This window comes from Rhodovulum sp. YNF3179, assembly GCF_050586465.1.
Lineage (GTDB): Bacteria > Pseudomonadota > Alphaproteobacteria > Rhodobacterales > Rhodobacteraceae > CAJXYS01.
Genome location: NZ_JBOCEG010000007.1, coordinates 1 through 56,952, shown reverse-complemented (window position 1 = coordinate 56,952; position 56,952 = coordinate 1). Strand labels below are relative to the sequence as shown.

Below are 56,952 nucleotides of genomic sequence, written 5' to 3'. Positions count from 1 at the left end.
TGGCCAACGTGCTGGCGCTGACCACCTCTATCTTCATCATGGTGGTCTATGACCGCGTGCTCCCGAACCAGGCGACCGAAAGCCTGGTCGCGCTGACCGTCGGGGTGGGCATCGCGCTGGTCTTCGATTTCGCGATCAAGACGCTCCGGGCCGGGTTCATCGACCGCGCCGGCCAGCGCGCCGACCTGGTGATCGGCCGGCAGGTCTTCGCGCGGCTGCTGTCGCTGCGGATGGCGGTGCGCAAGGGCTCCACCGGGGCGATGGCGGCGGCGCTGCGCGAGTTCGACATGCTGCGCGATTTCATGGCCTCGGCAACGCTGGTGGCGGTCGTGGATCTGCCCTTTGTCTTCCTTTTCGTGTTCGTCATCTCGCTGATCGGCGGGCCGCTGGCGGTGATCCCGCTGATCGCGCTGCCGGTGGTGCTGGTCGTCGCGCTCCTGACCCAGCCGGTGCTGAGCCGCCTGGCCGAGCGAAGCTTCGCGGACGGCCAGTCGAAACAGGCCGTGCTGGTCGAAACCCTGTCGGGGCTCGAGACCATCAAGACCGCCCGGGCCGAGGCGCACATGGCCGCGCGCTGGGACCGGGCGCTGGCCGCGCAGGCGGGCCATGGCGTGCGGACCCGGGCGGTCAGCCAGTTCGCGCTCAACGCCACCGCCTTCACCCAGCAGGCGGCGCAGGTGCTGATCGTCTTCTACGGGGTGTTCCTGATCATCGAGAACCGGATTTCGATGGGCGCGCTCATCGCCAGCGTGATCCTGACCGGGCGGGCGCTGGCGCCCCTGGGGCAGGTGGCGCAGACGCTGGTGCGCGCCAGCCAGGCGCGCACGGCCTACCGGGCCATCGACGCGCTGATGCGCGCCGAGAGCGAGCGTCCGCCGGGCCGGCGCTTTCTCTCGCGGCCGCGGGTCGCGGGGCGGCTCAGCTTCAACGACGTCAGCTTTGCCTATCCGGACGCTCGCGAGGAGGCGCTGAAAGCCGTGTCGCTCGAGATCGCGGCGGGCGAGAAGGTCGCGGTGATCGGGCCGATCGGGTCCGGCAAGAGCACCGTCGCGCGCCTGGCGCTTGGGCTTTACGAGCCGACGCGCGGCGCGGTGCGGATCGACGGGACCGATATCCGCCAGGTCGATCCGGGCGACCTGCGCCGCAACATCGGCTCGGTCCTGCAGGATGTCTGGCTGTTCTCGGGCACGCTGCTCGAGAACATCGCCATCGGGGCCGCGCGCCCGCGCGACGAGGAGGTGCTGGAGGTGGCCCGGCTCGCCGGCGTGGACGATTTCGCCGCGCGCCATCCCGATGGCTATGCCCTGCGCCTGCGCGAGCGGGGCGAGGGGCTGTCGGGCGGGCAGCGCCAGTCGATCGCGCTGGCCCGCGCGCTGCTCGGGGCGCCGCCGGTGCTGGTGCTGGACGAACCCACCTCGGCGATGGACGTCGCCACCGAGAAGGCCGTGATCGCCCGGCTCAAGGCACATGCCGCGGACCGCACGCTGATCGTGGTGACGCACCGGATGAGCCTGCTCGACCTCGTCGATCGGGTGATCGTGCTGCAGGACGGCCGCGTCGTGGCCGACGGCCCGAAGGCAGAGATCATCGGTGCGGGCCCGGGGCAGGGGCAGGGGCAGGGGGCGGCCGATGCCTAGGGGCGCGCGGCCGGCCCGCGACCTGGCCCGCGAGATCCGGGGCGGCAACCCGGTGCGGGCTTCGCTGCTGCTGTTGCTGATCCTGGCCTTTCTCGCCATCGCCGGGGTCTGGGCGGCGCGAACGGAGCTCGATGTCGTCACCCGCGGCGACGGGCGCGTGGTGCCGTCGGGCGACGTGCAGATCGTGCAGGCCTCCGAGGCGGGCGTGCTGGCCGCGCTCCATGTGCGTGAAGGCGATCTCGTGGCGGCCGGCGACCCGCTTCTGACGCTGGACGACACCCAGATCGAGAGCCAACTCGGCGAGACGCGCCGCCGCGCGCTGTCGCTGGAGCTGCGTATCGCCCGGCTGCGGGCCGAGATCGAGTCGCGGCCCTTCGCCCCGGACGCCGCGACCTATGACGAGCTCGGAAATCTCGTGGCCTCGGAGATCGCGCTCTACGCCGCCCGCCGCGCGGCGCTGGCCGACGAGATCGCGGTGTTGCGCCGCCAGGGGCGCCAACGCGAGGAAGAGATCGCCGCCGCCGCTGCCCGGGCGGAGGCGGCGGCGGAAGCCATCCGCCTGATCGACGAGGAAATCGCGCTGATCGCGCCATTGGTCGAGGACGGCGTCGAGCCGGCGACGACGCTGCTGGGACTGCGCGGCCGCCGGGCCGAGGCCGCCGGCCGCGAGAGCGCCGCGCGGGCGGAGCTGGCCGCGACCCGGGCCGCGGCCGCCGAGATCGAGGATCGTGTCCTGTCGGCGCGCTCGGCGGCGCGGGCCGACGCGCTGGAGGATCTCGCCCGTGCCGAGGCCGAACTGGCCGAGGTCCTGACGCGGCTTCCCGCGCTTGAAAACCGGCTGACCCGCGCCGTGCTGACTGCGCCGGTGCGGGGCGTGGTCAACCGCCTCAACCTCAACACCATCGGCGGGTTGGCACGGGCGGGCGATCCGCTGCTCGAGATCGTGCCCATCGGCGACGATCTGCTGATCGAGGCCTATCTGAAACCGGCCGATATCGCCTTCCTGCGGCCGGGGCAGGCGGCGCGGGTCTCGATCACGGCCTATGATCCGTCGCGCTACGGGGCGCTGGACGGCGAGATCCTGCGGATCGGCGCCGATGCCGTGACCCGTCCGGACCGGGACGAACGCGCCTTCGTGGTCGAAATCGCGACGGCGGGTGTTCTGCGCGACGCTGACGGCCAGCCGGTCGAGATCCTGCCGGGCATGGTGGCCGGCGTCGACATCCTGGCGGGAAGGCGCACGGTGCTGGCCTATCTGATGGCGCCCGTGGTGCGCACCCGCGACCGGGCGCTCCGGGAATAGCGGCGCGGGCCACGGGCACGCGGCGGGAAGACATCCCCCAAATAGGGTAGAGCGTTGATTGGCGGCCCGATCTTTGGAAGGGTGGGCGCATCGGAAGCTGTCCCGGAGAGAACGCCGTGTCGGAGGATGCAACGAGGGCCGGCGCCAAAGCGGGGGCGCATCGCTGGGCGGACCCGCCGCAGCCGGAGGTCGGCTTTCGGCCGTTCCGCTCTCTGCACTGGGTGCCGGTGATCTACGCGGTGTTCGGGGTCGCCTGGATTCTCGGCTCCGATCACCTGCTGCACCTTGTTTCGGGGACGCTGCCCTGGACCGAGGCGCAGTTGCAGACCGTCAAGGGCATCCTCTTCGTGGTCGTCACCGCCCTGGCGCTGGCGCTCCTGCTCGAGATTTTCGCGCGCTACCTGTCGGCGTCGGCCAGCCATGCGCTGGAGGCCCGAAAGAGCCTCTCGGATTTCGCGGCCGCAGCCACGGACTGGCTTTGGGAAATGGATGGCGAGCTTCGGATCACGGCGATCTCCGGGCGGTTCAGCGAGATCACCGGCGATCCGCCGGACGCGATGATCGGCATGTCTCGCGCCGAACTGGTGCAGCTGGCGGGGGCGGGATTCGAGGATATCGGCGCCATGGATGCGCAGGCGCCGTTTCGCGAGCTGCTCTATCCTTACGACAACACGCGGGGCGAGCGTTTCTGGTTCCGCGTCAGCGGCCAGCCGGTTCTCGGCCCGGATGGCGAATTCCGGGGCTATCGCGGTGTCGGCAGCGACGTGACCGAACGGGTCCGCCTGCGCGCCGCGCGCGACAGGCTGGCGGCGATCATCGAGGAAACCCCGGACGTCGTCTGTACCTCCGCACCCGACGGGCGGATCCAGTTCCTGAACCGGAGCGGCCGCGAGATGCTCGGGCTGGCCGCCGATGCCGCGGTCCGCGGCGTCACGCTGTCGGATGTCGTTCTCGGACCGGACCGCGCCCTCTTCCTCGACGAGATCCTGCCCGAGGCCATCCGCCGTGGCCGCTGGAGCGGGCAGGTCCGCTGCGCGAACATGGCCGGCGTGGTGCGCACGGTGTCGCTCGTGGCCTTTCCGCATCGCGCCCGCGACGGCGCGGTGGAGTTCGTGTCGATCGTGGCGCGGGACGTCACCCGCGAGCTCGAGGTGCAGGACCAGTTGCAATCGGCCCAGCGCATGGAGGCCCTCGGCCAGCTGACCGGCGGGATCGCGCATGATTTCAACAACCTGCTGATGATCGTCGCCGGCAATGCCGAGTTGCTCGTCGATCGACTCGAGGACAATCCCAAGGCCCGGAGCCAGGCCGAGGAGATCCTGGCGACGGCCGACCGCGGCGCCAACCTGACCCACCGGCTGCTGGCGTTCTCGCGCCGCCAGTCGCTGATGCCCGAGCGCGTGGACCCCGTCGCGCTGACGGGATCGATGGACCGGCTGCTGCACCAGGCGCTTGGCGAGCAGATCACGCTTGCGATGCATAGCGCGCCGGATGTCAGCAGCGTCTGGGTGGATCCCTCGGAACTGGAAACCTGTCTTGTCAATCTCGCCGTCAACGCGCGGGACGCGATGCCCGGCGGTGGCCGGATGGAGATCGACATCCGCAACGTGACGCTGCCGCCGCGGGACGCCGAGGCTGGCCAGGACATGCCCGAGGGTCCCTGTGTCGCCATCAGCGTGTCCGATACCGGCAGCGGCATCGCGCCCGAGCATCTCGAGCAGGTCTTCGAACCCTTCTTCACCACCAAGGGGCCGGCCGGCGGCAGCGGGCTGGGGCTGTCGATGGTCTACGGCTTCTCGCGGCAATCCGGGGGCACCGTCACCGTCGAGAGCACGCCGGGGCAAGGGACGACCTTCCGGATCTACCTTCCGGTCGCCGGAGAGCCCGCCGCGGAGACGCCGCCGAACGGGGCGCGCGCGGCCGAAACACCGGGGGCGTCCGGCGTGATCGAGGGCGGGTCCGAGCGCGTGCTCGTGGTGGAGGATGAGCCCGAGGTGCGCGCCAATCTCGTGCGCCAGCTCGAACGGCTCGGCTACGACGTGACCGAGGCGCCGGACGGGGACACGGCGCTCGCCCTGCTGGCGGAACCCGGGCGGTTCGACCTGCTGCTCACCGATCTCGTCATGCCGGGGCGCATCGGGGGCGACGCGCTGGCGCGGGCGGCCATGACGCGCGATCCGGGGCTTCGCACGCTGATCACCACGGGCTACGCGGGCAAGGGACCCTCGTCCGGGAACGGGGATCGCGCCGCCGCGGCGACCAGGGTGTTGCGCAAGCCCTATCGCCGGGCCGAGCTGGCGCGCGCCATCCGCGAGGTGCTGGCAGCGCCACTGTCGTGACCGGCCGTCAGCCGGCGCCGGCCTCGAGGAGATCGCGCAGGATCGGGTTCGGAAAGCGCCGCGCCACCGTCACCGCGTAGAACGCCTCGGCGATGCCGAGCGCATGGTCGGCCTCCACGAGCAGGCCGCTGGCCAGCTCGTCCTTGACCACGATCGGCGGAACCAGCGCCAGCCCGACATTCTCGCGCGCGAGCAGGCGCATCATGGCCATGTCGTCGACCTCGGCCACGATCTGGGGACGCAGGCCCAGCCGGTCGGTCAGCGCGTCGAACCCGATCCGCACGCTGCTGTTCACGGTGGGCAGGATCACCGGCTGACGGGTCAGGAGATCGGCCAGGCCGGCGCCGTCGGCGATCCGCTCGGGCGGACCGACGAGGCTGACCGGCTGCTCGGTGAGACGGTGCGCCACGAAGGGCGTCAGCGAGTCCCGCGCGGGCGGCTGGTTGATCAGAACCACGTCGAGGTTCAGCGTCTCGAGCCCCTGGAGAAGCTCCGCGGTGCTGCCTGACCGCAGCACGACCTCCACATCCGGGCGCCCCAGCACGGGGCGCAGGAACCCGATCAGGAAGTTCCGCGACAGCGTCGCCAGCGCGCCGACGCGCAGCGCCGCGCGCGTCCGGCCCGCCTGCTGCAGCGTGCCCAGAAGTTCCGCGCCGGCGGCGAAGATGGCGTCGGCGTGGTCGAGCGCGATCCGCCCGGCCTCCGTCAGGTGCAGCTGCCGCCCGCGCCGTTCGAAGAGGGCGTGGCCGAGCCGGTCCTCGAGCTTGCGGATCTGCACCGACAGCGCCGATTGCGACAGGTTCAGCCGCTCGGCGGTGCGGGTCAGGTTCCCGTCATGGGCCACGGCCCAGAAGTAATAGAGGTGGTTGTAGTTCAACGCTGCCATATCGTTCTGTATAATGAAACGTTTATACCTAAACAATGAATTTTATATTCGGAGATCGCGTTGCTATCCCGGCGGGACCCTGTCGAGCCACGGAGAGAGACGCGATGTCCGCCCATGCCTATCTGCCCTATCTCGCGCCGTTCCTGCTGATCCTGCCGGCGCTGTACGCCATTCGCCATCCGGGCAAGCGCCCCGGCCGTCTGCCGCGCGCCGCCGAGGCGGCCGCGGCCGGCGCGGTCGTCGTGGCCATGCTGGCCGCGGTCGCGCTGGTCGTCGCCGGGCCGGGGACGGCCACGCTGATCCCGGGCCTGCTGGCGGTCCGGCTCGACGCGGTCAGCGCGGTGATGCTGCTGCTGGTGGCCTTCATCGGCTGGATCGTGCTGCGTTTCTCGGTCACCTATCTCGACGGCGAGAGCGGGCAGGGCGCCTTTACCGGCTGGATGTCGGCCACGCTTGCGGCGGTGCTTCTGCTGGTGACGGCGGGCAGCCTCGGCCAGCTGGTGCTGGCCTGGATCGTGACCGGGCTGACCCTTCAGAAGCTCCTGCTGTTCTATCCCGGGCGTCCCGCCGCCCGGCGCGCCGCCCGCAAGAAGGCGGTCACCGCGCGGATGGGCGACGTGGCGCTGATCGGCGCGGCGGCGCTGCTGGCCTGGGGCTTCGGCACCGGCGACATCGCGGCCATCAACGCCGCCGCCCGCGCGGGCGCGGCCGGCCCGGCCGTGGGCGGTGCGGCCGCCCTGCTGGCCGTCGCCGCACTGCTCAAATCGGCGCAGTTCCCGCTGCATGGCTGGCTGACCGAGGTGATGGAGGCCCCGACGCCCGTCTCGGCGCTGCTCCATGCCGGGGTGGTCAATGCCGGGGGCGTGCTGCTGATCCGCTTTGCCGACGTGATGCTGGCCGCGCCCGGCATCCTGGCGGCGCTGGCGATGATCGGCGGCTTCACCGCGCTCTTCGGCGGGCTGGTCATGCTGACCCAGCCCGCGGTCAAGACCTCGCTCGCCTGGTCCACCATCGCCCAGATGGGGTTCATGATCCTGCAATGCGGGCTGGCGCTCTTCCCGCTGGCGCTGCTGCATATCGTGGCGCATTCGCTCTACAAGGCGCATGCCTTCCTCGCCGCGGGCGGCGCGATCAAGGGCATCGCCGCGATCCGGCGGCCGGGGCCGGTCGCGGTGCCCGACGGGCGCGCGGTGGGCCGCGCCTTCCTCGCGGCGCTGGCGATCTATGCCGCCGTGGCCGTCGGCTTCGGCGCGGCCGACAAGGCGCCGCAGGCGCTGGCGCTCGGCGCGATCCTGATCTTCGGCGTCGCCTACCTGATCGCGCAGGGGCTGGCCGATGCCGCGCCGCGGGCGCTGACGCGCCACACGGCGGTCTTCGCGCTGGCGGCGTCGGTCAGCTACTTCGCGCTGCAGCGCGCGGCCGAATGGCTGACCCAGGGCGTGCTGCCGGCGCCGCCGGTACCCGGCGCGCTTGAATGGGCGCTGATCGTGCTGGCGATGGTCAGCTTCGGCGCGGTGGCGGTGGCGCAGGCGCTGCTGCCGCTCTGGGCCGGACATCCGGCCGCGCAGGGGCTGCGCGTCCACCTCGCCAACGGGCTTTACGCGAACGCGGTGTTCGACCGGCTGCTTGGCGGCTGGGCGCGCCGGACCTCTTCCTCCTGATCGAAAGGGACATGCCATGCTGACCCAGCACCAGACCTATCCCGCCGCCCTTCTCGAGCTCGTCGCAGAGGCCGAGGCCGCCGCGCGCCAGGTGCCGCCGCTCTGGCCGCTGGCGACGAGCGTCGCGGTCAACCCCTATCTCGGCCAGGCCGAGGAGAGCCTGCCGGTCACCGCCGCGCGGCTGGCGCGGGTCGCCGGCGCCCCGGTAACCCGTCCGCGGGCCGAGATCCGCGCCGAGATCGCCGCCGGTGCGGTCACCGATGCCGATCTCGCCGCCGCGCTGGAAGCCGCGCCGCGCGCCGGACGGCCGGGTTCCGTCGCCGCGCTGAAGGCGGCGGCCGAGGCCGAGGCGCCCGCGCCGCGGGCCCTGCCCACGGTGGCCGACCTGGCCGCCGAGGTCACCGGCACCGACTGGCCCGGCCTGATCGCGGACCGGATCGGCGCCTGGGCGGCCGGGTATTTCGACGCGGGCCAGGCGCTCTGGGCGGCGCCGGGCGACGGCGCGGCCTATACCGCCTGGCGGGATTTCGCACTCCGTGATCTCACGGCCGAGATCAACGGACTCTCGGGCTTTGCCGCCCATGTGGCCGGCGCGCCGGCCTCGCCCTGGCGGGCGCTCGGCCGGGCGGCCGAGCGGCTGGGCATCGGGCCTGAAGCGGCGCCAACCGCGTTCCACCGTCTTCTGATGGACATGGGCGGCTGGACGCAGCTGGCCCGGCAACGCATGTGGGAGGCCGAGAAGACCGGCGGGCGCGATCCGGTGGTCACCGATTTGCTGGCGATCCGGCTTCTCTGGGACGAGGCGCTGTTCCTCCGGCACGGCGCGGCCATCGCGGACCGCTGGGCCGAGACCGTCGCCGCCCATGCCGCCCCGCTGACGCCCAGCGCCGACCAGACGATCGACTGCATCCTGCAGGCCGCGGCCGAGCGCGCGGCCGAGCGGCAGCTGGGCGAGCGGCTGGCCGCACCGGCGGGGACCGACGCAGCCGCCGACCGGCCGGCCTTCCAGGCCGCCTTCTGCATCGACGTGCGCTCCGAGGTGATCCGTCGGGCGCTCGAAGCCGCCGATGACGGGGCCGAGACCCTGGGCGTGGCTGGCTTCTTCCTTGTGGGCGTGGCGCATAACGACGTTGCTTCGGACGTGGTCGAAAACCGTCTGCCGGTTCTTTTGGCGCCGGGGCTCGCCTCTGCCGGGATGGCCGCGGGCGGCACCGGTGCGGACCAGGCCCAGAGGATCCGGGACCGCGCCAAGCGCGCCTGGGGCCGGTTCAAGTTGGCTGCCGTGTCCTCCTTCGCCTTCGTCGAGGCGACCGGCCCGGTCTATGCCGGCAAGCTTCTGCGCGACGCGCTGAACCTGCCGCATGGCGGCGGCGATGGTGGACCGGCCCCCGCGCTTGCGCCCGACGTTCCGCTGGCGAGCCGGGTCGCCGCGGCGGCCGGTGCCCTGCGCGCCATGTCGCTGACCGAGGGGTTCGCCCCGGTGGTGCTGCTGGCCGGCCATGGCGCCCATGTCACCAACAACCCGCATGAAAGCGCGCTGCAATGCGGCGCCTGCGGCGGTTATTCGGGCGAGGTCAACGCCCGCCTGCTGGCGGGGCTGCTGAACGCGCCGGAGGTGCGCGCCGGGCTGGCGGGTGAGGGGATCGAGATCCCTGACGACACGGTGTTCCTCGGCGGGTTGCACGACACGGTCACCGACCGGGTCAGGCTCTATGAACAGGACCTGCCTGCCGGCGCCGACCGCGCGGCCCTGACCCGTCTGCGCCGCGCACTCGACATGGCCGCGGCACAGGCCGGGGGCGAACGGGCGGCCCGGCTGCCCCGCGCCGCGGGGGCGGCGAGCCTGCCGGCCCGCGGCCATGACTGGGCCGAGCTGCGCCCGGAATGGGGCCTCGCCGGCTGCGACGCCTTCATCGCCGCGCCGCGCGGGCGCACCGCCGGGCGCGACCTGGGCGGGCGGGTGTTCCTGCACAGCTACGACTGGGAGGCCGATGCGGGCTTCAAGGGGCTGGAGCTGATCATGACCGCCCCGGTGGTGGTCGCGAGCTGGATCAGCCTGCAATATTACGGCTCCGCGGTGGCGCCGGACGTCTTCGGGGGCGGCAACAAGCTTTTGCACAACGTTACCGGCGGGATCGGCGTGGTCGAGGGCAATGGCGGCACGCTGCGCGCCGGGCTGCCCTGGCAGTCGGTCCATGACGGCGAGCGGCTCATGCACAAGCCGAACCGGCTCAAGGTCGCGATCGAGGCCCCGCGCGAGGCGATGACCGATGTGCTGGACGCCCATCCGGAGCTGGCGGCGCTTTTCGACAATGGCTGGCTCACGCTCTTCGCCATGGACGGCGCGGGGCGGCTGGCCTGGCGCTATGACGGCGCGCGGCACTGGGTCGCCGTCTCGGGGGCAGAGACCGGGGTGCGGACGGTCGCGGCGGAGTGATCCGCGGCACGACGGGTTGACCTCCGCGCGTTGCGTGGCTTGATGGAGGCTCGCGGAGGAGACCGAGAGGCCGGCCGATGGTTGACAGGTTGCGTGGTGACGGGTGCCCGGGCCTTTCCCGGGCCGGGGGGCGCGGATGAGGCTCCGGCATACCGATATCGTCATACGGCTGATGTGGGCACTGCTGATCGTGGCCGGGATCACCGCGCTCGTCACGGCGAATGTGAGCCTGTTCTTCGTCAGTGTCGCCACGCTGGCGCTGACCTCGGTGCCCTATCTCTTCCAGAGCTGGGCCGGCGTCCGGTTTCCCGCCGGGTTCGTCGTGGCGGTGGTGTTTTTCATCGTCGCCACCGTGTTCCTGGGCGAAGCCGGCGACTTTTACGAGCGCTTCTGGTGGTGGGACGTGATGCTGCACGGCGGCTCGGCGGTCGGTTTCGGCATGATGGGCGTGATTCTCGCGCTGTTGCTGGCCGGCTCCGACCGGATCGCGCCGACGCCGTCCCTCGTCGCCTTCTTTGCCTTCTCCTTTGCCGTCGCGGTGGGCGCGCTCTGGGAAATCTTCGAATTCGCGATGGACCAGATCTTCGGCATGAACATGCAGAAATCCGGCCTTATGGACACGATGGGCGACCTGATCGTCGACGTCATCGGCGGCGCCGTGGGCGCCCTGGCGGGCTTCGGATACCTGAAAGGGCGTCAGAGCGGCGTGCTCTCGGGCGCGATCGCGGATTTCATCACCCAGAACCGGCATCTCTTCGGTCGGCGCGACAAGTAGGGTCGGGGCCGGGTGACGCCGGGCTGTCACATTCGCCGCCCAGTATCGTCCCGGGTGCCGGGCGGCGGTTGCACGCGCGGCGCGAAGCTGGAAACTGGGACGTGAACGGGACCGACAGGACAGGCGATGCAGCGCGAGAACAGGCTTTACGACGAATTGACGCCCGGCGACACCGCCTCGGTGCAGCGGGTCTGCACGGCGCATGATCTCTACGTCTTTGCCCATGCCTCGGGCAATCTGAACCCGCTGAACCTGCCGGCCAAGGACGGCGGCGCCAGCCCCGACACGGTTGCGCCGTCGATGTGGGTGGGCGCGCTGATTTCGGGCGTGCTCGGCAACGTGCTGCCGGGGCCGGGGACGCTCTACCGCGCGCAGGCGCTGAGTTTCGACCGGCGGGTGCATATCGGCGACACGCTGGAGGTCACCGTCACGGTGCAAGAAAAACGCCCGGACAACGTCGTGGTCATGGAAACGGTGATCCGGCGGGGCGACGGCGAGACGGTCGCCACCGGCGCGGCGGAGATCATCGCGCCGACCGAGAAGGTCGTGATGGACGAGCGCGAGATCCCCGATCTCCTCTTGCAGCAGCACCGGCATTTCGATCGCATCATGGCCATGTGCGACGGCATCGCGCCGCTCGAGACGGCGGTGGTCGCACCCGAGGACGCGGCATCTCTCGGCGGCGCGCTCCTCGCGGCCGAGGCCGGCATCATCCGCCCGGTTCTGATCGGCGCGGCGGACCGGATCGCCGCCGTCGCCGCCGAGATCGGCGCCGATATCTCGGGCATTCCGCTGGAGCCGGCCGACAGTCACGACGCCGCCGCGGCGCGCGCCGTCGAGATGGTTCACGAGGGCCGCGTCGACGCGTTGATGAAGGGCAACCTTCATACCGATGCGCTGCTGCGCCACGTCGTCAAGAAACGCGGCGGGCTGCGGACGGCCCGCAGGCTCAGCCACACCTTCGTGATGGACGTGCCGGGGCTCGATCACCTGCTGCTGGTGACGGATGCGGCGGTGAACATCATGCCCGACCTCGAATGCAAGGTGGACATCACCCAGAACGCCATCGACCTGGCGCGCGCGCTCGGCATCGCGCAGCCCAAGGCCGGTATCCTCTCGGCGGTCGAGACGGTCAACCCGCGCATTCCCTCGACGCTGGACGCTGCGGTGCTGTCCAAGATGGCCGATCGCGGCCAGATCAAGGGCGGCCTGGTGGACGGCCCGCTTGCCATGGACAATGCCGTGGACGTGCAGGCGGCGCGGACCAAGGGCATCACCTCGCTGGTGGCCGGGCATGCCGATATCCTCGTCGTGCCCAATCTCGAGGCCGGCAACATGCTGGCCAAGGAACTGACCTTCATCGCCCATGCCGAGAGCGCGGGCGTCGCGCTGGGGGCGAAGGTGCCGGTGATCCTGACAAGCCGGGCCGATGACGACGAGTCCCGCCTGACATCCTGCGCGATCGCGGCGCTCTACCAGCACTGGAAGCGCACCGGCGCGCCGGCGGTGGCGCCGGAGTCCTGACATGGACCATATCCTGACGCTCAACGTCGGGTCGTCCTCGATCAAGTTCGCGCTTTTCGCCCGGGACGCCGACGGCCCGGCGGAGCGGCTGCGCGGACAGGTCGAGGGGCTGGGGGCGCAGCCCCGGCTGGAGGCCCGCGCGGGCCGCAGGGAGATCGCCGCGCGGGATCTCTCGGCCGCGGATGCGCGCGATCACGGCACAGCGCTTTCGGTGATCCTCGCGCTGCTCGACGACGCGGCGCCGGACGCGCGGATCGGGGCGGTCGGGCACCGCGTGGTCCATGGCGGCCCGGACCACGCCGCGCCGCTGGTGCTGGACGCGGCCGCCATCGCCGCGCTCGACCGGCTGGTGCCGCTCGCGCCGCTGCACCAGCCGCATAACCTGGCCGGCGTGCGCGCGGCCCGCGCGGCGTTCCCGGAGGCGGTGCAGATCGCCTGTTTCGATACCGCCTTCCATCGCAGCCACCCCTGGGTGGCCGACACCTACGCCTTGCCGCAACGGTTCTACGACGCCGGGGTCCGCCGCTACGGCTTTCACGGGCTGTCCTATGAGTACGTCGCGGGCAAGCTGGCCGCGATCGCCCCGGGAGAGGCCGCCGGCCGCGTGGTGATCGCGCATCTCGGCAACGGGGCGTCGATGTGCGCGCTCAAGGGCGGGCGCAGCGTCGGCTCCACCATGGGCTTCACGGCGCTTGACGGGTTGCCGATGGGAACGCGCTGCGGCCAGCTCGACCCTGGGGTGGTGCTCTACCTCATGGCCGAGAAGGCCATGACGGTGGCCGAGATCGAAACGCTGCTTTATCGCGAGTCGGGTCTCAAGGGGCTCTCTGGCCTCAGCCACGACATGCGGACGCTGGAAAGCGCGCAAGATCCCGAGGCGCACCGCGCCATCGCCTATTTCACCCACCGCGTCCGGCGCGAGCTGGGCGCGATGGCGGCGATCCTCGGCGGGCTGGACACGCTGGTCTTCACCGGCGGGATCGGAGAGAACGCGGCCCGTGTCCGGACTCGCATCTGCGAGGGGATGGATTGGCTGGGCCTGGTGCTGGACGAGACGCGGAACGCCGCCGCGCCGGGCCTGGTCTCGACCGATGACAGCCGGGTCCGGGTGCGGGTGATCCCCACCGACGAGGAGGCGATGATCGCGCGGCACGCCGCCGAGATGCTGGCGCGGCCGGGCTAGTCGTCGCCGAGAAACGCGCCGGTCAGCGCCGCGCCGTCCTGTTCGAGCCCCGCGATCACGTCGAAATGGTGCCGACCGACATCATGCACGGCCCAGGTATCGGCCCCGAGCCCGGTCCAGATATTGGCCAGCAGGTCGTTCTGGCGCAGGAACTCGGGGCGTTCGTCGGCGCCGACCCAGGCCGTCAGCCGGGTGCCCGTGCGCGGCACCAGCAAGGCCGGGCTTTCGCTGCGGGCTTCCTCGGCATCCATGCGCAGCGTCGCGTTCATCGCCGTGCGCAGGAGGGGGCGCAGGTCATGGACCCCGCTGATCGAGAGCACATGCGCGACGCGCTGCTGCACGGGCTCGGGCAGGGGGGAGTCGGTGCAGACCATGCGGCTGACGAGATGCCCGCCCGCGGAATGCCCCGCGAGCCGTATCGGTCCGGCCACGCGCGCCGCGGCACAGGCGATGGCATCGCCGATATCGGCCGTGATCTCGGCGATGCGGGCGTCGGGGGCAAGGGTGTAGGAGGGCAGGCAGACCGCCCAGCCCCGGGCCACCGCCCCGGCCGCCAGGTGCGACCAGCGCGACTTGTCGAACGCCTTCCAGTAGCCGCCATGCACGAAGACCGCGAGCCCGCGCGCCGTGCCGTCCGGATGGAACAGGTCGAGCCGCCGGCGCGCCCCGTCGCCATAGGCGATGTCGAGCTCGGCGCGCCGGTGGGCGGCGCGGAAGGCCGCGGCGGCCTTTGCCCAGCGATCCGGATAGTCGGCCGCACCGGGAATGTGGTCGGCATTCGCGTAGGCATCGTCCCAGTCGCTGATCATCTCGGGTTTCCCTGTTGCGGGCGGTTGATGCAGACTGCCCGCTGTCGCCGGCGGCAACAAGCCCCGGGACATTTATTTTAGGGATGAAATATTCATGCTTGAAAAGGTGCCGTGAGTCGGCCTAGCCTCGATCCGGGCAAGCATGCCGGGGAGGATCAGCATGAGAGTGGCCTGTCTTGGCGGTGGTCCCGCCGGGCTTTACTTCGCGATCTCGATGAAGCTGCGCGATCCCGCGCACGAGATCACCGTGATCGAACGCAACAGGCCCGACGACACCTTCGGCTGGGGGGTCGTCCTCTCGGATGAGACGCTCGACAACCTGGCCGCCAACGATCCCGTCAGCGCCGAGGAGATCCGCGCCCATTTTGCCTATTGGGACGATATCGCCGTGATCCGCGGGCAGGAGCGAGTGACCTCCACCGGTCACGGTTTCTGCGGCATCGGGCGCAAGCAGCTGCTGATCCTGTTGCAGCAGCGCGCCCGCGAGCTGGGCATCGAGCTGCGCTTCGAGACCGAGGTCGAGAGCGCCGCGGCCTATGCGCGGGACTACGACCTGGTGGTGGCCGCCGACGGGCTCAACTCCCGGACCCGGAAGGACTACGCCGATACCTTCCGCCCCGATATCGAGACGCGGAAATGCAAGTTCGTCTGGCTCGGCACGCACCAGAAATTCGACGACGCCTTCACCTTCATCTTCGAGAAGACGGACCATGGCTGGGTCTGGGCCCACGCCTACCAGTTCGACGACGACACGGCGACCTTCATCGTCGAGTGCTCCGAGCAGACCTGGGAGGCCTTCGGCTTCGGCGCGATGAGCCAGGACGAGTCGATCGCCGCCTGCGAGCGGATCTTCAAGGATCACCTGGGCGGGCATCGGCTGATGTCGAACGCCCGCCATATCCGGGGTTCGGCCTGGCTCAACTTCCCCCGCGTCCTCTGCGAGAAATGGTATCACCAGAACATCGTGCTGATGGGCGACGCGGCGGCGACGGCGCATTTCTCGATCGGCTCGGGCACCAAGCTCGCGGTCGAGAGCGCGATCGCGCTGGCCGATTACCTGCACAGTGAGCCCGACCGCGACGCCGCCTTCGCCAAGTACCAGGACGAGCGCCGGCTCGAGGTGCTGCGCCTGCAATCTGCGGCGCGCAACTCGCTTGAATGGTTCGAGGAGGTGGAGCGCTACCTCGATCTCGACATCGTGCAGTTCAACTACTCGCTCCTGACCCGCAGCCAGCGGATCAGCCACGAGAACCTGCGCCTGCGTGATCCCGACTGGCTGGAAGGCGCGGAGCGCTGGTTCCAGACCCGCGCCGGCCAGCCGGCGGCCGCGCCGCTGCGCGCGCCGATGTTCGCCCCCTACGAGCTGCGCGGAATGGTGCTGAAGAACCGCGTCGTGGTCTCGCCCATGGCGCAGTACAAGGCGGTCGACGGCTGCCCGACCGACTGGCACCTCGTGCATCTGGGCGAACGCGCCAAGGGGGGCGCGGGACTCGTCTACACGGAAATGACCTGCGTCAGCCCCCAGGGACGGATCACGCCGGGCTGTCCCGGGCTCTACGACCCCGCGCAGGAGCAGGCCTGGCGCCGGATCGTCGATTTCGTCCATGCCGAGAGCGACGCGAAGATCTGCTGCCAGATCGGCCATTCGGGGCGCAAGGGGTCCACCCAGCTGGGCTGGGAGGAGATGGACGCGCCGCTCGCGGACGGAAACTGGTCGATCCTGTCGGCGTCCCCGATTCCCTGGTCGCCGCGCAACGCCGTGCCGAGGGAAATGGATCGCGCCGACATGGACCGGGTGCGCGACGAGTTCGTCACCTCCGTTGAGATGGCGGCGCGCGCCGGGTTCGACATGATCGAGTTGCACGCGGCCCATGGCTACCTGATCTCGTCCTTCATCTCGCCGCTCTCCAACATCCGCGGCGACGCCTATGGTGGCAGCCTCGAAAACCGGATGCGCTACCCGCTGGAGGTGTTCGCCGCGATGCGCGCGGCCTGGCCCGCGGACCGGCCGATATCGGTGCGGATCTCGGCCAATGACTGGGTTGAAGATCATGGCGTAACGCCACAAGACGCCGTGGAAATCGCGCGGATGTTCCACGCGGCGGGGGCCGATGTCATCGACGTGTCCGCCGGCCAGACCTCGATCGAGGCCCGGCCGGTCTACGGGCGGATGTTCCAGACGCCCTTCTCCGACCGGATCCGGAACGAGGCGGGGCTCGCCACCATGGCGGTCGGCAACATCTACGAGGCCGATCACGTCAACTCGATCCTGATGGCCGGGCGCGCGGATCTCGTCTGCCTTGCGCGCCCGCACCTGGCCGATCCCTACTGGACGCTTCATGCCGGGGCGGCCATCGGCGACCGGCATGCAAGCTGGCCGGATCCCTATCTCGCCGGGCGTGACCAGCTCTGGCGGCTGGCGGACCGCGAGGCCGAGACACAGGTGCTGAAGGTATGAGCGTCGCGGGGCATCACGCCGTCGTCACCGGCGGGGGCACGGGCGTCGGCGCGGCCATCGCGCGGGCGCTGGTCGGCGCCGGGGCGCGGGTGACCGTGACCGGGCGCCGCGCGGCGCCGCTCGACGAGATCGCCGCCGCCCATGACGAGATCGCCGGCATCCCCTGCGACGTGACCGATCCGGATGCCGTCGCCGCCATGCTCGAGGCCGCCGCGCGGCGCTTCGGCCCGGCAACGATCCTCGTGGCGAATGCCGGTGCCGCCGACAGCAAGCCCTTCGCGAAGATTACCGCCGGGGACCTGCGGGCGATGATGGAGGTCAACCTGACCGGGGTGTTCAATCTCTGGCAGGCCGGTCTGCCGGCCATGACCGAGGCCGGCTGGGGCCGGATGATCGCCGTGGCCTCGATGGCCGGGCTCAGGGGATATCCCTATGTCAGCGGCTATGTCGCGGCCAAGCATGCGGCCGTCGGGCTGACCCGGGCGCTGTCGCAGGAACTGGCGCGCACCGGGATCACCGTGAATGCCCTCTGCCCGGGATTCACCGACACGCCGCTTCTGGAGCGGTCGATCGAGACGATCATGGCCACGACCGGGCGCAGCCGCGGAGAGGCGGAAAAGGCCCTGGTCGCCGACAATCCCCAGCGCCGGTTCATCGCCCCGGACGAGATCGCCGAGGCGGTGCTGTGGCTCTGCTCGGACGGGGCGCGGTCGGTGAACGGGCAGGCCATCGCCATTTCGGGAGGCGAGACATGACCGCGGAGATGCGACCGGCACCGGCCGACGCACCCTCGAAGGGGCGCCTGCGGCTCTGGCTGCGGATCCTGAAGGTGTCGCGCCTGGTGGAGGCCGAACTGCGCGAGCGGCTGCGCGCCGAGTTCGGCTCGACCCTGCCGCGTTTCGACGTGATGGCGGCGCTGCACAGATCCGAAAAGGGCATGAAGATGAGCGAGTTGTCCGGCGTTCTGAAAGTATCGAACGGCAATGTGACCGGGATCGTGGACCGGCTGGTGGACGAGGGCATGGTGGAACGCGTGGCCGTCGAGGGCGACCGCCGGGCGACCCGTGTCCGCCTGACGGCCGCGGGGGGGACCCGGTTCGAGACCCTGGCCGCGGCACACGAGGCCTGGGTGGACCGGCTGCTCGGCGGGCTCGACCGCGGCGAGACGGCGGAAATGACGGCACTGCTGGCCCGGATCGCGCATCCGGACGGTGTCGCGGAGGAGATCTGATGGACATGACGAAACACAGCCCCGCACATTTCCGGGCCCGGTTCGAGGATGGCATCGCGGTGATCAGCCATGACCGGCCGGAGCGAAAGAATCCCTTTACCTTCGAGAGTTACGCGGAACTCCGCGACTGGTTTCGGGATCTGCGCTACGACGACAACATCCGCGCGGTCGTCATCACGCCGAACGGCGGCAATTTCAGCTCCGGCGGCGACGTGCATGACATCATCGGGCCGCTGACCGACATGGACATGAAGGGGCTCCTGATCTTCACCCGGATGACCGGCGACCTGGTCCGGGCCATGCAGAACTGCCACAAGCCGGTCATCGCCGCCGTCGACGGGGTCTGTGCCGGTGCCGGCGCGATCATGGCGATGGCCGCGGACCTGCGGCTGGCGACGCCCGCGGCGAAGACGGCCTTCCTGTTCACGCGCGTGGGTCTCGCGGGCTGCGACATGGGGGCGTGCGCGATCCTGCCGCGGCTCATCGGCCAGGGACGCGCGGCGGAGCTGCTCTATACCGGGCGCGCGATGAGCGCCGAGGAGGGCGAGCGCTGGGGATTCTACAACCGCGTCGTGGCGCCGGACGATCTCGAGGCCGCGGCGCTCGGGCTGGCGCGCCAGATCGCGGAGGGTCCGGGTTTCGCACATATGATGACCAAGACCCAGCTGAACCAGGAATGGAACATGGGGCTGGACCAGGCGATCGAGGCCGAGGCGCAGGCGCAGGCGATCTGCATGCAGACCCAGGACTTCCGCCGCGCCTACGACGCCTTCGTGGCAAAGCGGACACCGGTCTTCGAGGGGGATTGAGATGACGCTGCGGCCATATCGGGCGGCGGCGCCGCTGGCGGCGGCGGGTGCCTCCGGCGGGGATATTTGGGCCACTTGGATGCAGGGAGGCGCGTGACATGGCGGACCGGAGCTTTCTGGGCTGGCCCTTCTTCGCGCCGCGTCACCGCGCGCTGGCGGAGGCGCTGGACGCCTGGGCGGGGCCGGCGTTGTCGGGGCTCGACCACGGCGACGTGGACGCGACCTCCCGCGAACTGGTGGCGCGCCTCGGCGCCGAGGGCTGGCTGGCGCATTCCGCGATCGATCCGGCCGCGCCTGAGACGCCGCTCGACGTCCGCACGCTCTGCCTGATCCGGGAGACGCTGGCGCGCCATGACGGGCTGGCCGATTTCGCCTTTGCCATGCAGGGGCTGGGCATGGGGGCGGTGTCGCTGTTCGGAAGCCCGGCGCAGAGGGCCCGGCTGGCGGAGACGCGGGCCGGGCGCGCGATTGCGGCCTTTGCGCTGACCGAACCGCAATCGGGCTCCGATGTGGCGCATATCGCCACGCGCGCCGCACGCGACGGCGAGGGCTACGTGCTCGACGGTGAAAAGACGTGGATTTCCAACGGTGGTATCGCCGATCTTTACACCGTTTTCGCCCGCACGGGCGAAGCCCCGGGCGCCAGGGGGCTCTCGGCCTTCCTGGTGCCGGCGGACACGCCGGGGCTCGAGGTGGCCGAGCGCCTGGAGACCGTGGCGCCGCACCCGCTGGGGCGGCTGCGCTTCGATGGCTGCCGGGTGCCGGCGGCGGCGCTGATCGGCGCGCCCGGGGACGGGTTCCGGATCGCGATGTCGGTGCTCGACGTCTTCCGCGCCACGGTGGGAGCGGCGGCGCTCGGCTTCGCGCGGCGGGCGCTTGAGGAGGCGCTCTCAAGGGCTTCGGCGCGCGAGCTTTTCGGCGCGCCGCTGTTCGAGCTGCAGATGGTTCAGGGCCATCTCGCCGACATGGCGCTCGAGGTCGATGCGGCGGCGCTGCTCGTCTACCGGGCGGCCTGGACCAAGGACATGGGCGCGGCGCGGGTGAGCCGCGAGGCGGCGATGGCGAAGCTTTACGCCACCGAGGCCGCGCAGCGGGTGATCGACGCGGCGGTCCAGATCCATGGCGGCGACGGGGTGCGGCGCGGGCATGTGGTGGAACGGCTCTACCGCGAGATCCGGGCGCTCCGGATCTACGAGGGGGCGTCGGACGTGCAGAAAGTCATCATCGCCAGGCAGGCCCTGGCGGAGGGAAAGGGAGGCACCTGACATGCTGGGGCCGAGCGCGCATCTGGACAGCTTCGCGCGGGACAACCTGCCGCCGATGGCGGACTGGCCGGACCTGCTGTTGGACGGGTTCGACTATCCCGAGCGCCTGAACGCGGCGGTGGAACTGACCGATCGCATGGTGGAAAAGGGGTTCGGCGACCGCACGGCGCTGATCGGCAACGGGCGGCGGCGGACCTACAAGGAACTGGCCGACTGGACCAGCCGCATCGCCCATGTCCTGGTTGAGGATTATGGCGTAAAGCCTGGGAATCGCGTTCTGATCCGATCGGCGAACAATCCCGCGATGGTCGCGGCATGGCTCGCCGCGACGAAGGCCGGCGCGGTGGTGGTGAACACGATGCCGCTGCTCAGGGCCGGTGAGCTGGGCCAGATCGTCGACAAGGCCGAGATCGGGCTGGCGGTTTGTGACACGCGCCTGATGGAGGACATGGTGGCCTGCGCCAAGGCGAGTCGGTTCCTCGAGCAGGTCGTGGGCTTCGACGGCACCGCGAACCACGATGCCGAGCTGGACCGTGCCGCGCTCGCCAAGCCGGTGACCTTCGACGCGGTCGAAACCGGGCGCGACGACGTGGCGCTGCTGGGCTTCACCAGCGGGACGACGGGCGCGCCCAAGGCGACGATGCATTTCCACCGCGACATCCTGATCATCGCCGACGGCTATGCCAAGGAGGTTCTCGGCGTCACGCCGGAGGACGTGTTCGTGGGCTCGCCGCCGCTGGCCTTCACCTTCGGCCTGGGCGGGCTGGCCGTCTTCCCGCTGCGCTTCGGCGCGTCGGCCGCGCTCCTGGAGAACGCCTCGCCGCCGAAGCTGATCGAGATCATCGAGGAGCACGGCGCCACGGTCTGCTTCACCGCGCCGACGGCCTACCGGGTGATGCTGAAGGCGATGGAGGAGGGCGCGGATCTTTCGAGCCTGCGCGCCGCGGTCTCGGCCGGCGAGACGCTGCCGGCGCCGGTCTACGAGGAGTGGATGGAGAAGACCGGCAAGCCGATGCTTGACGGGATCGGGGCGACGGAGATGCTGCATATCTTCATCTCGAACCGGTTCGGCGACAGCCACCCGGCCTGCACCGGCAGACCGGTGACCGGCTACGAGGCGAAGATCGTGGACGACCAAATGGCGGAACTGCCGCGCGGCGAGGTCGGCCGGCTGGCGGTGCGCGGGCCGACCGGGTGCCGCTACCTCGCCGATCCCCGCCAGCGTCACTACGTGCGGGACGGCTGGAACATCACCGGCGATTCCTTCCGCCAGGACGCGGAGGGCTATTTCCACTTCGCTGCGCGGAACGACGACATGATCCAGAGCTCGGGGTACAACATCGCCGGCCCCGAGGTGGAGGCGGCGCTGCTGGCTCACGAGGCGGTTCTGGAATGCGCCGTCGTGGGCGCGCCCGATCCGGACCGCGGGCAGATCGTCGAAGCCCATGTCGTGCTGGCCGAGGGCGTCGCGCCGGACGCGGCGACGGTGCTGCGCCTGCAGGAGCATGTGAAAGCCACCATCGCGCCCTACAAATACCCCCGCCGGATCGTCTTCGCAGCGGCTTTGCCCAAGACGCAGACCGGCAAGATCCAGCGGTTCCGGCTGAGAGAGGACGACGCATGACCGATTTCGCGGCCACCAAGGCGCGGTTCCACCTGCCCGAGGGAGTGATCTACCTGGACGGCAACTCGCTCGGCCCGCTGCCCCTGGGCGCGGCCGAACGCGCGCAGGAGGTGATCGCCGCGGAATGGGGCGAGATGCTGATCACCGCGTGGAACAAGGCGGGCTGGATGGACCAGCCGGCGCGGGTGGGCGACCGGGTGGCGCGGCTCATCGGGGCCGATCCGGGCACGGTGGTGATGGGCGACACGCTGTCGATCAAGGTCTACCAGGCGCTGGCGAGCGCGCTGGAGATGCGGCCGGACCGCCGCGTGGTGCTGTCGGACAGCGGCAATTTCCCGACCGATCTCTACATGGCCGAGGGGCTGCTGGAGACGCTGGGCGCCGATTACGAGCTGCGCGTCGTGGCGCCCGACGACGTCGCCGCGCATATCACCGAGGAGGTCGCGGCCGTCATGCTGACCCATGTCGACTACCGCACCGGGCGGATGCACGACATGGCCGCGATCACCGAGACCGCGCATGCGGCCGGGGCGCTGGCGCTCTGGGACCTGGCGCATTCCGCGGGCGCGCTGCCGGTCGACCTGAAGGGCACGGGGGCGGATTTCGCCACCGGCTGCACCTACAAGTATCTCAACGGCGGGCCGGGCGCGCCAGCCTTCATCTATGTCCGCCCCGATCACGCCGCCACCGCGCGCCCGGCGCTGTCGGGCTGGCTCGGCCACGAAGCGCCCTTCGCCTTCGACCCGTCCTACCGGCCGGCCCGCGGGGTCGCGCGGATGCGGGTCGGCACGCCGCCCGTGATCCAGATGAGCGTGCTGGAAGAGGCGCTGAAGGTCTGGGACGCGGTGGATCTCGACGACCTGCGGGTGCGGTCGGTGGCGCTGTGCGAGCGCTTCATCGCCGGGGTGGAGGCGGCCTGCCCGCAGCTGGCGCTGGCCAGCCCGCGGGACGCGGCGGCGCGCGGCAGCCAGGTGAGCTTTCGCTTCGCTCATGGCTATGCCGCGATGCAGGCGCTGATCGCCGCGGGCGTCATCGGCGATTTCCGCGCGCCCGACATCATGCGTTTCGGCTTCACGCCGCTCTATATCGACGCGACCGACGTGGACCGCGCGGTGGAGATCCTCGCCCGGATCATGGCGACCGGCGCCTGGGACAGGCCCGCCTATCACCGGCGGAGCGCGGTGACATGAGCGGCACGCCCTACGATCCGGCCCGCGAGGGCGCCGAGATGGCCTTCGACGGGCGCATGTCCTATGGCGATTACCTGCAGCTCGACCGGGTGCTGACGGCGCAGGCGCCGCTGTCGGACGCGCATGACGAGATGCTGTTCATCGTCCAGCACCAGACCTCGGAGCTGTGGATGCGCCTTGCGTTGCACGAGCTGGGCGCCGCGCGCGCCGCGATCGCGGCCGACGATCTGCGCCCGGCCTTCAAGATGCTGTCGCGGGTGGCGCGCATCTTCGAGCAGCTGAACAGCGCCTGGGACGTGCTGCGCACCATGACCCCGAGCGAGTATACCGAGTTCCGCGAGAGCCTCGGGCAGTCCTCGGGCTTCCAGTCCTGGCAATACCGGCTGATCGAGTTCACCGTGGGCAACCGCAACCCGGCGATGCTGCGCCCGCACGCCCATCGCGCGGATATCCACGCGGCGCTGACCGCCGAACTGGCCCGCCCGAGCCTCTACGACGCGGCGCTGGCCTGCCTGTCGCGCGGGGGCATCGCGGTGCCCGGGGCGGTACTGGCGCGCGACGTCGCGCAGCCCTACCGGGCGGACCCGGGCGTCGAGGCCGCCTGGGCCGCGGTCTATCGCGCGCCGGAGGCTCACTGGACGCTGTACGAACTGGCCGAGAAGCTGGTGGATTTCGAGGACTATTTCCGCCGCTGGCGCTTCAACCATGTCACCGCGGTCGAGCGCGTGATCGGCTTCAAGCGGGGGACCGGCGGGACCGGGGGCGTCAGCTACCTGAAGCGCATGCTGGAGGTGGAACTGTTTCCCGAGCTCTGGCATCTGCGGACACAGCTTTAAGGAGGTCTTTTAAGAACATGGAAAAGAACGGGAAAGACCTTGAAGGCAGGCGTGCCGGATAACCCGGCGCGCGACGGGGGGCCGATCGGCCGCGGTCTCGCGGGCGGGATCGGACCGGACCCCGGTCATCGCGCGGTGGACTTTCCGGCGCCACCCGCGCAACTCTAGAGCCGGAGGCGGGCCGCCCGGCCGGCCCGCGCCGCCCGCAAGGGCAAGAACGACGAGACGACAACAGGGAGCGAAAAAATGAACCTATTGAAATCGACCGCCGCGGCGATGACCGCCCTGGCCCTGGCCGTTCCGGCGCAGGCCGAGGACGTCAAGGTCGGCATGATCACCACGCTGTCGGGCGGGGGCGCGGGCCTCGGCATCGACGTGCGCGACGGTTTCCAGCTGGCGCTGAAGCTGGCCGGGACCGACGGCGTCGAACTGATCGTCGAGGACGACCAGCGCAAGCCCGACGTGGCGGTGCAGCTGGCCGACAAGATGATCCAGTCCGAACAGGTGGACGTCCTGACCGGCATCATCTGGTCGAACCTCGCCATGGCCGTGGTGCCGGCGGCGACCGCGCAGGGCAAGTTCTACCTCTCGCCCAATGCCGGGCCCTCGGCGCTGGCCGGGGCACGCTGCCACGAGAACTATTTCAACGTGGCCTGGCAGAACGACAACCTGCACGAGGCCGCCGGCGCCTATGCCAACGACGCGGGTTTCTCCAACAGCTTCATCATGGCGCCGAACTACCCGGCCGGCCAGGACGCGCTGGCCGGTTACAAGCGCTTCTACGAGGGCGATCTCGCCGGCGAGGTCTACACCAAGCTCGGCCAGAGCGACTATGCCTCGGAGATCGCGCAGATCCGCGCGAGCGGGGCCGACAGCGTGTTCTTCTTCCTGCCGGGCGGCATGGGCATCGCCTTCATGAAGCAATATGCCGAGTCCGGCGTCGACATCCCGCTGGTCGGGCCGGCCTTCAGCTTCGACCAGGGCATTCTGCAGGCCGTGGGCGCGGCCGCGCTCGGGGTCAAGAACACCTCGCAGTGGTCCAAGGATCTGGACAACGCGGCCAACCGGACCTTCGTCGCCGCCTTCCAGGAGGAATACGGCCGGCTGCCCTCGCTCTATGCCAGCCAGGGTTACGACACGGCGAACCTGCTGCTCTCGGCGATGGAAAAGGCCGACGTGGCGGACCAGGACGCCTTCCGCGCCGCCCTTAAGGAGGCCGATTTCGCCTCGACCCGCGGTGATTTCGCCTTCAACACCAACCATCACCCGATCCAGGACATCTATGTCCGCGAGGTGATCCAGGAAGGCGACGTTTTCACCAACAAGATCGTCGGGGTCGCGCTCGAGGATCGCGGCGACGCCTACGCCGCAGAGTGCAACATGTAATCTGAACCGGGGCGGGGGCCGCGTGCCCCCGCCGCGACGCGGGGACGTCTTCCATGTCGGTGATGCTCTTGATCGAGCAGGTCCTGAACGGCCTGCAATACGGGGTAATGCTCTTTCTCATGGCGGCCGGGCTGACGCTGGTCTTCGGGGTCATGGGGCTGATCAATCTCGCGCATGGCTCGCTCTACATGGTGGGCGCCTTCGCCTGTGCCGGCGTCGCGGCGGCGACGGGCTCGTTCTGGCTGGGGCTGGCGGCGAGCCTCGCCGCCGCGGCGGCCGCCGGCGCGCTGGTCGAGGTCGCCGTGATCCGGCGGCTCTACGACCGCGACCATCTCGACCAGGTGCTGGCCACCTTCGCGCTGATCCTGGTCTTTTCGGAGGGCACGCGCTGGCTCTTCGGATCCTTCCCGCTCTATCTCTCGGTGCCCGAGGTCCTGTCGGGCGCAGTCACCCTGCCGGGCGGGATCGAGTATTCGCTTTACCGCCTGGCCATCATCGTCGCGGGCTTCGCGGTGGCTGCCGGGCTCTTCTGGCTGATCGGCCGCACGCGGCTGGGCGTGCGGATCCGCGCGGGCGAGTCCGACCGCGAGATGATCGCCGCGCTCGGCGTCGATATCCGCAAGCTCTACACGGTGGTCTTCGCGCTCGGCGCGGCGCTTGCGGGGCTGGCGGGGGCGCTGGTCGGCACCATCCAGTCGGTCCAGGTCGGCATGGGCGAGCCGGTGCTGATCCTGGCCTTCGTGGTGATCGTGATCGGCGGCATCGGCTCGATCAAGGGCGCGCTGGTGGGCGCGCTGCTCGTCGGGATGACAGACACGCTGGGCAAGGTGCTTCTGCCGGTCGCCTTCGGCACGGTGATGGACGCCTCCGACGCCACCGCCATCGGTTCGGCGCTGGCCTCCATGCTGATCTACATCCTGATGGCCGGCGTGCTGATCTACCGCCCGCAGGGGCTCTTCGGGGAGGCGCATTGATGCTGCGCGAAAGCTGGATCAACGCCGTGCTCCTCGCGGCCCTGGTCGCTGTGCCGCTCTGGGCGCTGGCCGCGGGCGAGCCCTTCGTCATCACGCTGGCCACGAAGGTGGCGATCTTCGCGCTGGCGGGCGTCGGGCTGAACCTGGCGCTGGGGCTGGGCGGGCTGATATCCTTCGGCCACGCCGCCTTTTTCGGGCTGGGCGGCTATGTCGCCGGGATCCTGGCCTGGCACGAGGCGAACGCCATGCCGGTGACCACGCTGCCCTTCACCATCGAAGGCACCAACGAGATGCTGGCGATCTGGCCGGTGGCGATGCTCGTGGCGGGGCTGGCGGCGGCGTTGATCGGCGCGCTCAGCCTGCGCACGAGCGGCGTCTACTTCATCATGGTCACGCTCGCCTTTGCGCAGATGCTCTATTATTTCGCCATCTCCTGGCCGGCCTATGGCGGCGAGGACGGGCTGTCCTTCTACGTCCGAAACACCTTTCCGGGCGCCAACACCTTCGACCCGATCCAGTTCTTCGCGATCTGCCTGGTCCTGCTGGCCGGGGCGCTGGCGCTTTCCTGGGCGATCCGCCGGTCGCGGTTCGGCCTGGCGCTGATGGGGGCGCGGCAGAACGCGCAGCGGGTGGTGAGCCTGGGCATCCGGCCCTTCGGCATCCGCCTGACGGCCTTCGTCATCTCGGGCATGATCACGGGCCTGGCGGGGGCGCTCTATGCCGATCTCAACCGCTTCGTCAGCCCGCAGATGCTGTCCTGGCACATGTCCGGCGAGATCATGATCTTCGTCATCCTGGGCGGGGTGGGACGGCTCTACGGCCCCATCGCCGGGGCGGGGCTCTTCATCCTGCTCGAGCATCTTCTCGGGGGCGTCAGCGAGTACTGGCAGGCGCTGCTCGGGCTGTTGCTGCTGGTCGTGGTACTCTTCGCGCGCGGCGGGTTGATCGGCGTGCTCTCCAAGGAGGCGCGCGATGGCTGATCCGATCCTGCAGATCCGGGGCCTCAGCAAGAGCTTCGGGGCGCTCAAGGCGACCGACGCGGTCTCTCTCGACCTTGTGCCGGGCGAGATCCATGCGCTGATCGGGCCGAACGGGGCGGGGAAATCCACGCTGATCAAGCAGATCGTCGGCGAGTTGCGCCACGACGCCGGCTCGATCCGCTTCGAGGGCCAGGAGATCGGCACGCTCGACGCGCCGGCGCGGGCGCGGCTCGGGCTGGCGCGCAGCTTCCAGGTGTCTTCGGTGATGCCGGAATTCACGGTGTTGCAGAACGTGGCGCTGGCCGTGCAGGGGGCCAGCGGCGAAAGCTTCCGGTTCCTGCGGCCCGCGCTCGGCGATGCCGCGCTGGTCGATCCCGCGCGGTTTCACATCGCCCATGCCGGGCTGGAGGGGCGCGAGGCCGTCCCGGCGGCCGATCTCAGCCACGGGGAGCGCCGCAAGCTCGAGATTGCCATGGCGCTCGCGCTGCGCCCGCAGGCTTTCCTGCTGGACGAGCCGATGGCGGGGATGGGCCCCGAGGGATCCCGGCAGCTGACCGCCATCCTGAGCGATCTACGCGAGGAGGCGCCGATTCTGCTGGTGGAACACGACATGGACGCGGTCTTCGCGCTGGCCGACCGGATCTCGGTGCTGGTCTACGGGCGGATCATCGCGACCGGCACGGTCGACGAGATCCGTGCCAACGCGGACGTGCAGTCTGCCTACCTGGGAGAGGACGCATGACCGCGCTGCTCGAGCTGGACCGCGTCACCGCCCATTACGGCCATGTGCAGGCGCTGTTCGGCGTCAGCCTGTCCGTGGCCGAGGGCGAGGTCGTGGCCCTGATGGGGCGCAACGGCATGGGCAAGACCACCACGATCCGCACCGTCTGCCGGATGCTGCCGCATACCGGCGGACGCATCGCCTTCGCCGGTGCCGACCTGGCGCGGACGCCCTCGCACAAGGCGGCGCGGATGGGGCTGGGGCTGGTGCCCGAGGGGCGACGCTGCTTTCCCAACCTGACCGTGACCGAGAACCTGACCGCCGCGGCGCGGCCCGGTCCCTGGGACATGGACCGCGTGACCGCGCTGTTCCCGCGCCTGGCCGAACGGCGCGGCCAGAAGGCCGCCACGCTGTCGGGCGGGGAGCAGCAGATGCTGGCCATCGGGCGCGCGCTGATGACGAACCCGCGGCTGATGCTGCTCGACGAGGCGACCGAGGGGCTTGCCCCCGTCGTGCGCCAGGAAATCTGGGCGGCGCTGCGCCAGCTCAAGGGCGGGGCGTTGTCGATCCTTCTGGTCGACAAGTCGATGAAGGAACTCGCCGCCGTGGCCGACCGCGCGGTGATCCTGGAACGCGGTACGGATGTCTGGACCGGGGTGACCGGTGCGCTGACGCCGGACCTGACCGAACGCTACCTGGGGGTCTGAGATGGCGGGTTTCACGCATCGCCAGGACGTGCTTTTCCAGCATTGCGACCCGGCGGGGATCGTTTTCTACCCGCGCTATTTCGAGATGCTGAATGCCACCGTGGAGGCCTGGTTCGACCAGCGGCTCGGCACCTCTTTCGCGGCGATCCACGGGCCGATGGGCCTGTCGGTTCCCACCGTTGCGATCGAGGTGCATTTCAGCGCGCCGAGCCGGCTGGGCGACGCGCTGGAGTTTCGCCTGCGCCCGACCCGGGTCGGACGCACGAGCGCCGGCCTGGCCATCGAGGCCGTCGGCGACCGGGGGGACCGGCGGCTTTCCATGACCTCGACGCTGGTCTGCGTCGACAAGGAAACGGGCCGGCCCGTGCGCTGGCCCGAAGCGCTGGCCGCGGCGCTGGCGCGCGAACACGAGCAACAGGAACAAGGCGATGCATGACATCATCCAACCCGATGGCTGGCGTCCCGCGAAGGGCTATGCCAACGGCGTCAGGACGGCGGATGGGCAGCTGTTCATCGGCGGGCAGATCGGCTGGACCGCGGACCAGGTCTTCGACTCCCACGACTTCGTCGGGCAGACGGAACAGGCGCTCAGGAACATCGCCGCGGTGGTCGCGGCCGCGGGCGGTGCCGTCACGGATATCGTGCGGCTGACCTGGTACGTCACCGACAAGCGCGAATACCTGGCCCGTCAGCGCGAGGTGGGCGAGGCCTATCGCCGGGTGATGGGGCGCCACTTCCCGGCGATGACCATGGTCGTCGTCGCGGGGCTCGTCGAAGATGCGGCGCTGGTCGAGATCGAGGCCACGGCGGTGCTGGGCGGCTGAGCCTGCCGGCGGCGGGGCTTGCGGTGGATCAAGGACTGTGCCCCTATCCGGGGATAGGCCATCCCCAGCATGACCGAACGCGTTTTCCATACCGAGGACCTGACCAAGGTCTATGACACCGGCGCCGTGCAGGTCTACGCGCTGCGCGGGGTGACGATGGAGCTCTTCGCGGGGGAGCTGACGGTCCTGCTCGGCCCGTCGGGCAGCGGGAAATCGACGCTTCTCAACATCCTGGGCGGGCTCGACTCGGCCAGCGGCGGGCGGGCCTGGTTCCGCGACCGGGAACTGACCGCGATGCGGGACCGGGACCTGACCCGCTACCGCCGCGATCATGTCGGCTTCGTCTTCCAGTTCTACAACCTCGTGCCCAGCCTCACGGCCCGCGAGAACGTCGCGCTGGTCACCGAGATCGCGCGCGACCCGATGCCGGCGGACGAGGCGCTGTCGCGGGTGGGGCTGGGCCACCGGCTCGATCATTTCCCGGCCGAGATGTCGGGCGGCGAGCAGCAGCGCGTCGCCATCGCGCGCGCCATCGCCAAGCGGCCCGAGGTGCTGCTCTGCGACGAGCCGACCGGCGCGCTCGATTCCAAGACCGGGGTGCAGGTGCTCGAGGCGCTGAAGACCATAAACGAGGATCTCGGCACCTCGACGGTGGTCATCACCCATAATGCGGGGATCCGGAAAATGGCGCATCGCGTGGTGCATTTCACCGACGGGCGGATCGGCACGGTCGACGTGAACGACACCCGGATCGCGCCGTCCGAGATCACGTGGTGACGGGCATGCGGGCGCTGGACCTGAAGCTTCTGCGCGATCTTCGCCGGCTCTGGGCGCAGGCGCTGGCGATCGCGCTGGTGCTGGCCTGCGGCGTGGGCATCCTGGTGATGTCCTACGGCGCCGAGAGCGCGCTGCGAGAGACGCGCGCCACCTATTACGAGCGCAACCGTTTCGCCGACATCTTCTCGGGGGCGACGCGCGCGCCCGAATGGCTGCGCGACGAGATCGCCCGCATCCCCGGCGTGGCCCGGGTGCAGACCCGCATCTCGCAGCATGCGATCCTCGACGTTCCCGGCCTGAGCGACCCGGCGGTCGGGCGGCTGCTGTCGCTGCCCGAAAGCGGCGCGCCGGTGATGAACGTGCCGACGCTGACGGCCGGGCGGATGCCGGCGGGCGCGGGCGTCCGGGAGGTTCTGGTCAACGAGAATTTCGCCGCCGCGAACGGCTTTCGGCCCGGGGACAGTTTCGCGGTGACGATGAACGGGCAGAAGCGCGCGGTGACGATCTCCGGCACGGCGCTCAGCCCCGAATTCATCTACACGCTGGCACCCGGTGCGCTGATGCCGGATGACCGGCGTTTCGGGGTGATCTGGATGCCCCGTCCGGCGCTGGCCGCGGCCTATGACCTCGAAGGCGCCTTCAACGACGTGAGCCTCGGCCTGGCCCGCGGCGCGCGTCCCGAGGCCGTCAAGGATCGCCTGGAACGGCTGCTCGAGCCCTATGGCGGGACCGGTCCCATGGACCGCGACCTGCAGACCTCGCATGCCTTCCTGGATGCCGAGCTTACCCAGCTGCGCAACACCAGCCGGACGGTGCCGCCGATCTTCCTGGTCATCTCGGCCTTCCTGGTGAACATGGTGCTGGGCCGGCTGGTCGCGCTCGAGCGTGAGCAGATCGGGCTGTTCAAGGCGCTTGGCTACACCGCGACGGCGATCGGCTGGCATTATACCAAGCTGGCGCTGCTGATCGGGGCGATCGGCGTCCTGCTGGGCTGGGCGTTCGGGCTGTGGACCGGTCGTTGGCTGGCCGGGATGTACGCGCAGTTCTTCCACTTTCCCTACCTGGTGTTCTTCGAGACGCCCGCGACCTACGCGGTGGCCGGGCTTTCGGGACTGGCCGCCGCGGCGGCCGGCGCCGTGCTCGGCGTGCGCCGGGCGGTGCGGCTGAGACCCGCGGTGGCGATGGCGCCGCCGGCGCCGACCCGCTTTCGGCAAAGCGCGCTGGACCGCGCGGTGCAGGCCCTCGGCGTGCGCCAGACCTCGATGATGATCCTGCGCTCGATCACGCGCTGGCCGGTCCGGGCGGCACTGACCGTGCTGGGCATCGCCACCTCGGGCGCGGTGCTGGTGGCCTCGCTCTTCATGTTCGATGCGATGGACGAGCTGCTCGACGTGTCCTTCGTGCAGACGAACCGCCAGGACGCGGTGCTGGATTTCACGCGGTCGCTGCCGCTCTCGGCACTGGACGCGGTCGAGGACATGCCGGGCGTGCTGGCCGCCGAGGGCGCGCTGCACGCCGCCGCACGACTGCGCAACGGGCCGCGGTCGCGGCTCATCGGGATCGAGGGCCGCCCGCCCGGCACCGCGCTGACCCGGCTCTTCGATGCCGAGAGCCGCGAGAGCGTCGATCCCGGCCACGGGATCGTGCTGACAGGGCGGCTGGCCGACCATCTCGGCGTGCGGGCGGGCGACACCGTCTCGGTGGAATTGCTGGAACAGGATCGCCCGGCGACCCCGGTGCCGGTCACGGCGGTGATCACGCAGTATTTCGGTCTCGGTGCCTATATGGACCTGGATCGTCTGAACGGGCTGCTCCACCAGGCCCCGCGCATCGACGCGGCCAATATCGCGACCGATCCGCGCCGGCAGGAGGCGCTCTTCGCCGCGGTCAAGGCCGCGCCCGCGGTCAACGGGATCAGCCAGCTGAACCAGGTGCGCCGGGCCTTCGACGAGACGATTTCCGAGAACGCGGGCATGACGATGACCGTCAACGCCGTTCTCGCGGCGCTGATCGCGGTCGGCGTGGTCTACAACTCGGCGCGCATCCAGCTCTCCGAGCGGGCCCGGGAACTCGCCAGCCTGCGGATTCTGGGCTTCACGCGGGGCGAGGTCTCCTACATCCTGCTGGGCGAGTTGTTCCTGCTGACCGCGGTGGCGATCCCGCTGGGCTGGATCATCGGGCGCGGGATCGCCGAGGCGATGGTCGCGAGCTTCAGCTCGGACCTCTACCTGATCCCGCTCGTCATCGCGCGGGACACCTATGCGGCCTCGGGGCTGATCGTGCTGGCGGCGTCGGTCGGGTCCGCCCTGATCGTGCGCCGCCGCGTCGACCGGCTCGACCTGGTCGCGGTCATGAAAACGAGGGAGTAGCGCCATGGCGCTGAACGCGAGAACGGCAGGTGCGGGACTTCTGGCGCTGGCGGCGGTCGCTGGGCTGGTCTGGATGCTGATGGCCCCCGAGCCGGTGCCGGTGGACACCGCCGCGGTGAGCCGCGGCCCGATGGAGGTTACCGTCAACGCGGACGGGACCACCCGCATCCGCGAGGTCTACGAGGTCTCGGCGCCCGTCGGCGGCCGCGCCCTGCGCTCGCCGGTGAAGGTCGGCGATGCGGTGACCGCGAACGACACCGTGGTCGCGGTGGTCCGGCCCGGGGCGCCCGCCTTCCTGGACCTGCGCAGCCGCGGCCAGGCCGAGGCCGCCGTCAAGGAGGCCGAGGCCGCCCTCGCGCTGGCCGAGACCGAGATCGCCCGGGCCGAGGCCGATCGGCGGTACGCCGAAACCCAGCTGGACCGGATCGAGGGGCTGTTCGCGCGGGGCACGGCGCCGGCACGCCAGCTGGAGGACGCCCAGCTCGCCGTCGAGATGGCCGAGGCGCAGCTGGCCGCCGCCCGCGCCGCCCGCGACATGCGCCAGAGCGAACTCGACCGCCAGCGCGCGATGCTGATCGAGCCGAGCGCGCCCGGGGGCGAGACCGAGGACGCGGCGTGCTGCATCCGCCTGACCGCGCCGGTGACGGGCCATGTGCTCGACGTCGTCAACGAGAGCGCGCGGATGGTCCAGTCCGGCACCCCGTTGCTGACGCTGGGCCGTCTCGACGATCTCGAGATCACGGCCGATCTGCTCTCGACCGACGCGGTGCGGATCGCGCCGGGGGCGCGGGCCTATGTGGAGCGCTGGGGCGGCGAGGGTGTGCTGGAGGCCGAGCTGCGCGAGATCGAGCCGGCCGCCTTCACCAAGGTCTCGGCGCTCGGGATCGAGGAACAGCGCGTCCGCGTGGTGCTGGATTTCCGCACCCCGCCCGAGGCGCGCGCCACGCTCGGCCATGGCTACCGGGTCTATCTGCGCATCGTCGAATGGCAGAGCCCCGACGCCTTGCGCCTGCCGATCAGCGCGCTCTTCCGCGCGGGTGCGGACTGGGCGGTTTTCGTCGCCCGCGACGGCGTGGCCGAACGCCGGGTCGTGCGGATCGGGAAGCGCAACAGCGACATGGCCGAGGTGCTGGATGGCCTGGCGCCGGGCGAGCGGGTCGTCACCCATCCGGGCGAACGGGTCGCCGATGGCGTCCGGGTGATCGAGCGGGCGGATCTCTGACGCCTAGCCGAACCAGAGCGACCCGGCCAGCAGCGCGGCCGAGAAGATCGCGCCGAGAACCGGCACGACACCCGGCACGGTGAAGACCCCGGCCGGTGCGGCGACGCCGCTGCGCTTGACCCGGATCAGCGCCAGGTTGACCAGCGTGAAGACCGTCAGGATCACCGTCGAGGTGGTCTCGGCCAGCCGGTCGAGCGGGAAGACCAGCGCCAGCGCCAGCACGAACGCCCCGATCAGCGCGGTCGCCGCGACCGGTGTCCGGCTGCGCGGATGCACCCGCCCGAGGCGGGCCGGCAGCGCCCCGCGGCGCGCCAGCCCGTAGAGCACCCGCGCCGCCATGATCATCTGGATGATGATCCCGTTCAGGGTCGCGACGATGGCGATCAGCGTGATCGCGACGGGCGAGAGACCGGTCAGCCGGTGGAAAAGCAGGCCCACGGGCGCGTCCGAGGCGGCAAGCTCTGCCGGCGGCACCGCGCGCACCGCGACGAAGACCACCAGCACGTAGAGCACCGTCACCGTGGCCAGAGTCAGCAGGATCGCCCGCGGCATGGTGCGCGCCGGGTCCCGGGTCTCTTCGACGAGGTTCACCATGTCGTCGAAGCCGATGAAGGCGAAGAAGGCGATCAGGCTGGCGCCCATCACGCCGGCCCAGGCGGTGCCGTCGCCGGGGGCGGGCAGGGTGTCGGGCAGATCCGACAGCATGCCGGGGTCGCCGAGCAAGCCCGCGCCGATGATCGCCGCCAGCCCGAGGATCTCGATCACCGTCATCACCGCCGCGAAGCCGACCGATTCCCGCACGCCCCAGCCTGCCAGCACGGCGATCCCGCCCACCACCGCCACGGTCAGCAGCGGCGCCGGGGCGGGCAGCAGCGTGCCGATATAGCCCGTCGCCCCGAGCGCGATCGCCGCCGACGACACCGAGGCGGCGAAGACCATGGCGAGCCCCGTGCCGAGCGCGAGCCAGGGCCACCCGAACCCCGCCTCGACATAGGCGGCCTCGCCCGCGGCCTGCGGGATGCGGCCCGAAAACTCCGCGAAGCTGGCGGCGCTGAAGGCCATCACGACGGCCGCCAGCAGGAAAGAGAGCGGCGCCTGCGCACCGGCCCGCGCCACCGTCGCCCCGATCAGCACGTAGATGCCGGCCCCGATGGTGGTGCCCAGCCCGTAGAAAACCAGCAGCGTCAGGCCGATGCTGCGGCGCAGTTCGGTGCGCGGATGGGGCTTCGGCTTTGACAGGTGCGGATCGGGCATGCTTCCGTCGCGGGGTCGGGCTACCTTGCCTCCCTCGCACGGGCGAGGCGGCCCTGCCTTGATGTCAGTCAACGCACCCGGCCGCCCGGCAGGTTACCGAGATCACGGACCCGCGTTTTGCCAGAAAGGACCCGCATGGCCCCGAAGACCCTGCCAGAGCCGCTCGCCGCCGATCAGCTGTCGCTGCGGATCGATCCGGGATCGCTCGGCTTCGAGACGACGGACGAGCTGGCGCCGCTCGACGACTGGCCGGGCCAGGACCGGGCGCTCGGCGCGATCCGGATGGCGGCGGGGATGGCGCACCCGGATTTCAACGTCTTCGTCCTGGGCAATCCCGGCAGCGGCCGTCATTCGGCCGCGCGCGCGCTCCTGCGCGACGCCGCCGATGCCAAGTCGGTCCCGAACGACTGGGTCTACGTCAACAATTTCGACGCCCCGCACAAGCCGATCGCGCTGGAGCTGCCGCCGGGCAAGGCGCTGGCGCTGCGTGACGCGATGCAGAGCCTGGTCGACGAGCTGGCCAACGACATCCCCGCGATCTTCGAGTCCGACGACTACCAGACCAAACGCCGCAACATCGAGCAGACGCTGTCGGAGACCCACGAGGAGGCGATGAACGCCCTGGTCGAGAAGGCCCGCGCCCGCGGGGTCGCCATCCTGCGCACGCCGATGGGGTTCGGCGTCGCGGCGCTGCGCGACGGCGAGGTGCTGACCCCGGACGATTACGACAAGCTGCCCGAGGACGAGCAGGAAGAGATCGACGCGGCCGTGGCCGAGATCCAGGACGAACTGGAAGCCGTGCTGAAAGAAGTGCCCAGGCAGCAGAAGGAACATCGCCGCCAGGTCGAGGAGCTGAACGCGATGATGGCCGAGGAGGGCGTCGACGCCGCCATCGCCGAGCTGCGCCGCGACTTCGACGGTCTGGAAAAGGTCCAGACCTATCTGCGGGCGGTGCGCCGCGACATGATCGAGAACGCCGCGCTCTTTCTCGTCCGCGAGGAGAGCGCCCAGGCCGGGGCGTTCCCGGTGGCGACGACCAAGCACTATCAGAAACCGCAATTCGGGCGCTACATGGTCAACGTCATGGTGGCCCACGACGTCGCCAACGGCGAACGCGCGCCCGTCGTCGAGGAGGATCTGCCGACACTGGCCAACCTGATCGGCCGGATCGAGCACGCCACCGAGAACGGCGCGCTGGTGACCAATTTCACGATGATCCGGGCCGGGGCGCTGCAGCGCGCCAATGGCGGCTACCTGATCCTCGATGCGCGGCAGGTGCTGGCGGAACCCTTCGCCTGGGACGCGCTGAAACGCTGCCTCCGGACCGGGGAGATCTCGATCTTCTCGGCGGTGGAGCGATTCAGCCTGGTCTCGACCGTTTCGCTGGAACCGGACCCGATCCCGTTGAAGACGCGGGTGGTTCTGGTGGGCGAACGACGGCTCTATTACCTCCTGGCCGCGCTCGATCCGGAATTCGGGACGCTGTTCAAGATCGAGGCGGATTTCGACGACAGGATCGAACGCAACGAGGCGACCACCGGCACCTATGCGCGGCTGATCGCGGGCATGGCCGCGCGGGCGGGCACCCGCGCGGTCGCGGCCGCCGCGGTGGCGCGCATGCTGATGGAAAGCACCCGGATGGCGGATGATTCCGAACGCCTGTCCCTGGACATTTCGGGGATTGCGGATCTCCTGCGCGAGGCCGATCACTGGGCGGCGGCCGATGGCGCCGAGACCATCGCGCCGGCGCATGTCGATCGCGCCGTCGCCGAGGCCGAGCACCGCGCCGGCCGGCTGCGCGCGCTGAGCCAGGAGGCGATCACCCGCGACACCGTGCTGATCGACACCGACGGCGGCCGTGTCGGCCAGATCAACGCGCTCTCGGTGGTGCAGATCGGCAAGACGCGCTTCGGCCGGCCCGCGCGGGTCACCGCCCGCGTCAGGGTCGGCAGCGGCAAGCTCGTCGATATCGAGCGCGAGGCAGAGCTTGGCGGGCCGCTCCATTCCAAGGGGGTGATGATCCTGTCGGGCTATCTCGCCACCCATTACGCGCCCGACCTGCCGATGTCGCTCTGGGCCAGCATCGTCTTCGAGCAGAGCTATGGCGGCGTGGATGGCGACAGCGCATCGGCCGCGGAGCTTTTCGCGCTGCTCTCGGCGCTCTCGGGGCTGGAGATCGACCAGTCCTTCGCGGTGACCGGCTCGGTCAACCAGATGGGCGATGTCCAGCCCATCGGGGGCGTGAACGAGAAGATCGAGGGCTTCTTCGACATCTGCGCGGCACGTGGTCTGACGGGCCGGCAGGGGGTGCTGATCCCGGCCGCGAACGTCAAGCACCTGGCGCTGCGCCAGCGGGTCGTCGACGCGGTCGAGTCCGGGGCGTTCCGGATCCTGCCGATCGGGACCATCGGCGCGGGCATCGCCCTTCTGACCGGGGCGGAGGCCGGGGCACGGGGCGCGGCAGGCACCTATCCCGAGGGCAGCGTGAATGCCCGGGTGGAGGCACGGCTGACCGAATATGCCGAGGCGCGGCGGGCCTTCGTGGCACGCGCCAACAGCAAGGAGGGCGGCGCGTGACCGACGAGCCGGCGCATGATCATCCGCGGCGCGTCGTCCTCGGCGCGACCTGCTTTGCCGATGCCGAGGCCGCGCTGGGGCTTGCGCTCGGCCTGGCGGCGCAGACCGGCGCGGAGCTGCGCGGCCTGATGATCGAGGAGGAGACGATCATCGCCTATGCCGGTCATCGGCGGGCGCGGGCGCTCGATCTTGCCGGGCGCAGCACCGGCGGGCTCTCGGTCGAGCGGATGGTCGCGGCGTTTCGCCAGGACACCCGCCGGCTCGAGCAGTCCCTGGCCGAAGCCGCGCGGAAACGCCCGCTCCGCTGGTCGGTCACGCTGGAGCGCGGGCGGATGGCGGCGGTGCTGTCCGGCGCGGCCGGGATCGGCGACCTGATCCTGATCGGCTACCGGCCCGCGCGCCCCGCGACCGGGGGGCTGGTGCTGGTCCTGGGCGAAGACGACGGCCGCGGGATCATCGGGCTTGCCGGGCGGATCGCCGGGGCGACGGAGCAGGACATGCATGTCCTGGTACCGCCCGCGCGCCGGGCCGAGATCGCGGAGACCCTGCGCCAGGCGGGGCTGCACCGGGCGGTGGTGGAAAGCTATGCCGACGCGGCGGCCCTGCACAAAAGGCTCGGGCGGATGAGCCCGGCCGTGGTGGTGATGGCGCCGGGGGCGGGCGGCGCCGACGCGGCCGCCCGGCTGGTCGAGATCGCGCGCGCGCCGCTGATCCTGCCGGTGCCGGCCAAGGACTAGGCCGCGAGCGACAATCGGTTGAGATGCACGGCGCAGCCCGTCAGCGCGGCGTAGTCGTCCTCGATCACTGTCACGCCGAAATTGCCCATGAACCCCGCGAAGCGCCCCTTGTCGCGGAACGCCGCGGCGAAGCCGAACCCGGCCAGGTGCGGGGCGAAGGCGCGCGCCACACCGCCCGAGAGGTAGATGCCGCCGAAGGGCAGGTGGATGAGCGCGAGGTCGCCGGCCACGCGCCCGAGAAAGGTCACGAAGATCCGCGCGGCATCCGCGGCACGGGCGTCGCCGCCCCCGGCGACGGCCTCCATGATCTCGGCGGCGCGCGCTTCGCGCGGGTCGTGCACCTCGGTCCCGAGCCAGGCGTAGAGATGCTCGATCCCGCGTCCCGACAGCACGTCCTCGACCGAGGGGAAGCCATGCGCCGTGGCCAGGAAATGGCAGAGCCGCATATCGGCGGCGGTGCGGATCGGCAGATCGGCATGGCCGGCCTCGGACGGGGTGACGTAGCGGCCCGCCGCGGTGTCGTAGACGGGGGCGACGTTGAACCCGGTGCCCACGCCGATCACCAGCTTGGCCGCGTTCGGGCCCGCCGCGACGCCGTCCAGCACGGGCGCCAGGGCATCCGGCGCGATATGGCCGAGCGCGTGCCCCTGCGCCTGCAGGTCGTTCAGCAGGGCCACGCGATCGGTGCCCGCCGCGCGGCTGAGCGTGTCGCGCTCGATCGTCCAGTCGAGATTGGTCATGCTGGCGACGCCCTCGCGCACGGGGCCGGCGACCGCCGCGCAGGCCCCGGCGCAGTCCGGGCGGCCGGCCTCGGCGAGGTAGCGCCGCAGCAGGCTTTCCAGCCCGGGATAGTCGGCATTGCGGTACCGCCGCGTGCTGTCGGACAGGATCTCGGTGCCGCGAGCCAGCGCGACGCGGGTGTTGGTGCCGCCGATATCGGCGACCAGCACCGGACGGTCGTCGGCGCGGTCGTCCGGGTCGTCGCCGGCGGCGACATCGGGCAGGGAGGGCGCCATGGTGAGCCTCGTTCAGTTGTCGCGGCGGAGCGCCGCCTTGAGCGCGTGGTAGGAGTCCTTGGGCGTGCGTCGCAGGCTGTCGAAATCCACGTGGACCAGTCCGAAGCGCTTGTCGTAGCCGAGCGCCCATTCGTAATTGTCGAGCAGCGACCAGACGAAATATCCCGCGACCGGGACCCCGTCGGCGCGGGCTTGGCGGACCTGCGCGAGATGCGCGTCCAGATAGGCGATGCGCGCGAGATCGGCCACCCGCCCGTCCTGCACGCTGTCGGCATTGGCCATGCCGTTCTCGGTGACGTAGATCGGCAGGTCGCCGGTGTAGTCGCGATGGGCCCGGTCGAGGAAGAACCGCAGCCCCTCGGGGTAGATCTCCCAGCCCATCTGGGTCTTGGGCAGCGGGCCCGGGACCTCGGCCGTGCCGGGCCAGGGACCGGGATCGGCGGCGATGCGCTTGCGGGTGTAGTAGTTGATGCCGAGCCAGTCGACGGGCTGGGTGATGGTCGGGAAATCGTCCTGCCAGCCCGCCGGCAAATGCGGCGCCAGCCCCTCGAGCGCTTCCGCGGGATAGGCGCCGCGGAACATGCCGCCCAGGAAGAAGCGGTTGTAGATCGCGTCGTAGCGCGTGGCCGCCGCGACGGCCTCGGGGCTGCCGTCGGCGGGGGCGGCGTATTCGTGGTTCACCACCGCGCCGAGATTGCCCATGCCAAGCCCGCGCATCCGCGCGATGGCAGTGCCGTGGGCCAGCAGGACGTGATGCATCGCCCGCGCCGCGGCGCGGATGTCGCGCAGGCCCGGCGCGTGCTGGCCCAGGAAATGGCTGAGCCAGGCGACGCACCAGGGTTCGTTGATCGGCGCGGCCGAGAAGACGCGGTCGCCGATCCGGCGCATGATGACCTCGGTGAAATCGCCGAACCAGCCGGCGATGTCGCGGTTGCGCCAGCCCCCGAGGTCGGCGAGCGGCGCGGGCAGCTCCCAGTGGTAGAGCGTCGCGCAGGGCTTGAGCCCGCGCGCTAGCATCGCGTCGACCAGCCGGTCATAGAAATCGAGGCCCTCGGGATTGGGCGTGCCCCGGCCCTCGGGCAACACCCGCGCCCAGGAGGTCGAGAACCGGTAGGCGTCGAGCCCCGCCGCCGCGGCAAGGTCGAGATCCTCGGCGTAGCGGGTGTAATGATCGCAGGCCAGCGCGCCGGTCTCGGCGCGGACCACGTTGCCCGGCGTGGCGGCGAAGGTGTCCCAGTGGGTCACCCCGGCGCCGCCGAGCGCGTGGCCCTCGATCTGGTAGGCCGAGGTGGCGGCGCCGAAGACGAAACCGTCGGGGAAGTTGGCACGGGCGTGGCTGAGGCGCATGTCGGTCCTTTCGGGGCCGGTGTGGATCAGGCCGGGGCGGGGCCGGTGGATTGGCCGAGGACCAGCTCGGCCTCCCATATTTCCTGGATCGGCGCATGGTCCGGATCGGTGACGATGTCCAGAAGCATCTCGGCGCAGCGCCGCCCCGCCGCGCGGACCGAGGATCGCACCGCGGTATAGAGCGGCACGTCGCCCTCGTTGGCGAGGTAGGACAGCACGTCGTCATGGGTCAGGATCGAGACGTCGCGCCCGGGTTTCAACCCGCGATCCTCCAACGCGCGGCGCACCCCCATCGCGGCGAGGAAGGACGAGGTCAGGAACGCGGTCGGTGGACGGTCAAGCTCGAGCATCTCGCGGGCGGCGGCATGGCCGTAGGGTTCGGTCATCTCGCCGGCGCGCATCAGCGCCGGGTCGGGGCCGATGCCGGCCGCGGAAAGGGCGTCCTCGTGGCCGAGGCGGCGGCGATGCGCGAAGCTCATGGTCTCGATCCCGTTGACCAGCCCAATCCGCCGGTGGCCGAGATCGAGCAGGAACCGCGTCGCCCGGGCGAAGGCCCGGCGGTTGTTGACGTCCAGCCAGGAATAGCCGGCGCCCGTTTCCGAGGCCCGCCCATGCACCACGAACGGCAGGCCAAGCTCCTGCAGCAGGCCGATCCGCGGGTCGTCGACGCGGGGGCCGTGCACGATGATGCCGTCGACCGAGCGGTTCTGGGCCAGTTCGCGGTAGACGCGCGCCTCGTCCTCGTCGCGGACGACGGAGAGCGACATGTCGTAGCCGGCCCGCGAATAGGTCTCGCCCGCGCCGGCGATGAAGTCGGCGAAGATCGGGTTGACCATCTCGTGCTTGGTGGACAGCGGAATGACATGGCCGATCGACATGGTGCGCCCGGTCGCAAGGCTCTTGGCCCGCGTGTTCGGCCGGTAGTGATAGCGCCGCGCGGCGTCTAGGACCCGACGGCGGGTGGCATCGCTCACCTCGGGGTAGCCGTTCAGCGCGCGGCTGACGGTGGTCGGCGAGAGGCCGAGCTTTTCTGAGAGCGCTTTCAGGTTCATCCCCGCCGTTTTAAAGCGCTTTGGAAGGTCCCGCCAAGTGAAAACCCGGCGAAGATCGCAGAAACCGTCGCCGGTCCGCGCCTTGACAGGCTACCGGCTTTTCTCCAACGTCGATCTATCCAAAGCGCTTTGGGCGTGATTCCGGGCGCTGGGGATTGCGTTCAGTGGCGCCGTTTTGCGCCAGACCGGGAGGAAATCAATGAAACATTCGCTGTACCTTGGTGCGGCCGCGCTGGCGCTATCCGCCGGTGGCGCGCTGGCCGACGACCATCTCATGTTCGCGCCGGGCGAGGGCGCCTTCAGCTGGGAAAGCTACGAGGCGTTTTCCGCCGCGCACGACCTGGCCGACCAGACGCTGAGCATCACCGGCCCCTGGACCGGCGCCGACGCCGCGCTGGTGGAGTCCGTGCTGGCCTATTTCGAGGCCGCCACCGGCGCGACGGTGGAATATTCCGGCTCGGACAGCTTCGAGCAGGACATCGTGATCGCCACCCAGGCCGACAGCCCGCCCAACATCGCGGTCTTCCCGCAGCCGGGCCTGATGGGTGACCTGGCCGCGCGCGGAGAACTGGCCGAAATGGCGGCGGACACCGCCGACTGGGTCCGCGAGAACTACGCCGCGGGCGAGTCCTGGGTGTCGCTCGGCACCGCCGAGGGGCCGGACGGCGCCGAGAACCTCTACGGCTTCTTCTACAAGGTCGATGTGAAATCTCTCGTCTGGTATTCGCCCGAGCAGTTCGACGAGATGGGCTACGACATTCCCGAGACGATGGAAGAGCTTATCGCGCTCTCCGACCAGATCGTCGCGGATGGCGGCACGCCCTGGTGCATCGGGCTCGGCTCCGGCGCGGCGACCGGCTGGCCGGCCACCGACTGGGTCGAGGACATGATGCTGCGGACCCAGCCGCCCGCGGTCTATGACCAGTGGGTCGCAAACGAGATCTCCTTCGACGATCCGGCCGTGATCGGCGCGATCGAGGCCTACGGCACCTTCGCGCGGAACGACGCCTACGTCGCCGGGGGCAGCCAGGCCGTCGCGACGACCGATTTCCGCGACAGCCCGGCCGGGCTCTTCAGCTTTCCGCCGGAATGCTACATGCACCGCCAGGCATCCTTCATCCCGACCTTCTTCCCCGAGGACGCGGATGCGGACTTCTTCTACTTCCCGTCCTTCGAGAGCGAGGATCTCGGCAGCCCGGTCCTGGGCGCGGGGACGCTCTTCGCGATCACCGAGGATTCGGACGCGGCGCGGTCCTTCATCGACTTCCTTAAGACCCCCATCGCGCACGAGGTCTGGATGGCGCAGTCGGGCTTCCTGACGCCCCATACCGGCGTGAACAGCGATCTCTTCGCCTCGGCGACGCTGCGGCAGATGAATGACATCCTGCTTGGGGCCACGACCTTCCGCTTCGACGCCTCGGACCTGATGCCGGCCGAGATCGGCGCGGGCGCCTTCTGGACGGGCATGGTGGATTACACCACCGGCGCCGATGCGGCCGACGTCGCCGCGGGGATCCAGGAACGCTGGGACCAGATCGACTGATCCGGCCCGGCCGAGGTGATGGAACCTGCACCGGCCCGGGCATCCGCCCGGGCCGGATGCCAAGACGGAACGGCCCGCGAAAAGCGGCACGGGGAAGGGAGGACGCGCGATGAACCCGATCATCCAGGGCATCGTCACGATCGTGGTCGGCGTGGGCGGCTGCGTGGGGTATTTCTACCTTGCCAACACGGTGCTCGACCGGGTGATCTTCCCGGCCCGGGGCAAGGATGCCGGGCGCAACATCAACCGCGCGAATGCGGTCCGGCCGTGGCTGTTTCTCTTCCCGGCGATGTTCGCGCTGGGGCTCTACCTCGTCTATCCGGTCTTCGGCTCCTTCGTGCGGTCGCTCTACAACCGGGCGGGCGACGAGTTCATCGGCCTCGGCAACTACGCCAGCCTGTTCGCCGACGAGACCTTCCGCTCGGCCTTTTTCAACAATTTCCTCTGGGTGCTCGTGGTGCCCGCCATGGCGACCTTTCTCGGCCTGCTCGTCGCCCAGCTGACGGATCGGCTGAAATGGGGCAACGTCGCGAAATCGCTGATCTTCATGCCGATGGCGATCAGCTTCGTCGGGGCCTCGCTGATCTGGAAATTCGTCTACGCCAATGACCCGGATATCGGCATCATCAACGCGGTGCGCGACGCTTTCGGGCTCAACCCGCTCGACCCGCTGCAGGTGCCGTTCTGGAACAACTTCTTCCTGATGGTGATCCTCATCTGGATCCAGACCGGGTTCGCCATGGTGATCCTGTCGGCCGCGCTGCGCGGCATCCCCGAGGAGACCGTCGAGGCCGCGATCATCGACGGGGCGAACCCGTTCCAGATCTTCTTCAAGATCAAGGTGCCGCAGATCATGGGCACGATCGTCGTGGTCTGGACGACGATCACCATCCTGGTGCTGAAGGTCTTCGACATCGTCTACACGATGACGGGAGGCAATTTCGATACCGAGATCCTGCCATCCTACATGATGGATTTCATGTTCCGCGACGACGGGCGCGCCACGGCGGTCGCCTTCGTGATCATGATCGTGGTCCTGCCGGTGATGATCTGGAACATCCGGCAGGCCCGCAAGGAAATGCGCTGAGGGGGAGGCGGGACGATGGACAATATCGCTGGACGGAAATCCTCGCTCAGCTGGGCGGTCAACATCACGGTCTTCCTGCTGGTGGTCATCTGGCTGATCCCGACCGTCGGTCTTTTCGTGTCGTCCTTCCGCGACCGTGACCAGATCGCGGTCTCGGCCTGGTGGGAGGCCCCCTTCCCGGTGGAACAGGCCTACCGCGCCCGGGCCGAGGGCACGGTCACGGGCGGGGACGGGATGTGGACGATCACCGGCAACATCTTCGAGGTGCCGGGCGTCGCCGAGGATTTCGGCACCGACCGGCGCCCGCCGATCGTCGCTTTCGGCCTGCGCGGCATCAACCCGGGCGAATTCGCGGCCGGCGCCGAGGTCGAGAACCGCGACAACGGCACCACGACCGTCCGTGCGGACGGCAGCTTCGTCTTCACCACCGACGAGAACCCGGAGGAAGAGGGCTTTCCGCGAGTCTATTTCGTGGCCGAGACGCCGCCGGACTTCACAATGGCGAACTACGATACCGTGATGACCGGCGACGGGATGCTGCAGGCCTTCGTCAACACGCTGACGGTGACGATTCCCGCCACGGTGATCCCGATCCTGATCGCCGCCTTCGCGGCCTATGCGCTGGCCTGGATGGATTTCCCGGGGCGCGGACTGCTGATCGCGGCGGTGGTCGGACTCTTGGTGGTGCCGCTGCAACTGGCGCTCGTGCCGCTCCTGAAGCTGCACCAGCAGGTCGGCATCGGCCAGAGCTTCGTCGGCATATGGCTGGCCCATACCGGCTTCGGGCTGCCGCTCGCGATCTATCTCCTGCGCAACTACATGGTCGGCCTGCCGCGCGACATCATCGATTCCGCCAAGGTCGACGGCGCCACGGATTTCCAGATCTTCGTGCGGATCATCCTGCCGCTGAGCTTCCCGGCGCTGGCCAGTTTCGCGATATTCCAGTTCCTCTGGACCTGGAACGACCTGCTGGTGGCCAAGGTCTTCCTGCCGTCCAACGACGAGAGCTGGGTGATGACGGTGCGGATCGCCGACGACCTTCTGGGCTCGCGCGGGGGAGACTGGGGCATTCTCGCGGCCGCCGCCTTCGTCTCGATCGCGGTGCCGCTCGTGGTGTTCTTCACCATGCAACGCTACCTCGTGCGCGGTCTGCTCGCCGGTTCGGTGAAATGACGCGCGGGATCCCAAACCGAACAGACGGACGCCCATGACCCTCATGACTGACATCGAGCACAACGGTATCGCGGTCCGCGACAAGGACTGGTGGCGCGGCGGCGTCATCTACCAGATCTATCCGCGATCCTTCCAGGACACCAACGGCGACGGGGTGGGCGACCTGAAGGGGATCGTCGAGCGGCTGCCGCATGTCGCCTCGCTCGGGGTGGACGCGGTCTGGATCTCGCCCTTCTTCACCTCGCCGATGAAGGATTTCGGCTACGACGTCTCGGATTACCGCGACGTCGACCCGATGTTCGGCACCCTGGCCGATTTCGACGAGCTGATCCGCACGTCGCACGGGCTGGGGCTCAGGGTGATGATCGACCTCGTGCTCAGCCACACCTCCGACGAGCATCCCTGGTTCAAGGAGAGCCGGTCGAGCCGCGACAACCCGCGGGCCGACTGGTATGTCTGGGCCGATCCCAGGCCCGACGGCACGCCGCCCAACAACTGGCTCTCGATCTTCGGCGGCTCGGCCTGGGCCTGGGACAGCCGCCGCTGCCAGTATTACCTGCACAACTTCCTGGCCTCGCAGCCCGACCTGAACTTCCACACCCCCGCCGTGCAGGAGGCGCTGCTCGACGTGGCGCGGTTCTGGCTCGAGCGTGGCGTGGACGGGTTCCGGCTCGATACGATCAACTTCTACATCCATGACCGGCAGCTGCGCGACAACCCGCCGCTGCCCGAGACGCTGCGCAACGATTCCATCGCGCCGAGCGTGAACCCCTACAACTTCCAGGATCACAAATACGACAAGAACCAGCCCGAGAACCTGGCCTTCCTGAACCGCCTGCGCCGCCTGATGGAGGAATACCCCGCCGTCGCCGCCGTGGGCGAGGTGGGCGACGCGCAGTATGGGCTGGAAATCCTCGGCCAGTACACGGCGGGCGAGGACTACATGCACATGTGCTACGCCTTCGAGTTCCTGGCCAAGGAAAAGCTCACCGCCCGGCGCGTGGCGGAGGTGTTCGACCGGGTGGAGCGTGTCGCCCCGGACGGCTGGGCCTGCTGGGCCTTCTCGAACCACGACGTTATGCGTCATGCCAGCCGCTGGAACCTGCAGCCCGCGGCGGTCCCCCTCTTTGCGACGCTGCTGATGACGCTGCGCGGCTCGGTCTGCCTCTACCAGGGCGAGGAGCTGGGCCTGCCGGAGGCCGAGGTGCCGTTCGAGGCGCTGCAGGATCCCTACGGCATCCAGTTCTGGCCGGAGTTCAAGGGCCGCGACGGGGCCCGCACCCCGATGGCCTGGACGCCGGACGTGCCCGGCGGCGGTTTCTCCGAGGTGACGTCCTGGCTGCCGGTCGCGGCCGCGCATCTTCCGCTGGCGGTCAGCCTCCAGGACGGGGATCCGGGCTCGGTGCTGAACCATTACCGTCGCATGATCGCGCTTCGCCATGCGCATCCGGCGCTGCTCAAGGGCGACATGACCGACATTCATGTCGCGGGCGACCTGCTGAGTTTCCGCCGCAGCGCCGCCGGAGAGACGCTCTACTGCGCCTTCAATCTCGGCGACGCGCCGCTGGAGGCGGACCTGCCGCCGGGGGAGTGGCAGGCGCTGCACGGGCCGGCGCCCGAGGGCGACACCATCACGCTGAAGCCGTGGCAGGCGCTCGTCGCCCGCCTCGACGAGGGGAGGAACTGAACGCAATGGCCGAGCTGAACCTGACCGGCGTCGCGAAGTCCTACGGGGCCGTCGACGTGCTGTCCGATATCGACCTCGAGATAGAGAAGGGCGAGTTCATCGTCTTCGTCGGCCCCTCGGGCTGCGGGAAATCCACGCTCCTGCGGATGATCGCGGGGCTCGAGAAGATCACCGGCGGCACGCTGGAGATCGACGGCGAGGTGATGAACGACGTGCCGCCCGCGCAGCGCGGCGTGGCGATGGTGTTCCAGACCTACGCGCTCTATCCCCACATGACGGTGCGCGACAACATGGCCTTCGCGCTCAAGATCGCCGGCAAGCCGGCCGCCGAGATCGATGCGGCCGTGGCGAACGCCGCGCGCATCCTGCAGCTCGATTCCTATCTCGACCGCCTGCCCAAGGCGCTTTCGGGCGGGCAGCGCCAGCGCGTCGCCATCGGCCGGGCGATCGTGCGCGACCCCAAGGTGTTCCTCTTCGACGAGCCGCTCTCGAACCTCGACGCCGCGCTGCGCGTCGCCACGCGGATCGAGATCGCCCAGCTCAACGAGAAGATGCCCGACACCACGATGATCTACGTCACCCACGACCAGGTCGAGGCGATGACCCTGGCCAGCCGCATCGTCGTGCTCGCCGGTGGCGGGATCGCCCAGGTGGGCGCACCGCTCGAGCTCTACGAGCGGCCGAGAAACGAGTTCGTGGCCCAGTTCATCGGCTCGCCCGCGATGAACCTCTTCGCCGGAGAGATCGCCGGGACCGGCGCGGAAACCGTGATCCGGCTCGATGCGGGCGGGGTCGCGCGCTCCACCGTGCCGACCCGGCCCGAGGACGAGGGGCGCAGGGTCAATATCGGCGTGCGGCCCGAGGATCTGGAGGTAACCGGCGGCGAGGGGATCTATACCGGGGCCGTCGAGATCGTCGAGGCGCTCGGCGAGGTGACGCTGCTCTATTTCGAGACCGATTGCGGCGAGGCCTCGGTGATCGCGAAGCTGCCGGGCATCCATACCGGCCAGCGCGGGCGCAGCGTGACGCTGACCGCCGCGCCGGACAAGGTGCATGTCTTCGCCGACGGCGTCTCGCTGCTCTACCGCGACGCCTAGAGCGCGGCCGCGTCCCGCGCCGCCGCCTCGATGCCGGCCCAGTCCCGCGCGGCGACCCGGTCCGCCGGCGCGACCCAGGAGCCGCCGGCGCAGACGACGTTGCCCAGCGCAAGGTAGTCCGCGGCGTTCCGCGGCGTCACGCCCCCCGTCGGGCAGAAGCTGACCTGCGGGATCGGCGCGCCGATCGCCTTCAGCGCGCGCACGCCGCCGGCGGCCTCGGCGGGGAAGAATTTCAGCATGTCGTAGCCCCGCTCGAGCAGCCGCATCGCCTCCGTCGCGGTGGCCGCGCCGGGCAGGAGCGGCAGATCCGCCGCCTCGGCGGCGTCGAGCAGGCGGTCGGTCGCACCCGGCGATACCCCGAAGCGGGCGCCCGCCGCCTTCGCCGCCGCCACGTCCGCGGGCGTGAGCAGCGTGCCCGCGCCGACGACGCCCCCCGGCACCTCGGCCATCGCCCGGATCGCCTCCAGCGCCGCCGGTGTCCGGAGCGTCACCTCGAGTGCCGGCAGACCGCCCGCGACCAGCGCCTCGGCCAGCGGCCGGGCGGTGTCCGCGTCCTCGATCACCAGCACCGGCACGATGGGCGCCAGGGCGCATATCTCGCGGGTCCGCCGCGCGGCCTCGCATCCGTCGATCATGGGCTCGCTCCCTTCGTCCAAGTGGCGGAAATATCCCCGCCGGAGGCATGAAATCTCAGACCACGACGCCGGCCCCGGCGGTGGCCGGCCCGACGCTCTGGCGGAAGACCGAGAACAGCTCGCGCCCGAGGCCCGCCTGGTTGCCCGTAAGATCCGGCGCCGCCGGGTCGCGTGCGGCGACCTCCTCGGCGAGAACCTCCAGTACCCCGGCCCTGGCGTCGACCCGCATCGGGTCGCCATCCGCGATCTTGGCGATCAGCCCGCCATCGGCCGCCTCGGGGGCGACGTGGATCGCGGCCGGCACCTTGCCGCTCGCGCCCGACATGCGCCCGTCGGTCACCAGCGCGACCTTGTGGCCGCGGTCCTGCAGCACCGACAGCACCGGCGTCAGGGCGTGCAGCTCCGGCATGCCGTTGGCCTTCGGCCCCTGGTAGCGGACCACCACCACCACGTCGCGGTCAAGTTCGCCGGCCTTGAAGGCGGCCTTCACGTCCGCCTGGTCGTGGAACACCCGCGCCGGGGCCTCGATCACCTGCCGCTCCGGCGCGACGGCCGAGACCTTCATCACCGCGCGGCCCAGGTTGCCCGAGAGCTGCCTGGTTCCGCCGGTGGGCTGGAACGGGTCGGCGGCCGGGCGCAGGATCTTCTCGTTGCGGCTTTCGCGCGCGCCGTCCACCCAGCGCAGCGCGCCGTCGATCAGCCTGGGTTCCTTGGTGTAATGGGCCAGCCCGTCGCCGGCCACGGTGCGCGCATCCGGATGCATCAGCCCGGCGTCCAGCAATTCGCCGATCATGTAGCCCAGCCCGCCCGCGGCGTGGAAATGGTTCACGTCGGCCAGCCCGTTCGGGTAGACCCGTGCCATCAGCGGCACCGCGTCGGAGATGTCGGCGAAATCCTCGATATCGAGCTGGATGCCCGCGGCGCGGGCCATCGCGACCAGGTGAATGAGCAGGTTCGTGGAGCCGCCCGTGGCCATCAGCCCGGCGATGCCGTTGACGAAGGCCCGCGCGTCGAGGATCTCGCCCACCGGGCGATAGTCGTTGCCGAGCGCCGTGATCTCCAGCGCGCGCCGGGTCGCGGCGGTCGTCAGCGCGTCGCGCAGCGGCGTGTTCGGGTTGACGAAGCTCGCGCCGGGCAGGTGCAGCCCCATGAACTCCATCAGCATCTGGTTGGAATTGGCCGTGCCGTAGAAGGTGCAGGTGCCGGGGCCGTGGTAGCTGTCCATCTCGGCCTTCATCAATTCGTCGCGGCCGATCTCGCCCGCGGCGAAGCGCTGGCGCACCCTGGCCTTCTCGTCGTTGGGCAGGCCGCTGGTCATGGGGCCGGCGGGCATGAAGACGGCAGGCACATGCCCGAAGCTGGCCGCCGCGATGACCAGGCCCGGCACGATCTTGTCGCAGACGCCCAGATAGGCGGCCGCGTCGAAGGTGTTGTGGCTGAGCGCCACGCCCGCGGCGAGCGCGATCACGTCGCGCGAGAACAGGCTCAGTTCCATCCCGGTCTGGCCCTGGGTGACCCCGTCGCACATGGCCGGCACGCCGCCCGCGACCTGCGCGGTGCCACCGGCCGCGCGCGCGGCCGCGCGGATCAGGTCGGGAAACCGCTCGAAAGGCTGGTGCGCCGAGAGCATGTCGTTATAGGCGGTCACGATGCCGAGGTTCGGGGCGCGCCCGCCGACGAGGCTGTCCTTGTCCGGTCCCATGGCGGCATAGGCATGGGCCTGGTTGCCACAGGAGAGATGCGCGCGCGCCGGGCCCTCCTCGCCGGCCTGGCGAATGCGGTCGAGATAGGCCGCGCGGCTGTCGCGCGAGCGCTCGACGATACGGGCGGTGACGTCGGTGATGGTCGGGTGCAGGGCCATGGGGGCGGTCCCTTTCGATTCCTGTTGGTAGCTCGGATCGCATGTTAGCGCTAACAAGCGTGGATTTCCAGAGGCTCCGGCCAGGCGGCTCGGCAGGGTGCCGCAAAGGGCGCTGGAAACCGGGGCCGGATGGAACGGAACGCGCGGGCGGCCGTTCCTGCCCTGCGGCGGGGCGCCCCGCCCGATGAGGGGCGCCGTCCCGCCCGAGGCAGACATTCAAAGGAGGCAAGAAGAATGCGTATCCTCATGACATCGACCGCCGCGCTGGTCGCGGCAGCGACCGGTCCCGCCCTTGCCGGCAACCCGGTGCCCGCAACCGAGGAACCGGCCGTGATCGTGACCGCGCCCGCGCCGGCGCCGACCCCGGACTGGACCGGCTTCTACGCCGGCGGCCAGCTCGGCTATGGCGATTACGACTGGTCGAACGGATCGGACCTGTCCCTCGACGGGGCAACGGGCGGGCTTCATGCCGGCTACAACCACGATTTCGGCGGCTTCATCCTGGGCGGCGAGGCGCAGATCGACGCCGCCAATCTCGAGGACGCGGCCGGGACGACCGCCGTAGACCGCATGATGCGGGTGAAACTGCGCGCCGGGCCGGACCTGGGCGACACCTTCCTTTACGGGACCGTCGGCATCGCGCATGCCAGCCTGGACGACGCAGGCACCGATCGCGACGATACCGGCTACACCGTCGGGGCCGGGATCGATTATCGCCTGACCCGGCGCTGGAGCGTGGGCGGCGAGGTGCTCTTCGACCGCTTCGACGATTTCGACGACACGGGCAACGACCTCGAAGGCACGTCGCTGCGCGCCCGGGTGTCCTACAACTTCTGATCCCGGCCGCCGGGGACCGGGCAGGGCGGCGCGGCGGCGCCGCCCTGTCTCATGCCTGGCCGGTCAGCTCGGCGAGCACGTCGCGCACCGTCATGACGTCGGCGCGGGTCGTGGCGAAGCTGCCCGCGGTCATGCGGATCACGAAACGTCCCTCGTGCAGGGTCTGCGTCAGGTAGACCCGGCCATCGTCATTAATGCGGGTCAGCAGGTCCCGCGTCGCGGCGTCCGCGTCCCGGCCGTCCGGGGCGTAGCGGAAGGTGAACAGCGCCAGCGGGCAGTCGGTCACCACCTCGAAGTCGGGCAGGGTGGCCACGGCGTCGCGAAGCTCATGGACCCAGGCGACGTGGTCGCGAATGCGCCGCCGCAGAGCTTCCAGCCCCTCGGCGCGCAGCAGGAACCAGAGCTTCAGCGCCCGGAACCGCCGGCCCAGCGGAACGGTCCACTCGTTGAAATTGGTGACCGCGTCCTGGTCGAGCGTCTGCAGGTAATCGGGGCGCAGCCCCATCGTGTTCACCTGCGGTGCCGGATCGGCCAGGAACTGCACCGCGCAGTCGAACTGCGCGCCCAGCCATTTATGCGGGTTGAAGACGACCGAGTCGGCCGCGTCCACGCCCTGCCAGAGCCAGCGGAATTCCGGGCAGATCATCGCCGAGCCGGCCCAGGCGGCGTCCACATGGGTGTAGAGATCCGCGGATTTTGCAACCGCGAGAACATCTGCCACGCGGTCCGAGGCGCCGATCGACGTGCCGCCGACGCAGGCGATCACCCCGGCGGGCCGATAGCCCGCGGCGCGGTCGGCCGCGATGGCCCGTTCCAGCGCGGCCGGGTCCATCGCGTGGGTCCTGTCGGTGGGGATCTTCACCAGGTTGTCCTGCCCGATACCGGCCATCCGCACGGCCTTGTCGATGGAGGAATGGGTCTGCGCCGACGCGTAGATCCGGACGGGGCTCTGCCCGGACAGCCCCTCCGTCAGCCCGGCCCAGCCGAGCGCACGCTCGCGCATCGTCAGCACCGCGCAGAAGGTGGCGGTGGTCGCCGTGTCGTGGATCGTGCCGCTGAAATGGGGGGCGAGCCCCAGCGCGCCGCGCAGCCATGCGATCATGACCTGTTCGATCTCGGTGGCCGCCGGCGAGGTCTGCCATAGCATGCATTGCGCGGCCATGGCGTTGGCCAGCTGTTCGGCCAGCATCGAGGCGGGCGCGGCATTGGCGGGAAAATAGGCGAAGAAGCGCGGATGCTGCCAGTGGGTCATCGCTTCGGGGACGATCGCCTTGAAGTCGGCGAAGATCGTCTCGAGGTCCTCGGCCTGCTCGGGGGCGGCATCGGGCAGCCTGGCGGCAGTGGTCCCGGGCGTCGTGCCGGCCCGGACCGGGCGGTCGCCCAGCGTCGCGTGATACTCTGCCGCCCAGTCGGCGGCGCGTTTCGACCAGTGGCGCAGCGCGTCGTGATCCATGCTATCTCCCGCTTTTGCCGGGGCCGCCCCGGCAGGCGGCCGGGCGGAGATTGCCCGTATACCTTGTCATGCGCAAGCAGGTGCAATCGCCCCGGACATGGTGTAGATTTCGCTAACGCGCCGCCATGTGCCCGGCGCGGAGTGCCAGTATGGAGGGTATCCGATGTTCTTTCGCCGCAGTGTTAGCGGACTGCTTCTGGCGGTCCTTGTCGTCCTCGCCGGATGCGGCGCGTTCCGGACCGATTATCCGGCGGCGCTTCCGGCCGCGGTGAGCAAGGGATGGACGGTCTCGACGATCGACGTGATCGTTCCCGACACGCTGACCGTGAGCGAAGCCCCCGTGATCGCGCCGGAGGCGGACATCGTCTGGCGAGAGGAGCCCGCCGGCGACCGGCGTGCCCAGGTTGCGCGCATCTTCCGCGAGGGCGCGGAAAAGGCGACCGCCACGCTCGACGGGCCGCGGCCGGTTCGGCTCGAGATCACGCTGGTGCGCTTTCACGCGCTGACGCTCCAGGCCGAGGCGCTGCCCTATAACGAGGGGGTCCACGCGATCACCTTCACCGCGCGCATTCTCGATGCCCAGACCGGTGCCGAGCTCGTCCCGGCCACGCGCATCGACGCCGACATGCCGGCCATCATGGGATCGGCCGCCCGCCTGGCCCGCAGCGTCGGCCTGACCCAGCGCGTCCAGATCGTGCGCCACCTGGAGACCGTCTTCGCTGGGTGGCTGGGCATCGGCCCCGATCCGCGCCAGAGCTTCACCCGCATCGGCGTCTAGCCGGCGACGGCATCGGGCTGCAGCGCGAAATCGACGATCCGTCGCAGCGCGGCCTCGAAGGAGGCGTCCGCGACGGTCAGGGCCACGCGCACATGGCCGGCCGCGGCCGTGCCGAAGCTTTCGCCCGGCATCACGGCGATGCCGGTCGCGTCGAGCAGACGGTTCGCGAAGGCCATGCCCGAGAGCCCGGTCGCCCGGATGTCGAGCATGATGTACATCGCGCCCGAGGACGGCACCGCGCGCAGGCGATCCTGCCCGGCCAGCACGCGCTGCGCGATCGCGCGGCGGCGGCGGAAAGGGGCGGCGATCTCCGCTTCCAGGGCGGGCCCTTCGCCGAGCGCGAAGACGGCGGCGTCCTGGATGTAGCCGGGCACGCCGTAGGTGGTGACCGTGGCGAGATCGATCAGCTTCTCGATCATCGGCTCCGGCGCCACGATCCAGCCGATGCGCGAGCCTGTCATCGCGTGGCTCTTCGACATGGACCCGATCACCATCGTGCGCTCGGCCATGCCGGGCAGCGCGCGCGGCGAGAGATGCGCGCCTTCCCAGACCTGGGTGTCGTAGACTTCGTCGGAGATCATCCAGAGATCGTGCTCGCGCGCCGCACCGGCGATGCCGTCGAGCGTCGGGCGGTCATAGACCACGCCGGTCGGATTGTTGGGCGTGTTCACCAGCAGGCTGCGCGCGCCCGAGGCCCGCGCGGAAATCTCCGCGCCGCGGGGCTGGAAAGCATCGCGCGCATGGGTCGCCATCGCGACCGGCACGGCCCCGGCGGCCCGGATCGTTCCGGGATAGGTGGCGTAATAGGGGTCGCAGTAAAGCGCCCTGTCGCCGGGGTCGCAGGCGGCCATGTGCGCGGCGAAGAGCCCGGCCTGGCCGCCGGCCGTCACGATCACGTTGCGCCAGCTGGTCGCCACGCCGGTCCGGTCCGCGACGCGGGCCGCGACCGCCGCGCGCAGCGCCATCTCGCCGGGTACGGACGCGTAGCCGGTATTGCCTGCGGCGGCGCTCTCGTGCATCGCGGACAGGATCGCGGGGTGGGTCGGGATGTCGTGCTCGCCGATGGTCAGCTCGATCACCTGTGCACCCGCCTCGGCCATCTCCCGGGCGCGGTAGAACACGTCCCAGCCGTCGGACCCGCCGCCGTTGATGCCCCCGATCCGGTCAGATGCGCGCATGAATGCCTCCGTCTCAGACTGCGGGAACGCCATCATGCCGGGACCCGGTTGGCAAGCCGATAGTTCTTGCCAAGCCCGGCAAGCCCCGGCATAACCGGGCGCATGAGAACGGCGATCTGCATTTGCGGGATTTGCATTACCGGCTGAGAGATCCGGCGGGCCGTTCATCTGTTTCCAAGCATGACCGAAGCTGATAGGCCCGCCGCCGGAGAGGCGCGCGAGGAATCTGGGCATGACCGACATCAGGCTCTGGAACACGAGAACCCGGCAAAAGGAGCGTTTCGAGCCGCTCGATCCCGGCAACGTGCGGATGTATGTCTGCGGCCCGACGGTCTATGACCGCGCGCATCTGGGCAATGCGCGCCCCGTGGTGGTCTTCGACGTGCTCTACCGGCTGCTGCGCCATGTCTACGGCCCCGGCCAGGTGACCTATGTGCGCAACATCACCGATGTCGAGGACAAGATCATCGCCCGCGCGCGCGAGAACGGCGAGGAGATCGACGCGCTGACCCGCCGCACCACGGCCTGGTTCCACGAGGACATGGCCGAGCTGGGCGTCGATTATGCCGGCGACCCGCAGTTCCGCGAGCCGCACGCCACCGATTACATTCCCCAGATGGTCGAGATGATCGCGGCGCTGATCGATCGCGGCCACGCCTACGAGGCGGAGGGCCATGTGCTCTTCGCGGTCGAGAGCTACGGCGAATACGGCGCGCTCTCGGGCCGGTCGGTCGAGGACATGATCGCCGGCGCGCGGGTCGAGGTCGCGCCCTACAAGAAGAACCCGATGGATTTCGTGCTCTGGAAGCCCTCGGCCGCCGACGAGCCCGGCTGGGAGAGTCCCTGGGGCCGTGGGCGCCCCGGCTGGCATATCGAGTGCTCGGCGATGAGCCACGCGCTGCTGGGGGAAAGCTTCGACATCCATGGCGGCGGCATCGACCTGCAGTTTCCCCACCACGAGAACGAGATCGCCCAGTCCTGCTGCGCCCATCCCGAGGGGCGCTTCGCGCGCTACTGGCTGCACAACGAGATGCTGCAGGTCGAGGGCCGGAAGATGTCGAAATCGCTCGGTAATTTCTTCACCGTGCGCGACCTTCTGGACCGCGGCGTGCCGGGCGAGGTGATCCGGTTCGTCTTTCTCGGGACGCATTACCGCAAGCCGATGGACTGGACCGAGGAGAAGGCCCGCGAGGCCGAGGCGGTGCTGCGAAAGTGGCGCGCGCAGACTGCGGCGGTCGATGCCGGCGCCCCGGACCCGGAGCTGACCGCGGCGCTGGCCGACGACCTGAACACGGCCGGGGCGATCGCGGTGCTGCACAGGCTGTCCAGTGCGGGCGATGCCGTCGCGCTCAAGGGATCCGCGGCGCTTCTCGGGCTGCTCGAGAGCGGCATGGGCGCCTGGACCGAGACCGGGCGCGACCGGCTCGACGTCCTGGCCGCGAAACTGTCGGCGGCCCGCGCCCGCGCGGTGGACGCCAAGGATTTTTCCGAGGTCGACCGGCTGAAGGCGGCGCTGGTCGCCGCGGGCGTCGAGGTCCGCATGAGCAAGGCCGGGGTCGAGCTGGTGCCCGGCGCCGGGTTCGACCCGGCGCAGCTGGAGGCGCTGGAATGAGCGTCCGCGATCGCTGCGCATCGCCGCGGGGGGGGGGGGGGGGGGGGGGGGGGGGGGGGGGGGGGGGGGGGGGGGGGGGGGGGGGGGGGGGGGGGGGGGGG

The 56,952-nt window shown here is 70.2% G+C and carries 46 protein-coding genes (1 of these 46 only partly in view); 36 read left to right on the top strand and 10 right to left on the bottom strand.

Annotated features, from left to right (window positions below):
- The 3 genes from ACQ5SP_RS13340 to ACQ5SP_RS13330 all read left to right on the top strand — a co-directional run.
- Positions 1-1,637, top strand: partial view of a type I secretion system permease/ATPase gene (locus ACQ5SP_RS13340; protein ID WP_430938884.1) — the 3' portion only. The gene continues 547 nt to the left of window position 1, outside the view; 1,637 of the gene's 2,184 nt are visible here — the last part of the coding sequence; its start codon lies off the left edge, out of view; it ends in the stop codon at positions 1,635-1,637.
- Positions 1,630-2,940 carry an HlyD family type I secretion periplasmic adaptor subunit gene (locus ACQ5SP_RS13335; RefSeq protein WP_430938883.1) on the top strand — a complete coding sequence of 437 codons (1,311 nt, stop codon included), beginning with the start codon at positions 1,630-1,632 and terminating at the stop codon, positions 2,938-2,940. The genes ACQ5SP_RS13340 and ACQ5SP_RS13335 overlap by 8 nt, the downstream gene beginning before the upstream one ends.
- A 116-nt stretch (positions 2,941-3,056) precedes the next feature.
- A complete protein-coding gene (locus ACQ5SP_RS13330; RefSeq protein WP_430938882.1) occupies positions 3,057-5,279 on the top strand; it encodes an ATP-binding protein in 2,223 nt (740 codons plus the stop codon).
- Between the two features lie 7 nt (positions 5,280-5,286).
- Here ACQ5SP_RS13330 and ACQ5SP_RS13325 read toward each other — a convergent pair whose 3' ends face one another.
- Positions 5,287-6,165, bottom strand: a complete 879-nt coding sequence (locus tag ACQ5SP_RS13325; RefSeq protein ID WP_430938881.1) for a LysR family transcriptional regulator — start codon at positions 6,163-6,165, stop codon at positions 5,287-5,289.
- Between the two features lie 104 nt (positions 6,166-6,269).
- Here ACQ5SP_RS13325 and ACQ5SP_RS13320 point away from each other — a divergent pair, with 104 nt between their 5' ends.
- The 5 genes from ACQ5SP_RS13320 (at position 6,270) to ACQ5SP_RS13300 (ending at position 13,745) form a co-directional block, all read left to right on the top strand.
- Positions 6,270-7,826, top strand: coding sequence for a proton-conducting transporter membrane subunit (locus ACQ5SP_RS13320; RefSeq protein WP_430938880.1), 1,557 nt, complete (start codon positions 6,270-6,272; stop codon positions 7,824-7,826).
- 16 nt (positions 7,827-7,842) lie between these two features.
- Positions 7,843-10,263: a YbcC family protein gene (locus tag ACQ5SP_RS13315; RefSeq protein WP_430938879.1), complete on the top strand. Its 2,421-nt coding sequence runs from the start codon at positions 7,843-7,845 to the stop codon at positions 10,261-10,263.
- Positions 10,264-10,399: 136 nt separating this feature from the next.
- Entirely contained in the window at positions 10,400-11,038 is a 639-nt protein-coding gene (locus ACQ5SP_RS13310) for a hypothetical protein (RefSeq protein WP_430938878.1), read from the top strand.
- A gap of 126 nt (positions 11,039-11,164) precedes the next feature.
- Positions 11,165-12,562, top strand: a complete 1,398-nt coding sequence (locus ACQ5SP_RS13305) for a bifunctional enoyl-CoA hydratase/phosphate acetyltransferase (RefSeq protein ID WP_430938877.1) — start codon at positions 11,165-11,167, stop codon at positions 12,560-12,562.
- Between the two features lies 1 nt (position 12,563).
- Complete coding sequence (locus tag ACQ5SP_RS13300; RefSeq protein WP_430938876.1) at positions 12,564-13,745, top strand: acetate/propionate family kinase; 1,182 nt, start codon at positions 12,564-12,566, stop codon at positions 13,743-13,745.
- Here ACQ5SP_RS13300 and ACQ5SP_RS13295 read toward each other — a convergent pair.
- Positions 13,742-14,554 carry an alpha/beta hydrolase gene (locus ACQ5SP_RS13295; RefSeq protein ID WP_430938875.1) on the bottom strand — a complete coding sequence of 271 codons (813 nt, stop codon included), beginning with the start codon at positions 14,552-14,554 and terminating at the stop codon, positions 13,742-13,744. The two genes, ACQ5SP_RS13300 and ACQ5SP_RS13295, sit on opposite strands and share 4 nt — an antisense overlap.
- Positions 14,555-14,714: 160 nt before the next feature.
- Between ACQ5SP_RS13295 and ACQ5SP_RS13290 the strand changes: the two genes are divergently transcribed.
- The 18 genes from ACQ5SP_RS13290 (at position 14,715) to ACQ5SP_RS13205 (ending at position 33,927) form a co-directional block, all read left to right on the top strand.
- The gene (locus ACQ5SP_RS13290; RefSeq protein ID WP_430938874.1) at positions 14,715-17,012 is read left to right on the top strand and encodes a bifunctional salicylyl-CoA 5-hydroxylase/oxidoreductase; all 2,298 of its coding nucleotides are present in this window, start codon (positions 14,715-14,717) and stop codon (positions 17,010-17,012) included.
- Positions 17,009-17,767, top strand: coding sequence for an SDR family NAD(P)-dependent oxidoreductase (locus ACQ5SP_RS13285; RefSeq protein WP_430938873.1), 759 nt, complete (start codon positions 17,009-17,011; stop codon positions 17,765-17,767). The genes ACQ5SP_RS13290 and ACQ5SP_RS13285 overlap by 4 nt, the downstream gene beginning before the upstream one ends.
- Positions 17,764-18,243, top strand: a complete 480-nt coding sequence (locus ACQ5SP_RS13280; protein WP_430938872.1) for a MarR family winged helix-turn-helix transcriptional regulator — start codon at positions 17,764-17,766, stop codon at positions 18,241-18,243. The genes ACQ5SP_RS13285 and ACQ5SP_RS13280 overlap by 4 nt, the downstream gene beginning before the upstream one ends.
- A gap of 5 nt (positions 18,244-18,248) precedes the next feature.
- Positions 18,249-19,052 (top strand): enoyl-CoA hydratase family protein, encoded by an 804-nt coding sequence (locus ACQ5SP_RS13275; RefSeq protein WP_430939036.1) that lies wholly within the window; start codon positions 18,249-18,251, stop codon positions 19,050-19,052.
- A 98-nt stretch (positions 19,053-19,150) separates the two neighbouring features.
- On the top strand, positions 19,151-20,317 hold the full coding sequence (locus tag ACQ5SP_RS13270) for an acyl-CoA dehydrogenase family protein (protein ID WP_430938871.1): 1,167 nt from the start codon (positions 19,151-19,153) through the stop codon (positions 20,315-20,317).
- A gap of 1 nt (position 20,318) precedes the next feature.
- Positions 20,319-21,941 carry an AMP-binding protein gene (locus ACQ5SP_RS13265; protein WP_430938870.1) on the top strand — a complete coding sequence of 541 codons (1,623 nt, stop codon included), beginning with the start codon at positions 20,319-20,321 and terminating at the stop codon, positions 21,939-21,941.
- Positions 21,938-23,131: a kynureninase gene (gene kynU / locus ACQ5SP_RS13260; RefSeq protein WP_430938869.1), complete on the top strand. Its 1,194-nt coding sequence runs from the start codon at positions 21,938-21,940 to the stop codon at positions 23,129-23,131. The genes ACQ5SP_RS13265 and kynU overlap by 4 nt, the downstream gene beginning before the upstream one ends.
- Complete coding sequence (gene kynA / locus ACQ5SP_RS13255) at positions 23,128-23,967, top strand: tryptophan 2,3-dioxygenase (protein ID WP_430938868.1); 840 nt, start codon at positions 23,128-23,130, stop codon at positions 23,965-23,967. The genes kynU and kynA overlap by 4 nt, the downstream gene beginning before the upstream one ends.
- Positions 23,968-24,213: 246 nt before the next feature.
- On the top strand, positions 24,214-25,353 hold the full coding sequence (locus tag ACQ5SP_RS13250) for an ABC transporter substrate-binding protein (protein ID WP_430938867.1): 1,140 nt from the start codon (positions 24,214-24,216) through the stop codon (positions 25,351-25,353).
- 53 nt (positions 25,354-25,406) lie between these two features.
- Complete coding sequence (locus ACQ5SP_RS13245; protein ID WP_430938866.1) at positions 25,407-26,327, top strand: branched-chain amino acid ABC transporter permease; 921 nt, start codon at positions 25,407-25,409, stop codon at positions 26,325-26,327.
- Positions 26,327-27,307 carry a branched-chain amino acid ABC transporter permease gene (locus tag ACQ5SP_RS13240; protein WP_430938865.1) on the top strand — a complete coding sequence of 327 codons (981 nt, stop codon included), beginning with the start codon at positions 26,327-26,329 and terminating at the stop codon, positions 27,305-27,307. Before ACQ5SP_RS13245 ends, ACQ5SP_RS13240 begins: the two co-directional genes overlap by 1 nt.
- Positions 27,300-28,049, top strand: a complete 750-nt coding sequence (locus ACQ5SP_RS13235) for an ABC transporter ATP-binding protein (protein WP_430938864.1) — start codon at positions 27,300-27,302, stop codon at positions 28,047-28,049. Before ACQ5SP_RS13240 ends, ACQ5SP_RS13235 begins: the two co-directional genes overlap by 8 nt.
- Positions 28,046-28,735 (top strand): ABC transporter ATP-binding protein, encoded by a 690-nt coding sequence (locus ACQ5SP_RS13230; RefSeq protein ID WP_430938863.1) that lies wholly within the window; start codon positions 28,046-28,048, stop codon positions 28,733-28,735. Before ACQ5SP_RS13235 ends, ACQ5SP_RS13230 begins: the two co-directional genes overlap by 4 nt.
- Before the next feature lies 1 nt (position 28,736).
- The gene (locus tag ACQ5SP_RS13225) at positions 28,737-29,171 is read left to right on the top strand and encodes an acyl-CoA thioesterase (RefSeq protein WP_430938862.1); all 435 of its coding nucleotides are present in this window, start codon (positions 28,737-28,739) and stop codon (positions 29,169-29,171) included.
- Positions 29,164-29,559: a RidA family protein gene (locus tag ACQ5SP_RS13220; protein WP_430938861.1), complete on the top strand. Its 396-nt coding sequence runs from the start codon at positions 29,164-29,166 to the stop codon at positions 29,557-29,559. Before ACQ5SP_RS13225 ends, ACQ5SP_RS13220 begins: the two co-directional genes overlap by 8 nt.
- A 69-nt stretch (positions 29,560-29,628) precedes the next feature.
- Positions 29,629-30,336 (top strand): ABC transporter ATP-binding protein, encoded by a 708-nt coding sequence (locus ACQ5SP_RS13215; protein ID WP_430938860.1) that lies wholly within the window; start codon positions 29,629-29,631, stop codon positions 30,334-30,336.
- 5 nt (positions 30,337-30,341) lie between these two features.
- A complete protein-coding gene (locus ACQ5SP_RS13210) occupies positions 30,342-32,705 on the top strand; it encodes an ABC transporter permease (protein WP_430938859.1) in 2,364 nt (787 codons plus the stop codon).
- A gap of 4 nt (positions 32,706-32,709) precedes the next feature.
- Positions 32,710-33,927, top strand: coding sequence for an efflux RND transporter periplasmic adaptor subunit (locus tag ACQ5SP_RS13205; protein WP_430938858.1), 1,218 nt, complete (start codon positions 32,710-32,712; stop codon positions 33,925-33,927).
- 3 nt (positions 33,928-33,930) lie between these two features.
- Here ACQ5SP_RS13205 and ACQ5SP_RS13200 read toward each other — a convergent pair whose 3' ends face one another.
- Entirely contained in the window at positions 33,931-35,181 is a 1,251-nt protein-coding gene (locus tag ACQ5SP_RS13200; protein WP_430938857.1) for an APC family permease, read from the bottom strand.
- A gap of 135 nt (positions 35,182-35,316) precedes the next feature.
- On the opposite strand from ACQ5SP_RS13200, the gene ACQ5SP_RS13195 reads away from it, so the two are divergent.
- On the top strand, positions 35,317-37,758 hold the full coding sequence (locus ACQ5SP_RS13195) for a Lon protease family protein (protein ID WP_430938856.1): 2,442 nt from the start codon (positions 35,317-35,319) through the stop codon (positions 37,756-37,758).
- Positions 37,755-38,495, top strand: a complete 741-nt coding sequence (locus ACQ5SP_RS13190; protein WP_430938855.1) for a hypothetical protein — start codon at positions 37,755-37,757, stop codon at positions 38,493-38,495. Before ACQ5SP_RS13195 ends, ACQ5SP_RS13190 begins: the two co-directional genes overlap by 4 nt.
- On the opposite strand, the gene ACQ5SP_RS13185 is transcribed toward ACQ5SP_RS13190, so the two are convergent.
- The 3 genes from ACQ5SP_RS13185 to ACQ5SP_RS13175 are packed head-to-tail and all read right to left on the bottom strand — an operon-like array spanning position 38,492 to position 41,910.
- Complete coding sequence (locus tag ACQ5SP_RS13185) at positions 38,492-39,511, bottom strand: glucokinase (RefSeq protein WP_430938854.1); 1,020 nt, start codon at positions 39,509-39,511, stop codon at positions 38,492-38,494. The two genes, ACQ5SP_RS13190 and ACQ5SP_RS13185, sit on opposite strands and share 4 nt — an antisense overlap.
- Before the next feature lie 12 nt (positions 39,512-39,523).
- Positions 39,524-40,858 (bottom strand): GH1 family beta-glucosidase, encoded by a 1,335-nt coding sequence (locus tag ACQ5SP_RS13180; protein WP_430938853.1) that lies wholly within the window; start codon positions 40,856-40,858, stop codon positions 39,524-39,526.
- 26 nt (positions 40,859-40,884) lie between these two features.
- Positions 40,885-41,910: a LacI family DNA-binding transcriptional regulator gene (locus ACQ5SP_RS13175; protein WP_430938852.1), complete on the bottom strand. Its 1,026-nt coding sequence runs from the start codon at positions 41,908-41,910 to the stop codon at positions 40,885-40,887.
- A gap of 199 nt (positions 41,911-42,109) precedes the next feature.
- Between ACQ5SP_RS13175 and ACQ5SP_RS13170 the strand changes: the two genes are divergently transcribed.
- From ACQ5SP_RS13170 to ACQ5SP_RS13150, 5 genes are all read left to right on the top strand, one after another.
- Entirely contained in the window at positions 42,110-43,453 is a 1,344-nt protein-coding gene (locus tag ACQ5SP_RS13170) for an ABC transporter substrate-binding protein (protein ID WP_430938851.1), read from the top strand.
- Between the two features lie 109 nt (positions 43,454-43,562).
- Positions 43,563-44,540, top strand: coding sequence for a carbohydrate ABC transporter permease (locus tag ACQ5SP_RS13165; RefSeq protein WP_430938850.1), 978 nt, complete (start codon positions 43,563-43,565; stop codon positions 44,538-44,540).
- A gap of 15 nt (positions 44,541-44,555) precedes the next feature.
- Positions 44,556-45,713, top strand: coding sequence for a carbohydrate ABC transporter permease (locus tag ACQ5SP_RS13160; protein ID WP_430938849.1), 1,158 nt, complete (start codon positions 44,556-44,558; stop codon positions 45,711-45,713).
- A 34-nt stretch (positions 45,714-45,747) separates the two neighbouring features.
- Positions 45,748-47,400 carry an alpha-amylase family glycosyl hydrolase gene (locus tag ACQ5SP_RS13155; protein WP_430938848.1) on the top strand — a complete coding sequence of 551 codons (1,653 nt, stop codon included), beginning with the start codon at positions 45,748-45,750 and terminating at the stop codon, positions 47,398-47,400.
- 5 nt (positions 47,401-47,405) lie between these two features.
- Positions 47,406-48,497, top strand: a complete 1,092-nt coding sequence (locus tag ACQ5SP_RS13150) for an ABC transporter ATP-binding protein (RefSeq protein WP_430938847.1) — start codon at positions 47,406-47,408, stop codon at positions 48,495-48,497.
- Here the strand turns inward: ACQ5SP_RS13150 and eda are convergent.
- Together eda and edd are read right to left on the bottom strand one after the other, a co-directional pair.
- Entirely contained in the window at positions 48,494-49,132 is a 639-nt protein-coding gene (gene eda, locus ACQ5SP_RS13145) for a bifunctional 4-hydroxy-2-oxoglutarate aldolase/2-dehydro-3-deoxy-phosphogluconate aldolase (RefSeq protein ID WP_430938846.1), read from the bottom strand. The two genes, ACQ5SP_RS13150 and eda, sit on opposite strands and share 4 nt — an antisense overlap.
- 55 nt (positions 49,133-49,187) lie before the next feature.
- A complete protein-coding gene (gene edd, locus ACQ5SP_RS13140; RefSeq protein WP_430938845.1) occupies positions 49,188-50,993 on the bottom strand; it encodes a phosphogluconate dehydratase in 1,806 nt (601 codons plus the stop codon).
- A gap of 234 nt (positions 50,994-51,227) precedes the next feature.
- Here edd and ACQ5SP_RS13135 point away from each other — a divergent pair, with 234 nt between their 5' ends.
- Complete coding sequence (locus ACQ5SP_RS13135; RefSeq protein WP_430938844.1) at positions 51,228-51,830, top strand: outer membrane beta-barrel protein; 603 nt, start codon at positions 51,228-51,230, stop codon at positions 51,828-51,830.
- 49 nt (positions 51,831-51,879) lie between these two features.
- Here ACQ5SP_RS13135 and ACQ5SP_RS13130 read toward each other — a convergent pair whose 3' ends face one another.
- Positions 51,880-53,283, bottom strand: a complete 1,404-nt coding sequence (locus tag ACQ5SP_RS13130; RefSeq protein WP_430938843.1) for a pyridoxal phosphate-dependent decarboxylase family protein — start codon at positions 53,281-53,283, stop codon at positions 51,880-51,882.
- 268 nt (positions 53,284-53,551) lie between these two features.
- On the opposite strand from ACQ5SP_RS13130, the gene ACQ5SP_RS13125 reads away from it, so the two are divergent.
- The gene (locus ACQ5SP_RS13125) at positions 53,552-54,061 is read left to right on the top strand and encodes a DUF6778 family protein (RefSeq protein WP_430938842.1); all 510 of its coding nucleotides are present in this window, start codon (positions 53,552-53,554) and stop codon (positions 54,059-54,061) included.
- On the opposite strand, the gene ACQ5SP_RS13120 is transcribed toward ACQ5SP_RS13125, so the two are convergent.
- Complete coding sequence (locus tag ACQ5SP_RS13120) at positions 54,058-55,239, bottom strand: pyridoxal phosphate-dependent aminotransferase (RefSeq protein WP_430938841.1); 1,182 nt, start codon at positions 55,237-55,239, stop codon at positions 54,058-54,060. The two genes, ACQ5SP_RS13125 and ACQ5SP_RS13120, sit on opposite strands and share 4 nt — an antisense overlap.
- A 232-nt stretch (positions 55,240-55,471) precedes the next feature.
- Between ACQ5SP_RS13120 and cysS the strand changes: the two genes are divergently transcribed.
- Positions 55,472-56,851, top strand: coding sequence for a cysteine--tRNA ligase (gene cysS / locus ACQ5SP_RS13115; protein ID WP_430938840.1), 1,380 nt, complete (start codon positions 55,472-55,474; stop codon positions 56,849-56,851).
- Positions 56,852-56,952 lie beyond the last annotated feature (101 nt).

What these genes read in the sequence shown, in the direction of transcription:
- ACQ5SP_RS13335 (WP_430938883.1), top strand. Translation starts at nt 1,630, where the DNA reads ATGCCTAGGGGCGCGCGGCCGGCCCGCGACCTGGCCCGCGAGATCCGG.
- ACQ5SP_RS13325 (WP_430938881.1), bottom strand. Translation starts at nt 6,165, where the DNA reads ATGGCAGCGTTGAACTACAACCACCTCTATTACTTCTGGGCCGTGGCC.
- ACQ5SP_RS13320 (WP_430938880.1), top strand. Translation starts at nt 6,270, where the DNA reads ATGTCCGCCCATGCCTATCTGCCCTATCTCGCGCCGTTCCTGCTGATC.
- ACQ5SP_RS13315 (WP_430938879.1), top strand. Translation starts at nt 7,843, where the DNA reads ATGCTGACCCAGCACCAGACCTATCCCGCCGCCCTTCTCGAGCTCGTC.
- ACQ5SP_RS13310 (WP_430938878.1), top strand. Translation starts at nt 10,400, where the DNA reads ATGAGGCTCCGGCATACCGATATCGTCATACGGCTGATGTGGGCACTG.
- ACQ5SP_RS13305 (WP_430938877.1), top strand. Translation starts at nt 11,165, where the DNA reads ATGCAGCGCGAGAACAGGCTTTACGACGAATTGACGCCCGGCGACACC.
- ACQ5SP_RS13300 (WP_430938876.1), top strand. Translation starts at nt 12,564, where the DNA reads ATGGACCATATCCTGACGCTCAACGTCGGGTCGTCCTCGATCAAGTTC.
- ACQ5SP_RS13295 (WP_430938875.1), bottom strand. Translation starts at nt 14,554, where the DNA reads ATGATCAGCGACTGGGACGATGCCTACGCGAATGCCGACCACATTCCC.
- ACQ5SP_RS13290 (WP_430938874.1), top strand. Translation starts at nt 14,715, where the DNA reads ATGAGAGTGGCCTGTCTTGGCGGTGGTCCCGCCGGGCTTTACTTCGCG.
- ACQ5SP_RS13285 (WP_430938873.1), top strand. Translation starts at nt 17,009, where the DNA reads ATGAGCGTCGCGGGGCATCACGCCGTCGTCACCGGCGGGGGCACGGGC.
- ACQ5SP_RS13280 (WP_430938872.1), top strand. Translation starts at nt 17,764, where the DNA reads ATGACCGCGGAGATGCGACCGGCACCGGCCGACGCACCCTCGAAGGGG.
- ACQ5SP_RS13275 (WP_430939036.1), top strand. Translation starts at nt 18,249, where the DNA reads ATGACGAAACACAGCCCCGCACATTTCCGGGCCCGGTTCGAGGATGGC.
- ACQ5SP_RS13270 (WP_430938871.1), top strand. Translation starts at nt 19,151, where the DNA reads ATGGCGGACCGGAGCTTTCTGGGCTGGCCCTTCTTCGCGCCGCGTCAC.
- ACQ5SP_RS13265 (WP_430938870.1), top strand. Translation starts at nt 20,319, where the DNA reads ATGCTGGGGCCGAGCGCGCATCTGGACAGCTTCGCGCGGGACAACCTG.
- kynU (WP_430938869.1), top strand. Translation starts at nt 21,938, where the DNA reads ATGACCGATTTCGCGGCCACCAAGGCGCGGTTCCACCTGCCCGAGGGA.
- kynA (WP_430938868.1), top strand. Translation starts at nt 23,128, where the DNA reads ATGAGCGGCACGCCCTACGATCCGGCCCGCGAGGGCGCCGAGATGGCC.
- ACQ5SP_RS13250 (WP_430938867.1), top strand. Translation starts at nt 24,214, where the DNA reads ATGAACCTATTGAAATCGACCGCCGCGGCGATGACCGCCCTGGCCCTG.
- ACQ5SP_RS13245 (WP_430938866.1), top strand. Translation starts at nt 25,407, where the DNA reads ATGTCGGTGATGCTCTTGATCGAGCAGGTCCTGAACGGCCTGCAATAC.
- ACQ5SP_RS13240 (WP_430938865.1), top strand. Translation starts at nt 26,327, where the DNA reads ATGCTGCGCGAAAGCTGGATCAACGCCGTGCTCCTCGCGGCCCTGGTC.
- ACQ5SP_RS13235 (WP_430938864.1), top strand. Translation starts at nt 27,300, where the DNA reads ATGGCTGATCCGATCCTGCAGATCCGGGGCCTCAGCAAGAGCTTCGGG.
- ACQ5SP_RS13230 (WP_430938863.1), top strand. Translation starts at nt 28,046, where the DNA reads ATGACCGCGCTGCTCGAGCTGGACCGCGTCACCGCCCATTACGGCCAT.
- ACQ5SP_RS13225 (WP_430938862.1), top strand. Translation starts at nt 28,737, where the DNA reads ATGGCGGGTTTCACGCATCGCCAGGACGTGCTTTTCCAGCATTGCGAC.
- ACQ5SP_RS13220 (WP_430938861.1), top strand. Translation starts at nt 29,164, where the DNA reads ATGCATGACATCATCCAACCCGATGGCTGGCGTCCCGCGAAGGGCTAT.
- ACQ5SP_RS13215 (WP_430938860.1), top strand. Translation starts at nt 29,629, where the DNA reads ATGACCGAACGCGTTTTCCATACCGAGGACCTGACCAAGGTCTATGAC.
- ACQ5SP_RS13210 (WP_430938859.1), top strand. Translation starts at nt 30,342, where the DNA reads ATGCGGGCGCTGGACCTGAAGCTTCTGCGCGATCTTCGCCGGCTCTGG.
- ACQ5SP_RS13205 (WP_430938858.1), top strand. Translation starts at nt 32,710, where the DNA reads ATGGCGCTGAACGCGAGAACGGCAGGTGCGGGACTTCTGGCGCTGGCG.
- ACQ5SP_RS13200 (WP_430938857.1), bottom strand. Translation starts at nt 35,181, where the DNA reads ATGCCCGATCCGCACCTGTCAAAGCCGAAGCCCCATCCGCGCACCGAA.
- ACQ5SP_RS13195 (WP_430938856.1), top strand. Translation starts at nt 35,317, where the DNA reads ATGGCCCCGAAGACCCTGCCAGAGCCGCTCGCCGCCGATCAGCTGTCG.
- ACQ5SP_RS13185 (WP_430938854.1), bottom strand. Translation starts at nt 39,511, where the DNA reads ATGGCGCCCTCCCTGCCCGATGTCGCCGCCGGCGACGACCCGGACGAC.
- ACQ5SP_RS13180 (WP_430938853.1), bottom strand. Translation starts at nt 40,858, where the DNA reads ATGCGCCTCAGCCACGCCCGTGCCAACTTCCCCGACGGTTTCGTCTTC.
- ACQ5SP_RS13175 (WP_430938852.1), bottom strand. Translation starts at nt 41,910, where the DNA reads ATGAACCTGAAAGCGCTCTCAGAAAAGCTCGGCCTCTCGCCGACCACC.
- ACQ5SP_RS13170 (WP_430938851.1), top strand. Translation starts at nt 42,110, where the DNA reads ATGAAACATTCGCTGTACCTTGGTGCGGCCGCGCTGGCGCTATCCGCC.
- ACQ5SP_RS13165 (WP_430938850.1), top strand. Translation starts at nt 43,563, where the DNA reads ATGAACCCGATCATCCAGGGCATCGTCACGATCGTGGTCGGCGTGGGC.
- ACQ5SP_RS13160 (WP_430938849.1), top strand. Translation starts at nt 44,556, where the DNA reads ATGGACAATATCGCTGGACGGAAATCCTCGCTCAGCTGGGCGGTCAAC.
- ACQ5SP_RS13155 (WP_430938848.1), top strand. Translation starts at nt 45,748, where the DNA reads ATGACCCTCATGACTGACATCGAGCACAACGGTATCGCGGTCCGCGAC.
- ACQ5SP_RS13150 (WP_430938847.1), top strand. Translation starts at nt 47,406, where the DNA reads ATGGCCGAGCTGAACCTGACCGGCGTCGCGAAGTCCTACGGGGCCGTC.
- eda (WP_430938846.1), bottom strand. Translation starts at nt 49,132, where the DNA reads ATGATCGACGGATGCGAGGCCGCGCGGCGGACCCGCGAGATATGCGCC.
- edd (WP_430938845.1), bottom strand. Translation starts at nt 50,993, where the DNA reads ATGGCCCTGCACCCGACCATCACCGACGTCACCGCCCGTATCGTCGAG.
- ACQ5SP_RS13135 (WP_430938844.1), top strand. Translation starts at nt 51,228, where the DNA reads ATGCGTATCCTCATGACATCGACCGCCGCGCTGGTCGCGGCAGCGACC.
- ACQ5SP_RS13130 (WP_430938843.1), bottom strand. Translation starts at nt 53,283, where the DNA reads ATGGATCACGACGCGCTGCGCCACTGGTCGAAACGCGCCGCCGACTGG.
- ACQ5SP_RS13120 (WP_430938841.1), bottom strand. Translation starts at nt 55,239, where the DNA reads ATGCGCGCATCTGACCGGATCGGGGGCATCAACGGCGGCGGGTCCGAC.
- cysS (WP_430938840.1), top strand. Translation starts at nt 55,472, where the DNA reads ATGACCGACATCAGGCTCTGGAACACGAGAACCCGGCAAAAGGAGCGT.